Source organism: Dactylosporangium sp. NPDC006015 (assembly GCF_040614215.1).
Taxonomy (GTDB): Bacteria; Actinomycetota; Actinomycetes; order Mycobacteriales; family Micromonosporaceae; genus Dactylosporangium; species Dactylosporangium maewongense.
In genome coordinates this window covers 72,577-126,572 of sequence record NZ_JBEXUD010000016.1, presented here as the reverse complement: position 1 = coordinate 126,572, position 53,996 = coordinate 72,577, and the positions used below count along the sequence as shown (strand labels likewise).

Genomic DNA, 53,996 nt, shown 5'->3' with positions numbered 1-53,996 from the left:
GCGTCGAAGCCGGTGCTCACGTCCAGCCACTGGCCGTGGGAGGTGAGGATCAGCACGGGCATCAGCTCGGTGTCGGCGGTCTCGCGCAGGGCGCGGCAGACCTCGATGCCGTTGATGCCGGGCATGCTGACGTCCAGGATCGCCAGGTCGGGATGTTCGCGGCGGGCCGTGTCCAGGGCCGTGCCGCCGTCGGCGCAGGCGATGACCTGATGGCCGGACGTGTCGAGCAGGAACGTCAGCAGTTCCCGGATCGCGAGGTCGTCCTCGGCCACGAGCACCGTCGACACGAGCACCGACCTCCCGTTCCCATGTGAAGCATCCGATCCGAGTATATGGACAAATTGGCTCAACTATGGTGGTTCCGGATGGTTCGAGTCTGGAGGCCGCGAGGATGACCGCAGCGGTGGAGCCGCAGTACCTGCGGCAGCTGTCGCACGAGCTGCGCACGCCGCTTACCGGCATCCGCGGCTACAGCGAGGTGCTGGAGCAGGCCGGCCCGCTCACCGAGCGGCAGCGGCACATGCTCACCATGCTCAACTCCTGCGTGCACCGCCTCGACAGCCTGATCGACGACCTGCTGCTGATCGCGTCCGTCGACGCCGGCGCGTACGGGCTGGTGGTCGAGGACGTCGACCTGGCCCGCCTGTGCGAGCACGCGGTGCGGGCGCACACCGCGCACGCGCGACCCGGCGAGCCCGCGGTGCGGTGCGCGGACAGTGCCGGAAGCTGCGTCGTACAGGCGGATCCACGGCAACTGGAGCATCTGCTGGTGGCGCTGCTCAACCATGCCACCGGATGCTTCGCCGGGTGCGCCGAGCTGTGGGTCGGCACCGGCGGCGACGGCACCGGCGCGTGGGTCACCGTCACCGTCACCGGCGACGCCGACGAGCCGGCCGGCATCGTGGGGCTCGGACTCGCCGTGGTGCGGGCGATCGCCGAGCAGCACGGCGGCAGCGTGGCCGCCGGCGACAGCGAGCTGCGGGTGGCGTTGCCGCGGACGGTGCGGCCCAGCGAGCGGGTCGTGGTGCGGGCGATGCGGCGGCCGCGATGAGACGGTACGGCTCGATGGCGCTCGCCGCCGCGGTCCTGGTCCTCGGGGCGCTCGTCACGCTCGGCGTCACGAGCGTCATCACCGGCAAGGAGCGGCGCTCGGCGCAGCTGGCAATCCAACGCCAGTCGGATCTGGCGGCCGCGGCGGTCGCGGGGGAGGTCCGCCGGTACGTCGACACCATCGACAACGTGGCGGCCGCGCTCGGCTCGCACGACGGGCTGAGCCCGCAGGCGTTCGACCGGGCGACGTCCCGCATCCCGTCGCTCGCCGGCGCCACCGCCCTCGTGTTCGTCGTTCCCGCCGGTGTACCGGAGGTCGCCGCCGTCCAGGACGCGTGGCGGGCCGCCGGCGCCACCGGGCTCACCCTCAAGCCCGCGGAAGGCATTCAGGAGCACTACTTCGGCGTGTACGCGCGGCAGCTCGACGGCAACGCCCCGCTGGAGGGCGGCAGCGACCTCGGCGACAACCCCGACCTCGCCGACGTCATGCGGCAGGCGCGGATGTCCGGACACGCGACGGTGTCCAACGCGGCACTGATCGCCGGCGGGCAGCGGCGCACGCTCAGCCTCGCCACGCCCGTCACCGGCGCGGACGGCGCGCTGCGCGGCTGGGTCGTGCTCGGCCTGCGCGGCGAGGGCTTCTTCGGCGGGGCGCTCGGCGAGGTGCTGCACCGCCGGGTCACCGCGACGCTGTCCGCGACCCAGACCGGCGGCGGGCTCCTGCCGATCGCGACCGTGCACCGCCTCGCCATGCCCGGCGACGCCCTGCGCCGGGCCAAGGACATCGGCATCGCGCAACGCGTGTGGCACCTGGAGGTCAGCGCCGACCCGCGCGACCTGCCGGGCGCCTACACCGACCGGCCCCTCGTCGCGACCGCCGCCGGCGCCGCGCTGACCGTCCTCGTCACGCTGCTGGTGTACCTGCTGTCGACCCGCCGCTCGAAGGCGATGACCCTGGTGCACGAGTCGACCCGCGAGCTGCGCGCCGCCGAGCGCGAGGCCCGCGACCAGGCCGCCCTGCAGCAGGCGATCCTCACCAGCCTCGCCGAGGGCGTCACCGTCGTCGGCGCCGACGGCCGCGTGCTGCTGCACAACCCCGCGGCCCGCCAGCTGCTCGGCACCGCCGGCGACCCCGACACGCTGGAGGACTGGCCCGCGCACTACGGCGCCTACCTGCCGGACCGCGCGACCCCGTTCCCCGCCGCCGAGCTGCCGATGGTGAAGGCGCTGCGCGGCGTCTCCGTCGACCGGGTCGAGATGGTGATCCGCAACCCCACCCACCCCGACGGCATCCTCGTCAGCGTCAGCGCCCGCCCGCTGGACCGCTCCGGCGGTGGCCCGCGCGGCGCGGTCGCGGTCCTGCACGACATCACGGCGCTGCGCCGGTACGAGACGGAGCTGGCCCAGTTCGCCGCCGTCGTCGCCCACGACCTGAAGAGCCCGCTGACCGCGGTGCACGGCTTCGCCGCCGTCGCCGCCGACGCGCTCTCGGCCGGCGCCGCGCGCTCCGGCCCCGACGCCGCTCAGGCCGCCCCGCGCCGCCCCGACACGGCGAAGGTCGCGGTCGAGCGGGTCCGCCAGGGCGCGATCCGGATGCGGTCGATCATCGACGACCTGCTCGCGTACACCACCGCCCGCGACGCGCCGCTCAACCTCACCGACGTCGACCTGGGCGCCGTCGTCGCGTCCGTCGTCGCCGACCGCACCGCCCTCGCCCCGCCCATGCAACTGGCGAAGGCGTCCACGGTCGCCCTCCCACCCACGCCGCGCATCCACATCGGCGACCTGCCGCACATCAAGGCCGACCCGGGCCTGCTGCGCCTGGTCGTGGACAACCTGATCGGCAACGCCATCAAGTACACCCCCGCCGGCCAGACCCCGCACATCGAGGTCACCGCCGTGTCCGACCCCGACTGCATCGTCCTCGTCGTCGCCGACCGCGGCATCGGCATCCCCGACGGCGACAAGGCCCGCGTCTTCGAGTCCTTCTACCGCGCCCGCCCCGCCGACTACGGCGGCACCGGCCTCGGCCTGGCCATCTGCCGCCGCATCGTCGAGCGCCACGGCGGCTCGATCGCCGTCGAGGACAACCCCGGCGGCGGCACCAGGTTCTGCGTCTCCCTCCCCACGGCCGACCACCCCACCGAACCCGACCCCATCGCCGCCCTGCGCACCTACGGCATGTCCGCCGACGCCGGCTGGGAACGCCTCATGCGCCCCAGCGACGTCAACGCCTCCTGACGCCCTTCCCCGCAGGCGTCTCCGCGCCCTTCAAGCACCGCTACCGGCGCGGCTCGAGCATCAGGTCGCGCTGATACCAGGTGCCTGCCTTGCCACCGAGGTGTGCCGGGTCGGCCGGACCGGCAGGGGCGAAGCCGGCCTTGGTCAGCACCTTCCGGGACGCCACATTCTGGTGGGAGGCGGCCGCCCGCAGCGTGCGCAGCCCGTGCCGGGCCGCCGCCAGCCGGCACAGCTCCCGGACGGCTGCGGTCGCCACGCCACGGCCGGAAGCATGCTGCGCGGTCAGGCGGGGACGCGGGGGGTGGACAGGGACTGGATGAGTTCGGTGAGGACCTGGGCGGCGGTGGGGTTGTCGACCTGGCAGGTGCCGGCGGCGCGGTGGCCGCCGCCGCCGTGCTTGAGCATGATGGAGCCGATGTCGACCGGGGACGTGCGGTCCACGATGGACTTGCCGACGGCGAACACCGTGTTCTGCTTGGCGCGGCCCCACAGGGCGTGGATGGAGATGCGGGCGTCGGGGTGGAGGGCGTAGACCATGAAGCGGTTGCCGGCGTAGATGGTGTCCTCGTCGCGCAGGTCGACCACGACGACGTCGTCGTGGACGGTGGTGACGCGGCGCAGCTGGTCGATGAACGGCTCGGTGTGTGCGTGGAACAGGTCGGCGCGTTCGCGCACGTCCTTCATCGCCAGGATCTCGTCGACGCTGTCCAGCTGGTGGCAGGCGTGGATGAGCTTCATCATCAGCTCGAAGTTGGAGATGGTGAAGTCGCGGAAGCGGCCCAGGCCGGTGCGGCTGTCCATCAGGAAGTTCAGCAGGGTCCAGCCGGTCGGGTCGAGGATCTCCTCCACGGTGTACTGCGCGGAGTCGGCCTTGTCGACCGCGTCCATGAGGTCCGGCGGCACGTCGGTGAAGAAGTCGGCGCCGCCGAACTCGTTGTAGATGACCCGTGCCGCCGACGGTGCGGACGCGTCGATGATGTGGTTGGGCTGCGGCCCGACGCGCACCGTCTCCGAGTGGTGGTGGTCGAACACCATGTGCGCACCGGGCACGTACGGCAGGTTCGTGATGATGTCGTTCGCGGTGATCTCGACCTTGCCGTCCTGCATGTCCTTCGGATGCACGAAGACGATCTCGTCGATCATGTCCAGGTGCTTCAGCAGCGTGGCACACACCAAGCCGTCGAAGTCGCTGCGCGTCACGAGCCTGTGCTTCACGGCCATCTCCCTGCTCCAGCCCTGTCGCCCCCGATCGGCCACGGACGCGCCGACCTGAGCGGATCGGCGGCACGTCGGTGAAGAAGTCGGTGCCGTGGCCGCCGACTACAACAGCAGGTGAAGGTCAGGAGGACGCCGGAGACATCACTCGAGCAGGGCTTCGAAGTATGGCTTCATGGACGGGTAGTAGTCGTTGAAGTCGGGCATCGGGGTGTCGTCGCGGGAGGCCACGAGGGCGTCGAGGTAGAACTCCCAGCCGGGGCCGTAGTCGCCGGCGCCGACGCCGTCGGGGCCGGGCAGGTGATGGACCAGCTCCAGCAGCGTGCCGGTGTCCACGGTCGACAGGCGCAGCTCCAGGTGGGCCATCGAGTCGGTCAGGACGAGCCGTCGCGGGGGCTCGCAGGCCTCGATCCGCGCCTCGGACCAGGGGGCTCCTTCCTCCTGGATCATCTGGTACTGGATGCGGCCGCCGGGACGGGCGTCGCCCTTCCAGGGGCCGAACCAGCGGGCCGTGCGGTCGGACTCGGTGACGCTGGCCCAGACGTCCTCGATCGGGGCGCGGAAGGTGCGGCTGATCACCAGTTCGCCGCCGGTGGCGGTGGGGATCCAGCGGCCGGTGGGGGTCGGGCTCATGCGGTGCGTTCCTCTCCGATGGGTGGGTTGCGAAGGCGGTCGCGGCGGGTGCGGTACACCTCGGTCTCCAGCGCGTCCATCCGCTGCTGCCAGATCGGGGGCGCCGTGAACCGGGCGAGCCAGCCGGTCAGCTCGCCGAGCCGGGTGGGGTCCAGGGAATACACGCGGCGCCGGCCTTCGAGGGTGTCGCGGACCAGGCCGCACTCGCGCAGCACGCGCAGGTGGCGGCTCACGGCGGGGCGGCTGATCTCGAACCGGGCGCCGATCGCCGACGCGACCTGGCCCGCCGGCGCGGCGCCGCCGGTGTGCAGCAGCTCGAGGATCGCCCGGCGCACCGGGTCCGCGATCGCCTCCGCCACGTCGTCCACGCCGAGAAGTGTAACCCACGGGTTACACGTTCCCTGGCCTAACGGAGTCTGAAGTCTGGCTTAGGCACCTTGACATCGAAGGATTCGAATCAGATTATCTGTCAGGTAAGTTACCTATCTAACGAGAGGGAGGCCTCGTGAAGATTCCCGGCAGGCTGGTCGGCATCGGTGCCGCGGTCGCGCTGATCGGCGGGGTGACGGTCGCAGTGACCACCTACGGCGCCGAGGCGGCCACGGAGAGCCTGCTCTCACAAGGCAGGCCGGCCACGTCGTCGTCCGACGAGCTGTCCTCGCTCGGCCCGGGCAACGCCGTCGACGGCAACACCGGCACCCGCTGGGCCAGCGCGGAGGGCGTCGACCCGCAGTGGATCCGCGTCGACCTCGGTGCCGCCAAGACGATCACGCACGTCAACCTGAGCTGGGAGGCGGCGTACGCCAAGGCGTACCAGATCCAGACCTCGCCGGACGGCAGCGCCTGGACCACCATCTTCAGCACCACCACCGGCAACGGGGCGACGGACGACCTCACCGGCCTGAACGGCACGGGACGCTACGTCCGGGTCCTGGGCACCGCCCGCGGCACGACCTACGGCTACTCGCTGTGGGAGTTCAAGGTGTACGGCACGACGCCGGGCACGCAGCCCAGCGCCAGCCCGACGCCGTCGAAGACCCCGAGCAGCAGCCCGACGCCGTCAAAGACGCCGAGCAGCAGCCCCAGCGCCGGCAAGGACCTCACCGACCCGCGCAAGAAGGACATCGCCATGCAGCTGGTGTCCAGCGCGGAGAACTCCTCGCTGGACTGGAAGGCGCAGTACAAGTACATCGAGGACATCGGCGACGGCCGCGGGTACACCGCCGGGATCATCGGCTTCTGCTCCGGCACCGGCGACATGCTGGAGCTGGTCCAGCTCTACACGCAACGCGTCCCGGGCAACGTGCTCGCCAAATACCTGCCGGCGCTGCGCAACGTCGACGGCACCGACTCGCACGCCGGGCTCGACCCGAACTTCACCCGGGACTGGAAGACCGCCGCGGCCGACCCCGCCTTCCAGACCGCGCAGAACGACGAGCGCGACCGCGTCTACTTCAACCCCTCGGTGCAGCAGGCGAAGGCCGACGGCCTGCGGGCCCTGGGTCAGTTCGCCTACTACGACGCGATCGTCATGCACGGCCCCGGCGACAGTGCCGTCAGCTTCGGCGGCATCCGCCGGGCCGCGATGGCCAAGGCCCGCACCCCCGCACAGGGTGGCGACGAGTTCACCTACCTCAACGCCTTCCTCGACGCGCGGGTCGCGGCGATGAAGACCGAGGAGGCGCACAGCGACACCAGCCGGGTCGACACCGCGCAGCGGGTGTTCCTCAACAACCGCAACTTCGACCTCAACCCGCCGCTGAGCTGGAAGGTGTACGGGGACCCCTTCTCGATCCCCGCGTAGTCACTCAGACCTGGCGCCGCCGAGAATGGAAGAGATCGCCTCGGCGGCGCCCGGCTTCGCGAACAGGTAGCCCTGCCCGAACTCGCAGCCGAGGTCCTGCAGCGTCGACCACTGCTCCTGCGTCTCGATGCCCTCGGCGACCGTCTGCAGCTGCAGGGCCCGGCCGAGCTGCACGACGGCCTCCGCCAGTGTCGCGTCGCCGTTCTCGGTGTCGATGCCGTCGACGAACGACCGGTCGATCTTCAGGATGTCGACGGGGAAGCGCTTCAGGTACGACAGCGACGAGTAGCCCGTGCCGAAGTCGTCGATCGCGAGGCGTACACCCAGCGACTTGAGCCGGCCGAGGGTCTCGATCGTCGAGTCGGTGTCCTGCATCAGCAGCGACTCGGTGATCTCCAGGACCATCTGGTGCGGGTCGATGCCGGTCTCGGCGAGGATCTGCCCGACCTCCTCGACGAGCCCCTCGTGCTGGAACTGCCGCGCCGACAGGTTCACATTCATGCGGATCCGCCCGGCGGACTCGGGGAACTCCGCGCACCACTGCGCGAGCTGCTGGCACGCCTGCCGCAGCACCCACCGGCCCAGCGGCACGATCAGCCCGGTCGACTCGGCGAGCGGGATGAACGCGTTCGGCCCGACCAGCCCGCGCACCGGGTGCTCCCAGCGCACCAGGGCCTCGACGCCGATGAGGCGGCTCGTCGGCAGGTCCACGATCGGCTGGTAGTGGACGACGAACTCCTCGTCGGCGAGCGCGCGCTCCAGCTCCGCGCGGTCGTCGGCCTCGCGGAGGATCTCGGCGTACATGGCGGGGTCGAACAGCGCGTAGCGGTCCCGGCCGGCGGCCTTCGCCGCGTACATCGCGAGGTCCGCGTTGCGCAGCAGCTCACCCGGGTCCGGCCCGTCCTCGCCCTCGCTCGCCTTCGCGGTCGCGACGCCGATGCTGGCCGAGCAGACGACCTCGCGGTTGCCGAGGCGCAGCGGGCGGCGGATCGCGGCGAGAAGCCGGTCCCCGAGGTCCATCGCCTCGAACTCGTCGATGTCCTCGACGAGGATCGCGAACTCGTCGCCGCCGAGCCGGGCGAGGGTGTCCGCGGACCGCAGCTGCTGGTGCAGGCGTAGCGCCGTCGACGCGATCAGCTGGTCGCCGGCGTTGTGGCCGAGGCTGTCGTTGACGAGCTTGAAGTCGTCGAGGTCGACGAGCAGCAGCGTGATCCGCCCACCGCCGCGCCGGTTGCGGGCGATGGCGTGCTCGAGCCGGTCGCGGAACAGGGCCCGGTTCGGCATGCCGGTCAGCGAGTCCGCGAACGCCTGCCGGGTCAGCTCCTCCTCCAGCTCCTTGCGCTCGGTGATGTCCCTGATGCTGATGACCGCGGCCTCCAGCGACGGGTCGTCCAGCCGGTTGGTGCCGATCACGTCGGCGTAGATCCAGGCGCCGTCGGCGCGCCGGATCCGTGACTCGACCCGCGCGGAGGAGCCGGGGGTGCCGTTGGCGACGCTCAACCACCACTCCATCACCACCGGCAGGAAGTCGGGGTGCGTGATGTCCATGAGCAGGTCGCTGGTGACGAACCCCTGCTCGTAGCCGAGCACGGTGCGCACCGACGGGCTGCAGTAGGTGACGCCGCCGAGGGGCAGCACGGCGATGACCGCGTCGGAGGAGTTCTCCAGCAGCGCCTCGATCCGCCGTTCGGCGCTGAGCCGGGCCGCGTCGAGGCGCCGGCGGTTGCTGGCGGTCCGCGCGCAGAACCACATGACGCCGGCCATCAGCGCGAGGCTCAGCGCGGCGAGGGTACCGGTGACGGGGCGGTCCCGGGTGAGCACCAGCGACACGTACCCGACCAGCGACGCCGCGCCGATGCTGATGACGGCCCGCTCTGAGGCGAGCGCCGCGGTGGACGCCAGGATCAGGGTCACGCCGGCGGGGTAGATGGCGAGCGCGGCGACGTCGTACGCGGTGAACCCCAGCAGCACCGCCAGGTTCCCCAGCCACCAGGCGAACAGCGCGCGCGGCAGCCACGGCCGGTCGACCAGCCGGCGCCACGGCAGCAGCGCCATCGCGGCCTGCGCGACGCCCACGAACGCGATCGCGGCGACGAGCAGCGGCCCGCCCTGCCAGTCCAGGTGCACCCGGACCGCGCCGATGGCGATCACCGCGACGCCGACCCACGTGCCCAGCCTGATCTGGCGGGCGCGGTACTCGCCTTCGTGCTGCTCCAGCGCGTTCACCGACATGGTCCGTTGATCGGTGCCGGCCCGGTGTTCCTGAGCCGATCCCTTCCCGTCGCGGGTGCGGAACGGGAGCGAACGGGGAGACGTGCCGTCTGACATTTGTCACCGGCCGGGCGTGCACGGTGCACCGCAACCGATGTGTGACGGCACTACGGGAGCGGCACGGGGGCACGAAGACTGTCCATATGAGACGCAGAGTCGTACTGATGGCGGCGGCATCGGCGGCGGTGGCGGCCGTCCCCACACCGGCGTTCGCCGCCGGACCGGTGAGGCTGGTCCTGCCGGCGCCGACCGGGCGCCACCGCATCGGCACCGTCGCGCTGCACCTCGTCGACCGGTCCCGCCCCGACCCGTGGGTGCCGGCGGAGCGGGTCCGGGAGCTGATGGTGCAGCTGTGGTACCCCGCCCACGACGCGCGGCGGCTGCCGCTCGCGCCGTGGGTGTCGCCGGCGTTCGCCGCGCTGCTCAACCCGCCCGGCTCCGGCTACGAGCTGCCCCTCACGCACGCCCGGCTCGGCGCGCCCGCGCTGCCCGGGCCGCGCGCCGGGTGGCCCGTCGTGCTGTACTCGCCCGGCTTCGGCGTCGAGCGGACCGCCAGCACCGCCGTCGCGGAGGAGCTCGCGAGCCACGGGTACATCGTCGTCACCATCGACCACACGCACGACTCGCCGCTCGTCGAGTTCCCCGGCGGGCGCGTCGCCAGGAGCGCGGTGCCGCCGCCGACCGGCGAGCCCGGCGAGGAGGAGCGGCTCATCGCGAAGGCCCTCGCCGCCCGGGTCGCCGACACCCGGTTCGTCCTCGACTGGCTCGCCCGTCCCCAGCGGGCGTTGCCGAGCGGTCTCTGGTACGCCGTGGACCAGCGCACGATCGGGATGATCGGGCACTCGCTGGGCGGTACCACCGCCGCGGAGACCATGCTGGAGGACCGTCGCGTCAAGGCCGGCGTGAACCTCGACGGCGCCATGTCGGGCCGCGTGATGACCGAGGGGCTGGACCGGCCGTTCGTCCTCGTCGGGTCGGACGGGCACGGCCGCACCGGCGACGAGACCTGGGCCGCGTTCTGGGCGGTGCTGCGCGGGCCGCGCCTGGAGCTGCAGCTGCGCGACTCCGGGCACATGTCGTTCACCGACTACCAGGTGCTGCTCCCGCAGGCCGGGATCCCGGCGGAGGACCTCGTCGGGCAGCTGGGCACGATCGACGGCGAGCGCTCCGTGCGGGTGCAGCGGGCCTATCTGCTGGCGTGGGCCGACCGCCACCTGAGTGGGCGCGGGGGTACCCTGCTCGACGGCCCGTGCGCGGCGTTCCCCGAGATGCGGTTCCTCCCGTGACGGCGGCGGTCCAGGTGTACGAGCTGCGCCGCCGCTACGGATCGTTCGAAGCGGTGCGGGGCGTGTCCTTCGACGTCGAGCGCGGCGAGCTGTTCGCGCTGCTGGGCACGAACGGCGCCGGGAAGACCTCGACGCTCGAGCTGGTCGAGGGGCTCGACCGGCCGACCGCGGGTGCGGTACGGGTGCTCGGCCGTGACCCGGTCCGCGACCGTACCGCAGTACGGGCCCGTACCGGCGTGATGCTGCAGGAGGGCGGCTTCCCACCCGACCTGACGCCGGCGGAGGCGCTGCGCATGTGGGCCGGCACGTTCGGCACGCGGGCCCGGCCAGTCGCGGACACGCTGGACCTCGTCGGCCTGGCGCACCGCGCGGACGTGCGGGTCCGGCAGCTGTCCGGCGGCGAGCGGCGCCGTCTCGACCTCGCCGTCGCCGTCGTCGGCCGGCCCGACCTGCTCATCCTCGACGAACCCACCACGGGTCTGGACCCCGAGTCCCGGCACGACACGTGGCGGCTGCTGCGCGGGCTGCTCACCGACGGCGTCACGATCCTGCTCAGCACCCACTACCTGCAGGAGGCGCAGGAGCTCGCCGACCGGGTGGCGATCCTGCGCGCCGGGACCGTGGTCGCGACCGGCTCCGTCGCCGAGGTCGTCGCCGCGTTCCCGGCCCGGATCACCTTCGACCTGCCGCCCGGCGTCACCCTCGACGCGCTGCCGGACGTGGTCGGCGCCTACGACCTGACCGGCGGGCGGGTCTTCGTACACACGCAGCAGCTGCAAACGGCGCTCACGACGCTGCTCGGCTGGGCCGCTGCACGCGGCATCACGCTGACCGGGCTCGACGCGCGGTCCGCGACGCTGGACGAGGCGTTCCTGTCGATCGCGGGTGCGGCATGACGCATCTGGTCCGGTCCGAACTGCTCCTCCTCGCCCGCAACCGGATGGCCGTGTTCAACTCGGTCCTCGTGCCGGTGATGATCATAGGGCTGCTCGCGTCCGGCGGCGATGCCGGCGGTGACACGGCGGTCGTCACCGGGATGCTCGGGTTCGTCCTCGTCGGGGTGCTGTACTACACGCTGGTCAGCACCTACGTCGCCCGCCGCGAGGACCTGGTGCTCCAGCGCCTGCGGGTCGGCGTGCTCACCGACCTGGAGATCCTCGCCGGCACCGCCGGCCCCGCGGTCGCCGTGGCGCTCGGGCAGATGGCGCTCTTCGTCGCCGTCGGCGCGACCGCGTTCGGGCTGCCCGCACCGGTCAACGCCCCCGTGCTGCTCCTCGGGGTGCTGCTCGGGACGGTGGTGTTCGCGCTGCTCGCCGCGGTGAGCACGACCTTCACCCGCACCGTCGAGCTGGCGCAGGTGACGACGCTGCCGGTCCTGCTGGTCTGCGTCGCCGGCGCCGGCTTCGCGATCCCGCTGGACGCGCTGCCGGGGCCGGTCGCGGAGGCGCTACGGTGGCTGCCACTGTCGCCGACGCTGGAGCTGGTCCGGCTCGGCTGGCTCGGCAGGCCCGGGGCGGGCGTCCTCGGCGTCCTCGGGGCGGCGGCCGCGCCGGCGGGGCTGCTGGCGGCGTGGACCGTGCTCGGCTGGGTGGCCGTGCGACGCTGGTTCCGCTGGTCACCGCGGCGTTAGTCGCAGATGGGGGTTCGGGGTCTTGATCGGGTGGTGGCGGCGGCGCAGCCAGGCGGCGCGGCTGGAGTGGTACGTGCGGGGCTCCTTCTACGGCCAGCTCACGCTGTCGCCGGTGCTCATCGGCTTCCTGGTGCAGCTGGAGGTGAGCCGCACCGCGCTCGGGGTCGTCGTCGCGGGGTTCGTCGTGCACACCGTCGTGTGCCTGCTGCTCGTGCACGCGGGCATCGGCTCGTACCTGGGGCTGCGGCCCCGCCCGACGGGCCTGATCCTCGCCGGCGGCGCGCTGACCGTCGCCGGCATGGCGCTCGGCTTCCTCGCCTACCCGCACGCGACCCCGGGCCGGCCCGACGGTCCCGCCACCGCCATCCTCATCGTGCTCGTCGTCACGTACGTGACCGCGCTGTGCGCCGCCGTCCGGCCCCGGGTCGTGCTCGCCGTCGTGGTCGGCAGCTGCCTCTTCAGCACCGTCACCAGCAGCGCCGGGGCGGCGATCGCGCTCGGCGCCCTGCTCGTCCCGATCGTCGGCGCGTACCGGGTGTCGCTGTGGATGCTCGGCGTGGTCCGCGAGCTGGACCGCGCCCGGCACGTGCAGGCCGGGCTCGCCGTCGCCGAGGAGCGCCTGCGGTTCGCCCGCGACCTGCATGACGTGGTCGGCCGTACGCTGTCCGTCGTGGCGCTGAAGTCCGAACTGGCCGCGCAGCTCGCCCGCCGGGGCCGCGAGGAGGCGGTGGCGGAGATGCTGGAGGTGCGGCGCATCGCCCAGGACTCGCTCACCGAGCTGCGTGCCGTCGTCGGCGGGTACCGTGCCGCGGACCTCGACGTGGAGCTGGCCGGCGCCCGGGCGCTGCTCGCCTCCGCCGGCATCGAGTGCCGCGTCATCGGCGACGGCGGCGCCCTCCCGGCGGAGCTGCAGGGCACGCTCGGGTGGGTCGTCCGCGAGGGCACCACCAACCTCCTGCGCCACAGCGAGGCCCGCACCTGCGTCGTCACCCTGCGCACCGGCGCCGACGCCGTGACGCTCACGATGACGAACAACGGTGTCCCCGCCTCGGACAAGATCGTGTTCGGCGGCGGGCTGATCGGGCTGACGGAGCGGATCACGGCCCTCGGCGGCACGGTGACCGCGGTCCGCACCCCGCCGGACGGCTTCCAGCTGCTCGTCTCGCTGCCGCTGCTGTCGGCCGCCCCGGCGGTGGCAGCGTGATCCGGCTGCTGGTCGTGCTGCCGCTGCTGCCGGCCGCTCCGGCCGGTGGCCGCGTCGCGTTGCCGCTCCTGCTCGCCGCTCCGGCGGTGGCCGCGTGATCCGGGTGTTGCTGGCCGACGACGAGCACCTGATCCGGGGTGCGATCGCGGCGCTGCTCAGCCTCGAGGACGACATGGAGGTCGTCGCGCAGGCCGCGACCGGCGCCGAGGCGCTCAGCCTCGCCCGCGCCCTGCACCCGGACGTCGCCGTCCTGGACCTCCAGCTCCCCGACCTCGACGGCGTGACGGTCGCCACCACCCTGCACGCCGAGGTGCCCACCTGCCGCACGATGATCGTCACCAGTCACGGGCTGCCCGGCCACCTTAAGCGCGCCCTCACCGGTGGCGTGCGCGGTTTCCTCGCCAAGACCGTCGCCGCCGAGGTCCTCGCCACCGTGGTCCGCACCGTGCACGCCGGCGGCCGGTACGTCGACCCGCAGCTCGCCGCCGAGGCCATCAGCGCCGGCGACAGCCCCCTCACCGCCCGCGAGGCCGACGTGCTGCGGCTGGCCGGCGACGGCGCCCCCGTCGACGAGATAGCCCGCCGCGCCGCGCTCTCCCCGGGGACCGTCCGCAACTACCTCTCCTCGGCCGTCACCAAGACCGGCGCCGCCAACCGCCACGAGGCGGCCCGCATCGCCCGCGGGCGCGGCTGGATCTGAGGCGGCAGGCACGATCTGCCGTCTTCAACAACTGACCCACCCCGGCCGGCTGCCGGAGTTACTGGTACGACTCCGGCAGCCGGCTGGCCGGGTGCGCCCACGCGAGCACGTTGGGAAGGCCCTGCTTGTCGAAGAACGCGACGATCTCCTGGTCGGTGTGGCGCAGGCTGAAGTGGGTCAGCACGAACGTGGTCGCCGGGTTGGCCTCGACGACCGGGCGCAGCTCGCTCCACACGGTGTGGCCGATGCGGCGGGCCCGCTCCAGCTGGTCGTCGCCGAGGAACGTGCACTCGGTGACGACGACCGGGTGGTCCAGCAGCCACGGCGACCGGGTGAAGACGTCGGGCCGGGTGTCGCCGAGGAACGCGACCAGCGGCGTCACCACCTCGTGGTCGATCTCGACGCCCTCGCGGCGCTTCGCGGAGAGGAGCCGGCCGTCGGCCTTCAACGCCTCGAACTCGGGCTTGATCGCCCGCTTCACCGACGAGATCGCGAAGCCGACGCACGGCACCTTGTGCGCGCAGTCGACGACCCTGACCCGGTGGGCGCCGCGCTTGCCGATGCTGAACTCGTCGCCGCCGCGGACGCCGTGCAGCCGCGCCGCCGGGGCGAGCGACGGGTCGTAGGCGGCGTTGTGGTTCAGCTCGCTCGTCGCGCGGATGTAGCCCTCCGCGTACGGGACCGCGGCCGCCGGCAGGTAGATGTCGACGCCGGTCTCCTTGACCGCGACGTAGTCGAGGTCCTTGCTGTGGTCCATGTGCGTGTGGGTCAGGAAGACCGTGTCCGGCTGCCAGCCCTCGACGAGCCCGCAGTCGACGCCCGTCTTCAGCTCCGGCAGCAGGAAGAACGTCTTGTCGTTGGACCGGGAGTAGCCGCTCATGGTGATGCCCGCGCCGGGGATCGCCCACGACTTCCACTGCCGGAAGGGGTGCCCGCGGTCGAGCAGCTCGGCGTGCGGCATGACGCTCCCCTCCGGTCGGTGTCCAATGTCGACGGTACCGGCGGCGGCAACCCGATTAGCGCGGCAGCGTCTACGCTGGGCGGCATGAGCGAGCTTCCCGAGCGGGTGGACCACCGGCAGCTCCGCGCGTCCGACGCGGACCGGGAGCAGGTCGCCGAGGTCCTGCGCACCAGCGCCGCCGAGGGCCGGCTGGACCTGGACGAGCTCGACGAGCGGCTGCGCACCGTGTACGCCTCCCGCACGTACGCCGACCTGGAGCCGCTCCTCGCTGACCTGCCGGCCCACTCATCGGCCAAGGTCAACCTGGACGGCGTCCAGCCGCCGCGCCCCGGCGACGTGGCCGAGCGCAGTGGCGCGGTCGCGGTCATGAGCGGCTTCCACCGCCGCGGCGCCTGGATCCCGCCGCGCCTCTTCACCTGCCTGGCATTCTGGGGCGGCGGCACCATCGACCTGCGCGACGCCCGCTTCCTGTACGGCGACCTGAAGATCCGCGCGTTCGCCGTCATGGGCGGCGTGGACGTGATCGTCCCCGACGACGCCGCGGTCGAGGTCACCGGCATGGGCGTGATGGGCGGCTTCGACCACGGCGCCGCCACCGCCGGCCGCCACGGCGCCCCCCGCATCGTCGTCACGGGCTTCGCCTTTTGGGGCGGCGTCATAGTCCGCCGCAAGGACCGCAAACACAAGGACTGACCACCCGGCCGGTTGGTGCACGGCGGCCCAGCCCTGAAGGTCGGGGGAGAGACGGACCGCCGTCAAACGACCGGCAACTCCGTGCCCTGGTTGATCATGACTGCATAGGTCTACCTGACCTGTCCGGCGTCGGTCCCGTCGTCGCCCTGCTCGCCGTCTGGTTTCACGGCCGCATCCCAGCGAAGCTGCGTTCGGTGGGATTACCCCATTCCCCGCAGGCTCAGGCCGCACCGCCCGTCACCATCTCAACCGCGGCGGCGGCAGCACTTTCGACACCGCTCTCCACGACGTTGTCACCATCGCCGCGGCGTGCACCACCCGCCGCCGAGTGCCGAACTCGTTCGAAGATCGAAGGACGGATCCGGTCGTCGTGGGTCTGCTTGACCTGTCCGGCGTCGGTCCCGTCGTCGCTCTGCTCGCCGTCTGGTCCCACGGCCGCATCCTCAGCGAAGCCGCGTTCGGCGGGATCACTCCACTCTCTGCCGCGTCCGGCCGCACCACCTGCCACCATCTCAACCGCGGCGGCAGGACCTTCAACGTCGCTCTTCACGACATCGTCACCATCGCCGTCGCATAAACCGCCCCGCCGCCGAGTGCCGAACTCCTTCGAAGATCGAAGGACGGATCCGGTCGTCGTCGGTCTGCTTGACCTGTCCGGCGTCGGTCCCGTTGTCGCCCTGCTCGCCGTCTGGTTTCACGGCCGCATCCCCAGTGAAGCCGCGTTCGCCGGGATTGCCCCGCTCTCGGCCAGCCCCAGCCGCACCACCCGCCACCAGTCCAACCGGGGCGGCGACAGTACCTTCAACGCCGCCCTTCACAAGCGTCACTGTCGCCGAGGCGTGAACCTCCCCGACAACGAATGCCGAACTCCTTCGAAGATCGAAGGACGGATCTGGTCGTCCGGGCGGCCAGATCCGTCATTCGATCATGGTCCGGCTCCCCGGTGACGAGAGTCGGTTGGACATATGCGAAATGTCGGATAAATTCGGGCGCTTGCGCCTGGATTTATCCGGGGCAGGGGCCGTCTCCGGGGGCGGAGGGCGGCTTGCCGCGTCAGTGGGGGCGTTGGCCTTGGTTGGGAGGGTGGGTCAGGTGGTGCGGGTGTGGAGCATGCGGCGGACGACGTCGATGCGTTCGGTCATGTACTTGGCGACCACCGGTGCCGCGTCGGCGGTGACGGTCTCGGCGCGGCGCAGGTAAGGCTCGTCGACGCCGTGCAGCGGGAAGAGACGGTTTGCGAACACCATCGCCGGGGTCATCCCGCCGCGGTGCAGTTGCGGCGCGAGCTCCAGGTACCTGGCGGCGAACGGTGCGAGCGTCGCGTCCTGGCCCGGGCGCCAGAAGGCCGCCATGACGGTCTTGACCTCGTTGATCGGCACCGAGCGGTCGACGACCACGGCCTGCCAGACGGACTCCTTCACCGCCGGGTCGGGCGACGCCGCGCGGACCCCGGTGGCCCGGACCCAGGCGTCGGGGTCGGGGTCCACGCCGAGCAGCGCGTCGATGTCGGCGTCGACGGTGCCGCCCAGCTCGGCCGCCCGGGCGAGGGCGCGCCACCGCAGGTCCACGTCGTCGCCGGCCCGGGAGCGCAGCCACGCGACCTCGTCGAGGTCGGCGGCGGTGCGGGCGAGGGTACGCAGCGCCACCTGCGCCTGGTCGGGCTGCTCGGCGAGCTTGCGGCAGGTCGCGGCGACCGCTTCGACCAGCGATGGGCGGTCGGCGTCCGGCGACCACCGCTCGGCGACGTCGGCGGCGAGCGTCAGGTACGGCTCGATGACCGACCCCGACGTCTCGGCGAGCAGCACGCCGGTGAGGCAGCGCACCGCCTCCGCCGCGGACACCTCGCCGGTGAGCAGCATGTCCCAGACGGTGGCGACGGCGACCCCGCGGGAGATGGCGCTCGGCAGCGCCGTCGCGGCCGGGAAGGGGGAGGGGCGGGTCGTGGCGAAGGTCAGGTCCTCGTCGTTGACCAGGTACAGGTCGGCGCCGGAGGGCAGGTCGACGGGGGTCGTGGGGCCGGCGATCTCGACCTGGACGAGGGCGGTCCGCTCCAGCCGCTCGCCGCCGTCGCCGCGGTACGCGCCGACCGCCAGGACCTGCGGGCGCGGAGGGCCGTCGGGGCCGCGGGCGTCCAGGACGAAGCCGTCGCCGGTGTGGCGCAGCGTGATCCGGTCGGTGCCGGCGGTCTCCAGCCAGCCGGTCCGCCACGCGTTGAGGTCCCGGCCGCTCGCCGCGCCGAGCGTGTCGATGAGGTCCTGCAGGGTGGTGTTGCTCCAGGCGTACCGCGCGAAGTAGGTGGCCATGCCGGCCTCGAAGTCCGCCTCGCCGACGTAGCGCATCAGCTGGTGCAGCACCGACGCGCCCTTCGGGTAGGTGATCGCGTCGAAGATGGACATCGCCTGCGCGACGTCGTGGATCGGCTGGCGGATCGGGTGCGTCGCCGGGCCCTGGTCGGCGAGGTACGCCAGGAGCTTGCCCTCGGCGAGGTGGCCGGCCCACGCGTCGGTGAACTCGGTCGCCCGCTCCGCCGCCCAGTTGCAGGCGAACTCGGCGAACGCCTCGTTGAGCCACAGGTCGTCCCACCAGCGCATCGTGACGATATTGCCGAACCACATGTGCGCCATCTCGTGCAGCAGCACCTTCGCGCGCAGCTCCCGCTCCGCCGGGGTGGGCGCCGACCGGTACATGAACGAGTCGGACCACGTGACGCAGCCGTAGTTCTCCATCGCGCCGCCGAACTCGGGGACGAAGACCTGGTCGTACCGGCGCTGCGGGAACGGCATCCGGAACACCTCGCCGTAGAAGGCGAGCCCCTGCCGGGTCAGCGCGAAGAGCTCGTCGGCGTCGCGGTCCAGCACGGCCGCGAGGGACCGGCGGGTGAGCAGCCCGAGGTCGTGCCCGTCGACGTCGCGGCGCACCTCGTGGAACGGTCCGGCGTTGACGACCGTGTTGTACACCGACAGCGGCGGCGTCGCGGGGAACTGCCACCGGCGCGCGGCACCGGCGGTGGTGACGACCGGGTCGCCGCTGTTGCTCACGACCGTCCACTGTGGTGGCGCGAGCACCGTGAACTGGTGCGGCGCCTTCAGGTCCGGCTGGTCGAAGCACGCCCACACGAAGTGCGCCTCGTCGGGCTCGAACGACGTCCACACGTAGATCTCGCCGTCGGCGGGGTCGACCGCCTTGTGCACGCCCTCGCCGTCCTTGGTCTCCGCCTGTACGGTCTCGACCCGCAGGTGGTTGGTCGCCTCGAGGCCCGGCAACGGGATCCGGCCGTCCTCGGCGGGCGGCAGCGGGACGCCGTTGAGCTCGGCGCTGACGACCTCGGCGGCGCAGTCGACGAAGCTCTGCGAGCCCGGCTCGCGGCACGTGAACCGCACCTGCGACACGCACCGCACCCGCGGCCCTGACGGCAGCTCGGTGAGATCGATGTCGATCGCGTAGTGCTCGACGGCCAGCAGCGCGGCCCTTTGCTCGGCTTCGACCTGCGTCAGGCTCGGGTTGCTCATCCGCCGATCCTAAGGCGTGGACAGATTGCCAGCATGACCATTACTGGCCTGGTGGCTGCCGTGACGCCGTACAGCTGAACGAGCGGGCGGGGTGATCAGGCGCCGCGGTCAGCGCCGGCGCGCTCCGCCGCCACGTGGAAGAAGTCGCCGCCCTTGCGGCGCGCGTCGTCGGTGCCCCACGCGCGCTCCTCGGCGGTGACCTTGCGCAGCCGCGGGATGTGTTTCGCGCAGTGGATGTACGCCTCGTCGACGTGCAGGTTGACCCACCGCTCGGCCCGGCGCCCCGGCACGGTGTCGCTCGGCAGGCCGGGGAACGCCCGGCGCATCTCGGCGTCGGGCACGATCGTGGCGCGCCCGTTGATGTGCAGGCCGATCACGTCGCGCAGGAAGTCGACGAAGACGAGGCCGACGTGGGGGTTCTCCACGATGTTGCCGAGGCTCGCCATCACGCCGTTGCCGCGGTACTCCGGCCAAGCGACCCGTCCCGGCCCGAGCACCTGCACGAACCCCGGCGGCCCGGCGCGGAACGTGCAGTCGCAGTGCCCGAGCGCACTCGCCGTCGCGACGAACATCATCTCCTGCCGGCCGACGAAGTCCACCATGTCGGCGTTCAGCTCCGGCAGCACCTGCTGCTGGTAGAACCGCTCCGCCCGCTCGACGGTCCCGAACCGGGACTGCAGCAGGTGCTCGCCCGCGGTCCCCGGCAAGTGTGTGCTGGCCATCGTGTCCACCGCTGCCTCCAACGTCGACCCCCGAAGATCGCAGTGTTCCACGCGCACAACCGTCCCGTCGCACACCGTGTACGTCGGTGCCGCCCCCACCGGGCCGGTTGCCGGCGCCCCCGTCACAGGCGTCCCAGCGGCCACGGCACCGCACCGGCGTCGCGGTGGTGCGCTCGTGGCGCTACCTCTCCGCACCTGGCTGCAACTCACCTGTCGGGCGATCGGTCCGATGTCAGGAAGCGTCGGAGGTCGGCGGTCGTTCAGGCACGAGGGGGAGCTTCATGGCGAAGGACGAGAAGGACAAGGCGGCGACGGAGGAAGCCCCCAAGAAGGGCGGCAAGAAGAAGCTCATCATGATCCTCGCGATCGTCCTGGTCGCGCTCGCCGGTGGTGGCGCCGGCGGGTACTTCATGTTCGCGCCGAAGAAGGCGACGGCCGAGGTCCTCGTGGCCGGGGTCGTCGTGCCGCTGGACGCGATCACGATCAACCTCGCCGACGGGCACTACCTGAAGCTGAAGATGACGCTGCAGGCGACCGACAAGGCGGCCGAGGCCCCGGACGGCAGCAAGGCGCTGGACGCCGCGATCTCGCTGTTCAGCAACATGGACTCCAAGGAGCTGCTGACCACCGACGGCCGCGAGAAGTACAAGGCGCAGCTCAAGGAGAAGGTCGTCGCGGCCTACACGGTCAAGAAGGAGAAGGAGGTCATGGACGTGTACTACACCACGTTCGTGATCCAGTAGCCGGCGCCGGCCCGGCTCAGGCGGACGGGCGGCGCAGCGTGAGGTACGGCACGGCGCCCGGCTCGGGCTCGTAGCGGTCCACCTCGGCGAAGCCGCGCGCCTCGGCGAACCGGACACCGGCGGTGTTGGCAGCCCAGACCACGGTCTCGACTGCGTCGGGGGCCTGCTCGGCGGCCTGGCGCATCGCCCGCTCGTACAGTGCCGAACCCAGCCCACGACCGCGCCACTGCGGCAGCACCCGGACGATCACCGTGGACGCCCCGCCGCCGGCCTCGGGCGGGCGGACCGTGGTGCAGCCGACCAGCACGTCACCGTCGTAGGCGACCTCCAGCAGATACCTGCCAACCCGTTCGCGCGCCTCGTCGGTGGACATCGCGGCGTCCGGCACGACCGCGTTGTGCACCAGCCGCCAGTCCTCGATCGTGGCGTCGTCGGTGACCGGTCCGATCCGCAGGCTCGACATGGCCGCGACCATACGGCAACGGCGCCCGGCACGATGGCCGGGCGCCGTTGAAGCCAGCGCTGAACGTCTGCTCAGAGCGCGCGGCGGCCCCGGCCGGAGATGCCGGCCACCAGCGCCACACCGACGGCGGCGAGCAGCACCTGCACGACGAGCTCGCCCCAGTCGACACCGGGGGTGTCGGTCGCGATGCCGATCGCGTTCGCCAGGACGGTGCCCAGCAGCGCGGCGACGACACCGACGACCATGGTCAGCAGGATCGACATGTGCTGCCGGCCCGGGACCACGAGCCGCCCGAGCGCACCCACGATCAGTCCGACGATCAGCGCGGTGATGATCCCAGTGACGGTCATTGCTCCTCCTGAACTCGTTGCTTCCTGTGTGCCTCGGCCCTGCTCCCGCTCCGCCTCGGCTCTGCTTCAGTGATGCCCGTGCGTCCCTGATCCGAAACCGATCGCACCCGTCCTCGATCGGGACGGCGCAACTCCGGCAAATCGGCTATCGTTACGCGTCTATGAGAGTCCTTGCTGTCGTCGCGGCCGGAGTCACCGTCGCCGCGACGCTGGTCACCGCCACCACCAGCGCGTCCGCCGCGGCGGCGCCGGCCACGCTGCCCGCCGGCCAGTTCACGCTGTCGGCGAACTACCACCAGTTCGACGCGGTGAACTCGGCCCTGGTGTCCACGCTGGGCACCGCGGCCGTGCACACCGTCATGGACAACGCCAACCACGACCGGACCGGGATCACCGACTCGCTGGGGATCAGCTACGAGACCGGCTTCTCGTTCGACTCCGGCGACGACAACGACTGCACCAACTACCCGCAGGGCATCACCACCAGCCGGGACGCCATCGGCACCGCCAACAGCGGCAACTACGACGGCCACCAGCTGATCCTGGTCAGCTGGTACACCAAGGACGGCTGCGACGGGGCGTCCTCGCGCAGCCGGATCACGCTCGTGGACTGGGACGCCACGTATCCCAACAAGTACCGCAAGGTCCTGCTGGTCGAGCCGACCGGCACGACGGCCGCCCCCGACTTCAAGGACATCAAGATCCACGCCGGCGGCGTCTCGTGGTTCGGCGACTACCTGTACGTCGCCGACACCGGCCGCGGCATGCGGGTCTTCGACATGCGCAAGATCCTGAAGACGGACACCGGCGGGACCGCCGCGCAGATCGGCCGGCAGAACGCGACCACCTACTACGCGCACAACTACGCGTACGTGCTGCCCCAGATCGGCACGATCACCGCGGCGACCACGTCGGGCACGAACCTGGCCTGGTCGTCCATCTCGCTGGACCGGGTCAGCCGGTCGATCGTCATGACCGAGTACACGTGCGCCTCCGGCTGCGCCGACTACCCCAACCGGCCCCCGCGGGCGGTGCGCTTCCCGTTCGCCGCCGGCGCCACCACGTTCGCCGCGAGCACCACGGCCAGCCAGGCGCTGCAGCTTCCCTGGTACAAGCTGAACGGCGTCGCCTCGCACAACAACCGCTGGTGGTTCAACTCGTCCGGCGCCAAGCAGCTGTACTACTGGACGCCGTCGGCGGGCTCACACACGTATGCGTGGGTCAGCGGCGGCGAGAGCATCAGCTACTGGGAGGACGCGACCGAGGCGGACCTGCTGTGGTCGCTGCAGGAGCAGGTCGGGCACCGCAACGTGTTCGCCGTCAAGCAGGCCAACTTCGACGGGTAATTCGTTGTACGGCGGGCGGGGCGCCTTCCTACCCTGGGCGGACCATGTCGACCACCAAGCGGCCCGATCCGCGCCTCGCCCGCACCGACGACTCCTGGCTGACCCTGCCCAACCCGCACGGCGTGCCCGTGGAGATCTGCGCCGCGCCCGACGTGCCGATCGAGTCCGCGGCGGTCGACGAGCTGCTCACCGTCGTGGAGACGGCGGCCACGCTTGACGCCATGGGCGCCCGGCTGGACCGGGTCGTGTGCACCCCCGACTTCCACAAGGGCGCCGGGATCCCGATCGGCACGGTCCTGCAGACGACCGGAGCCCTCATCCCGCAGGCGGTCGGCAACGACATCAACTGCGGCATGCGGGTCGAAGCCACATCACTGACCGTCGACCGGGTCCGGCCGCACCTGGACCGCCTCGAGCAGCACCTGCGGCACCTGTTCTTCGAGGGCGGCCGGCGCATCGGCCTCACCCCCGCGCACCGCGAGGGCCTGCTCCGCGACGGCCTGCCGGGCCTGCTGTCCGCCGGTGTCCCGTCCGGCGCGGAGGGCGCCTGGGCGCAGGTCCGCCCCGATGACCTCGCCCCGGACAACCTGCACGCCGCCGGCCACCCGGTCGCCTCCGCCGCCGGTTTCGACGACTGGATCACCAGCGGCGGCGGCACCAGCTACGACAGCATCATCGGCAGTGTCGGCGGCGGCAACCACTTCGCCGAGCTGCAGTACGTCTCGGAGATCCACGACGGCGCGGCCGCCTACGCCTGGGGCCTCGCCCCGGGACGGGTGGTGCTCATGGTGCACACGGGGTCGCTCTCGCTCGGCCACCAGGCCAACTCCACCGGCCAGGACCAGGCCCGCGCCCTGTGGCCGCGGGGCGTGCCGATGCCCCGCAACCGCATCCTGCCCATGCTGCTGACCGACGAGGGCTCCGCCCGCATCGGGAAGTACCTGACGGCGTTCGCCAACGCGGCCAACTTCGCCATCGGCAACCGCTTCTTCCTGGCCCTGATGATGCGGGCCGGCCTCGCCGCCGTCGCCGGACAGGTCGATTCGCGGCTGGTGTACGAGTCGCCGCACAACCTCCTGTGGCCCTCGCCCGACGGCACCGTCGTGCACCGCAAGGGCGCCACCCCCGCCGCGGGCCCCGGCGACACGACCCCGTGGGGCGAGCCGGTCATCGTGCCGGGCTCGATGGGCGCCCCCAGCCACCTGCTGCGCGGCCTCGGCAACCCGCGCGCCCTGCAGAGCGCCTGCCACGGCGCCGGTCGCAGCGTCCCGCGCGGCTCCGCCTCCCGCGGCAGCGACGCCGAGCTCGACGCGTTCCTGGACGAGTTCCGCGTGGTGACCCCGCTGAACCACCGCGACCCGGCCCTCGCCGGCCGCCGCGACATCCTCGACGCCTGGCGCCGCGACCTCAAACAGGAGGCTCCCTGGGCGTACAAGGAGGTCGGCCCGGTCGTCCGCACCCTGGAGACCGCGGGCGTGGCCACCCCGGTCGCCGAGCTCCGCCCCCTCCTCACCGTCAAGGGCTGACCGGACCCTGCCGGCCGGTGGTCGGCGGAACTCAGGCCAGGGACTGCTCGACCCAGCGGCGCAGGACGGTGGCGTTGGCGGCGCCGGACTGGCGGGCGACGACCTTGCCGTCCTTGACGATCATCAGGGTGGGGACGGCGCGGACGTCGAAGCGGCGGGACAGGCCAGGGGCCTTGTCGATGTCGACCTTCACGAGCTTGACCGTGCCGGCGAGCTCGGTGGCGACCTGCTCCAGGGCGGGGCTCACCGCGCGGCACGGGCCGCACCAGGTCGCCCACAGGTCGACGAGGACGGGGGTCGACGAGCGCTCGGCGACCTCGGCGAACGTGTCGTCGCCCGCGTCGACGATCCACGGCAGCTTCGCGCCGCAGCTGCCGCAGGCGGGTCTGCCCGACGCCGCCGCCGGGACCCGGTTCCGTTTGCCGCACGCCGCGCATGCCACGATGCTGCCCGCCACTGGTCACTCCCGTTCGCTCAGGACCCATCAGGTGCAAGCGCCGCTCGTACCGGCGAAATTCCCGCGACGGCGAGGGCGTCAGGCCGCGCGGAGCTTGCGGACGGCGAGGGTCACCGCGCCGGCGGCGAGCAGGACGCCGACGGCGGTGCCGGCCGGGGCACTGAAGCGGTCGACCTGCTGCCAGCGCTCGGCGAGCATCCAGCCGGCCCCGATGAACAGCGCGTTCCACACGCCCGAGCCGGCGGTGGTCAGCAGCACGAACTTCGGCAGCCGCATCCGCTCGATCCCCGCCGGGATCGACACGAGGCTGCGCAGCACCGGCACGCACCGCGACAGGGCCACGAACCAGGAGCCGTGCCGCTGGAAGAGCCGCCGGCCGCGCTCCAGGTCGCGCTGCCCGGCGAGCAGGAACCAGCGGCGCCCCGCGAGCCGGTGCAGCCGCTCATACCCGAGGCGGGCGCCGAGCCAGTAGAGCAGCAGCGACCCGGCGACTGCCCCGGCGGTCGCGCACAGCCAGACGAGCACCGGGTGCATGGCGCCGGCCCGCGCCCGGAAGCCCGCGAGGGGCAGGATCAGCTCCGACGGGATCGGCGGGACGAGGGTCTCCAGGGCGATGAGCAGCCCGACCCCGACAGGCCCCAGCTGGTCGATGACGGCGAAGATCCAGTCTGTCATCGCAGTGAGCCTACCCGCGGACGGCCTCAGACGCGGGTCGCCATGGGGCCGCCGAGCCAGGCGACGGCGTCGGTGAGGGCGGCGACCGGATCGACGTCGGCGCCGCGGCTGTCCGCATACGCGCGGTGCAGGTTGGGCACGATCCGCTCCGCGTCGGCCCAGCCCGCGAACTCGCCGAGGTCACAGGCGCGGGCGGCCTCCAGCGGGGTCAGCCCGGCCCGCAGGCCCGCGTCGGCGGTGTCGAGGACGAGTCGCAGGTACCGGCGGATCCGGTCGAACACGGGGTCGATGTCGGCGGCGGTGAGCAGCGGCCCGTGGCCCGGGACGAGATGGTCGGGTCCGAACGCGGCGAGCCAGTCCAGGGCCGCGATCGCGCCGGTGACGGAGCCCATGAACACGAGCGGGGTGAGCCCGTTGAAGACGAGGTCGCCGGCGAAGAGGACCCGCTCCTCGGGCAGCCACGCGACGAGGTCGCCGGTCGTGTGCGCGGGCCCGCCGGGGTGCACGACGTCGACCCGACGCTGTCCGATGTGGACGGTGAGCCGGTCCTGCACGGTGATGTCGGGGAGCCGGCGGGTGACGGCGCCCCAGTCGGGGACGGGCTGCCACAGCGGCGGGCAGCCGTCGATGACCGGGTCGACGCGCAGCCCTTCGCGCATGTGCTCGTGGCCGACGATGACGGTGGCGGCGGGCAGGAGGCTGTTGCCATACGTGTGGTCGCCGTGCAGGTGCGTGTTGACGGCGAGGCGGATCGTGCCGCCGCCGGTCGCGTCGTGCACGGCGGCGAGGAAGCGCCTGGTGCGGGTCTCGGTCGCGCACGTGTCGACCAGCAGGACCTGGTCACCGCCGGCGACGACGCCCGCGTTGTTGAGCCACCACGTGCCGTCGGGCTGGACCCACGCGTGCACCCCGGGCACGACCTCGTGCAGCGTCATGCCCCGCAGCGTACCGCCACCGGAATGACACCGAAAAGTCCCGCAACGTCCCGGAAAGCCCAGAAGGGCCCGGAACGGGGGCTAGCGTCGCAGCGGGATCTGGCCGGGGGTGACGAGGCCGAGCCTGACCAGGTCGAAGTCCAGGTCGCGCTCCCACTCCACCCGCGGCGCCACGAGCGGGCTGCCGCTCTGCGCGAACGTCAGGTGCGCGGCCCCGCTCGCCGAGCCCAGGAACAGGCCCGGGCGGCGGCTGGCGCCGAACCCGCCGAGCGTCTCCAGGCGCCGCGGGCGCTGCCCGTCGACGACCGACCCCGCCCAGCGCCAGGGGGCCGCGTCGGCCATGAGGGCGGTCGCGTTGGTGGTCCACTTGTCGGTCCACTCCCGCAGCCGGAAGCTCTCCGGCAGCCCCCGCAGCACGCGCGCGGTGGCCCGGTCGGTGGTGACGCCGCACATGTCCAGGGCGTCCATGGCGTGCCCGGCCAGCAGCGCGTCGACGACCGCGCCGGCGTTGGGCGCATCGCCCCACAGCTCGTCGACGCCGGTGGCGGGGGACTGCCAGTATTGCGGCATCCGGTCCCAGCGGTGATGTGCCGCCGCGCCGGCCACCCGCGTGAGGCCCGCCCGCAGGCCACCGCCGGGGACGACGCCGACCGCGAGCCAGATGCCCTTGCCCGCCGGTTTCGCCGGCGGCACGATCTCCCGCAGCAGCACCTGGACGCGACCGGCGAGCCGGCCACCGGTCCGGTCGCGCGGGAACCACCACCGGATCCCGGGCAGGAACAGCCCCGCGACGGTCTCGTCGAGGTCCTCCAGCTGCCGCTCCGACAGCACCGACAGCAGCGCGGGGTCGAGCGCCACGTCGACGGGGACCCGGTCGCTGGTCAGCTTCGACGTCGCCAGCCGCTGCAGCCGGGCCCGGCGGCGGCCCTCGGGCTCGAGGGCGGGGACGACGGCCCAGGTCGCCTCCCACTGCGCCCACTCCTCGACGGCGGCGACGACGTCCTCGGGGAACACCGAGTGGAACTGGCCGGACGGCACCGCGAGCGGGTCGCCGTGCTCCAGCGGCTGCGCGTCGCTCTGGCGGCGCTCGTAGAACGCGGCGGTGAAGCCGAGCACGGCCGCCGGGTCCGGCAGGGCGTCCACCTGCTCCCAGTCGCCGACGCGCTCACCGGGCCGGATGTCGGCGACGGTCACGACCGCGTAGGCCTCCTCGCCCGGCATCCGCACCCAGGCGCCCGGCTCCACCGGACTCGCCGACCACTGGCGCGGCGCCTGGCGGACCACCGGCTCCAGGCCGGACCGGCGCAACGCGTCGACAGCTGCGGTCAGGGACGTCTCCACGGGGAACACCATAAGGTGAGGTCATGGACGAGCTGCACGGGAGCATGGCGGGACTGGTCGACCGTGGCGCGGTGCCCGGCCTGGTGGCCGCGGTCGCCGGCGCCGACGGGCCGGTCCGGGTCGAGGTGCTCGGCTCGACGTCGACCGGGCCCGACGCGGTGCCGATGCGCCGCGACACGCCGGTCCGGCTGACGTCGGTGACGAAGCCGATCGTCGCCGCGGCCGCGATGACGCTGGTCGAGGACGGTCTGCTCGCCCTCGACGAGCCCGTCGACCGGCTGCTGCCGGAGCTCGCCGGCCCGCGGGTGCTGCGCCGCCCCGACGGCGACGTCGACGACACGGTGCCGGCCCGGCGGGCGATCACCGTCGAGGACGTGCTCACCTACCGCATGGGGCACGGGCTGCTGCTCGACCCGGCCGCCGACCCGCCGATCAACCCGCCGGTGCCGGCCGTCCGGGCCGCCGACGCGCTGGACCTGGCGATCGTCCGGCCCGACCCGAGGACCCCGCTCGACGTCGACGAGTGGATGCGCCGGTTCGCCTCGCTGCCGCTGCTGTTCCAGCCGGGGGAGCGCTGGGCGTACAACTCCAGCGGCCACATCCTGGGAGTGCTGGTCGCGCGGGCGGCCGGGATGCCACTCGGCGACGCGCTGCGGGAGCGGCTGTTCGAACCGCTCGGCATGACCTCCACCGGCTTCTCGCTGCCGCCGGAGCGGGCCGCCGAGCTGCCGGCGGTGTACTTCCAGGGCGTCCGGCAGACGGACGTGGCGACCGCGGAGGCCTGGACCCGCGAGCCGGCGTTCCCCGACGGCGCCGCCGGGCTGGCATCCACTGTGGACGACGTGGTGGCGTTCGGCCGGCACCTGCTGCGCGGCGGCCCGGCGCTGCGGGCGATGACGGTGAACCGCCTGACGCCGGCCCAGATCGAGGGCGGCGGGATGCTGCTCGGCGGGCACGGCTGGGGCTTCGGCATGGCCGTCCACGCCGACGGCACGTACGGCTGGGACGGCGGCTACGGCACCTCGTGGAGCAACAGCCCGGCGACCGGCACCGTCCGGGTCCTGCTGACCCAGGTGTCCGACGTGCTCTTCGACGGCACCGTGCAGGAGTTCACCCGCCGCGCCGTGGTGTAGCTGGTGTAGCTCGTGTAGCTGGGGTGGCTCGTGCAGCTAGGGCAGCGAGACCCGTCGCGTGCGGCGGCGTGCCGTTGACCGGTGCCGGGTTCGACGGGCCGCGGGCCAGGCGCTTGCGGGCGCGGTTGCCGCACGGGTCGGCCGAGCACCAGCGGCGGGTGCCCGTGTGGGACGCGTCCAGGAACAGCGCCGCGCACGACGGGTCGGCGCACGCCCGCACCCGCGCGGCGGCGGGCGACGTGACCAGGTCCAGGGCGTCGCGGGCGACCAGGGCCAGGGTCGCGGTGACCGGGTCGGCGGCCTGCCAGCGCGGCGCGCCACCGGCGTCGAGAAACGGCACCGGCACCGACCGGGCCGCGGCGTCGTTGACCGCGTCGCGCACCTGCGCGGGCGCCCCGGACGCGCCGGCCACGACCAGCGCGTGGACGGCCTCGCGGAGGCGCCACGCGCCGGCGACGATCGCCGCGGGCACGCTGCTGCCGGCCGGCGGCGCGACCGGGCCGAACTGCCGGACCCACGCCGCGAGCGCCGGACCGTCGGGGAGGCCCTCGAACGGCGTGCCGCTGCCACGGTCGCGCAGCGTGTGGACGAAGTCCAGACACAGCCGTCCTGTGCCCTGGCGGAACGACATTGACGCAGCATATATGGGTAGAGTGCGGCCCGTGACGTACACATGGCGCGGCGCGTTCACCGACGCTGAGGTCGAGGCACTGCACGCGGAAGGTTTCGGGCATTCGCCGACCGGCAGCGCGTGGTGGGCCCGGGTCAACCGGCACAGCCTCGGCTGGGTCTGCGCCCGCGCCGAAGGCCGGCTGGTCGGGTTCGTCAACGTCGCCTGGGACGGCGCGTCCCACGCGTTCGTGCTCGACACCGTCGTCTCGTCCGCCGGCCGGCGTCGCGGCCTCGGCACGGGCCTCGTCGCCGCGGCCGTCGAGGGTGCGCGCGCCGGCGGCTGCGAGTGGCTCCACGTCGACTTCGAGGACCACCTGAGCGGCTTCTACCTGGAGTCGTGCGGCTTCACCCCGACCGGCGCCGGACTCATCAAACTCTGAACGGGGTTGCGGGCGCTGCCCGTGCACCTGCAGAATGGTCGACATGATCCGCACTCACCGGAAGGGCGCGTCCGCCCTCGCGCGTTGACCGCCACGGCGCGGCGTTCCGCCGCTGCCCCCACCCTCCGCCAGTCCGCCGCCCGTGAAACCCGGGTCCTCGAGCTGTGGCATCGCGCGGAGCCGATCCGCGACGAGTGGCTCGAAGCGGGCAGGTCCACCGGCCCGGCAGACCGGGCGACCACCGAACACCTCATCGCCGGCCTCTACCGCCGGCAGCACCGGCGCGTGCCGGTGTTCCGCTGGGTCGCCTCGCCACGGCAGGCGCTGCCCCTGCTCACCGGCCTGCCGACGCACGAGGTCCTGCAGTCCTGGGTCCGCGACCGGCGTCCACAAGGGACACCACCGGTGGCCGGCGACATCGCCGCCGGCCTGGCCCGCCTGCGCGGCGCGCTCGACGACGCCGTCGAGCACACCGACCTGCTCGCCGCCGCGGTGAAGAAGCCGTGGCCGGTCCTCCCGCCGCGACAGGCCCTGCAGGCCGGGGTCCCGCTGCTGGAGGTCCTGCAACGGTCGCTGCACGAGCCCCTCGCCGCCGGCCTCACCTGGCCGGTCCGGTCCGCCCTGAGTCCACACAGGACGGTGCCGGTCTGCTGGTACGGCCAGCAGGACGCGACCTGGATCGGCTTCTACGACACGATCCGCAAGCTGGGCCTCGCCAGGTTCCGCCCACACGACGACGCGCAGCTCGACGAGTGGGCCGCCCTGGCCCGCGCCGCCGGCTGGTGGTGGCCCGGCGACGACGTCTGCGTCCTCGTCGAGCGCCCGTCACAGGTGGCCCCACGCCGCGTCGGCTACCGCGACGGCACCACCATCACCTGGTGACGCCGCTCAGCCGAGGCTGAGCCCGTGCTCCTGCAGGGCCTCCTGCAGGAGCCGCAGGGCCTTCGGTCCGACGCCGTGCAACCCGGCCAGCCGCACACGGGGGACACCGGCCACGTCACGCAGCGACGTGTAGCCGGCGTCGTGCAGCGCCCGGGTTGCCGGCGCGCCGATCTTCGGCAGCGAGTCGAGGTCCGGTTTCGCGGTCATTCAGGGTCACTCTCCAGGGTCACCCAGGGTCATTCAGGGTCATTCAGGGAGCTCGACGCCCGACAGGGACGCGCAGGCGGCGAGGAGGGCGTCCTGGACGGAGCGGTCGTACGCGGCGGGGTTGGCCTTCAGGTCGGTGCGGCGCTTGAAGTAGCGGGCGGTGACCGTCGCCGCCGGGTCGTCGGAGGTCGCCAGCCAGACCTGGGTCTCGGCGCCCTCCGGCAGGCCGTCGGTGGCGCTGGGGCCGCCGAGCTTCGTGCGGATCCAGCCCGGGTCGACGGCGTTGCTGCGCACCCGCGGCCACAGCCGCGCGACGGCGAACGCGAGCGCCACGTCGTGCAGCTTCGAGTCGCTGTAGGCCTGCATGCCGTGCCAGGGTTTGCGCTCGTACTGCAGGTCGTCGAGGTCGGCGATCCCGACCGACTCCAGGCCCGAGGTGAGGTAGACCAGCCGCGTCGGTTTGGGCATGAGCGCGGTCAGCACGTACGGCGCGAGCACGTTCACCTGGAACGTCCGCTCCAGCCCGTCGCCGGTGGTGCGCCGCTCGTCCTGCCCGCCGATGCCCGCGTTGTGCACGACCACGTCGAACTGCCCGGCGTCCCGCCCGAGCGCCTTCGTCTCCGCCAGCGACGCGAGGTCCCCCACGACCACCGGCACACCCGGCAGCCCGGCCGCCGCGGCCCGCTCCGCGCTGCGCGCGTGCAGCACCACGTCATGCCCGAGCCGCAGCAGCTGCTCCGCGGTCTCCAGCCCGATCCCGTCCGTCGACCCTGTCACCAGTACCCGTGCCATACCAGGCATTCTAGGATCGGCCGGTGGCTGACTTCGTCCGGCGGTACTTCCGCGGACCTCACCTGGTGTGGGCGAAGGCGACCAGGCTCGTCGCCGACGACGACCGTGGCCTGCTGCTGTGGCTGCCCGAGGGCGCCGAGTTCGCATGCCGGGTCGACGCGGACGGACGGCCGCTGCGGGCCGCGCCGACCGTGGAGGCCTACGGCGCGGCGCCGCTCGCGACCCGGACGTGGCGCGGCTACGACGTCCTGTTGCTGCACCCGCCCGGCGCCGCGCACTCGGTGTGGTGGTTCTTCGCCGGCGGTGAGTTCGCCGGCTGGTACGTCAACCTGGAGTCCCCGGCGGTCCGCCGCGGCGGCGGGATCGACGTCGTCGACCACCACCTCGACATCGACGTCGCCCCGGACCGGCGCTGGCGGTGGAAGGACGAGGACGAGTTCACCGACTGCATCGGCCGGCCCGGCTTCTGGAGCGCCGAGCAGGCCGCGGCGATCCGCGCCGAGGGCGAGCGGGTCGCCGCGGCGGTCGAGGCGGGGCGCTTTCCGTTCGACGGCACCTGGTGTGACTTCACCCCGGGTAGCTGGCCGCTGCCGAAGCTACCCGCGGAAGGTGCGGCGTAGGTCGGCAGGTTCATGGCGCTTCCAGCGCGATGATGCGGGCGAGGGCGGGCTGGGTGAGCTGCTCCGTCGCCGTCAGCGCGGTCAGCCGCATCGGCCCGCGCCGCGACAGTGCGCTGAACCTGAGCCGCTGCGCCACCGGCGGCCGGATGAAAAGGCTGTTGAAGTGCTCGATGAGCGCCTTCATCATGCGCGGTGTGGATGCACACACACTCACGGGCCAGCTCCGCCGCGGCCGTGGCCTCGGCCTGCGCCGCGCGCTGTCCGACGGTGGCGCGGAGGCGGTCGAGGCGGTCTACGGGTGCTGTGTCGACGACCCGCGCGATGACCGTTCGACCGAGGAGCGCAGCTGGTACCTGCTGCGCCTGGCCCGCGCGCTGCGGCTGGACAGCGCCCCGATCGCCGCGCACCTCCTGGCGCCGGTCGCGGAGACCGACGAAGACGATTGCCGCATCGGGCTGGCCGCCGACGTCCTGGCCGGCCTCGCCCGCGACGGCGACCCCCGCGCGCTGCAGGCGCTTCGTGCGTATGTCGTCGAGGGCCGGTACTGGTCGAGGGCGCTCGACGCCATGTGGGAGGAGGGCGGCGACGCGATGTGCGAGGGTCTCGCGCCGGCCGTGCTCGCCCGCGCCGACGACGACGAGCTGCGGTTCCACGTCGAGATCGACGACGGGCCGTGGTCGGCGTGGGCCGCGGGCGAACCCCGGATCCGGGCACTGCTCGACGCCGAGAGTCCACGTTCGGGCGGCGGCGGCGCCTGGTGGCCACTGCGGGAACTGCCGGACGCGCGGCTGATGGCGCTGGTCGAGGCGGACGGCCCGGCCGCCCGCACGCAGGCGATGCGGGAGCTCGGCCGGCGCGGCGATCCTGTGCTGCTCGATCTGGCCGAGAACCCCGCGATGCGCAACGTGGCCGGCGGAGTGCCGGGGCTGTGGGCGGTGCTGGACCGGCTCGGTGCCGGGGCGCTCGACCGGGCGCGCGGCTGGGCGGCGAGCGACGATCCGGACCTCGCCGGGCAGGGCGTGAGGGTCCTCGCCGAGCACGGCACCGCGCAGGACGTCCCCGCGCTCCTCGCGGACCTGACCGCGATGGCCGAGCAGCGGGAGTGGTGCGGTGCCGAGACGCCCGCGCGCGGGCTCGGGCGGCTCGGGGCCGCGGAGGCCGTGCCGACGCTGCGGTTCCTGTGGGAGGAGACCACCCACTCGTACGCGCGCGGCGACTACCTGGCCGGGCTCCTCGGCGCCGCCGGCGCGGCGGAGTTCCTCGTCGAGGCCGCCGACGACTGCGAGGAGCGCGTCCGCGAGTACACCAGCGGAACAGCGCAGTCGTAGACGTAATGCCTATCGTGCCGGTAGGATTCGGCGGGATGGGTCGGTGGGGTGGTCGCGCAGGAAAGCTGGCGCCGGGGCTGCTGTTCGTGGCGGCGATGGTGGCGCTGTTCCAGCGGTGGGAGGTGGTGTTCTGGGTGTGTGCGGGAGCGACCGTGCTCAGCCAGTACACCACCATCCACCGGGACTGAGCCGGTCCGCTACGGCGCTGACGAACGGATGACCGGCGACGCGACCACGTCACCCTGGGACGGTGCGACGCGGTCGCCGGAGGGCGCGCCGGGGCTCGGCGAAAGCGAGTGCGAAAGCGATCGCGCAGGCGACGGCGATGGCGACGACGACGGGGACGACGGGGACGACGGCGACGGCGGGTTGGACGAACCGGACGGCGATGGCGGCACCACGGTCGGGTGCTGCGGTGCTGGGCCGGTCGGCCGGAGCGTGATGACCGCGACGGCCACCAGCAACAGCGTCGCGGCGGCCCAGGCGGCTCGTCGCAGGAGCATGGGCGCCGGGCTGCGCGACGGAAGCGCGGTCGGGGGGAGCGCCGGTCGCAGGCGGTCCGGGGTGACCCGGGTTGCCTGGGCGGCGAGTGCGGAGCGCAGGCGCTGTTCGAGGTCGGCGTTCATCGTCGGGCCTCCGACAGGGCGTCGCGCAGGATCGTCAAGGCACGGTTGGCGGTCGACTTCACGGTGCCGCGGGACACGTGCAGGGCCTCGGCGATCTCCCGCTCGGACAGCTCCGACCAGTACCGCAGGACCACCACCTGGCGCTGCCGGACGGTCAGTCGGGCCAGGGCCGCGAGCAGCTCCTGGTCCTCCCCCGGCAGCAGGGCCTCGTCCTCGGCGGCCGGCGCGGGTGACGCCGGCGGTGGCACGTAGGCGCGGGCGCTGCGGCGCCGGCGCAGGACCGACCGTGACGCGTTCATCACGCCCGCGGTGAGGTACGCGTGCGGGTCGGCGATCGCGCGCAGGTCCGCCCCGTGCCGCTGGTACAGCGCGGCGAACACGTCCTGGACGACGTCCTCGGCGGTGGGCAGGTCGTCGACCATGAGGACGGCCAGCCGCACCAGGCTGAGCCGCCGCGCGTGGTACAGCTCGTTGATCGCCGGCGGGCCCTCCCGGGGCGGGGTGCCCCGGGAGGTGGCCGCGCCGGACAGCACCGAGCGCAGCACGCGCAGCAGCGGCCAGGGCAGGCGGAACGTCAGCGTCATGGTGCTCGCAGGTCAGGGGACGGGCACGCGACGATACCGCGGAGGCGGGCCGGGGTCACCGGAGCGGCACCGGCGACGGCACGACCGACGACGACCGCGGCACGGGCGACGGCACGGGTGACGGCAGGGCCGGTGACGGCACGACCGACGATGACCGCGGCACCGGCGACGGCAGGGCCGAAGCCGACGCCGGCGACGGCACGACCGACGGCACCGGCAGGGCCGGCGACGGCACGACCGACGGCGCCACCGACGGCTCCACCGACGACGGCACCGGCGACGGCACCACGGCCGGTGGCGGCGGGGCGTCGTCGGCGAACGCGACGGCGGACACGGCGCCGATCGTGGCGACGGCGGCCGCGCACACGACGTAAACAGCGGAACGGACCTTCAGGGGCATCGCGGCACTCCAGTGGACGAGGTACAGCTTTCGCAGCGATAGACGCACGACGCCACTGGAGGTTGGCTCCGCAATGGTGACCTGGATCACACCTAGGACCAGCTGGTCGCCGACCAGTCGTCGCTGGACCAGGTGCGGCCCGACCAGGTGCCCGCGGACCAGGTGCGGCCCGACCACGTGCGGCCGGTCCACGCGGGATCGGTCCACGTCGCGCCGGTCGCCCACGGGGTCACGGCCCAGGTCGCCGGGGCCCACGTCTTCGACGCCCACGACGTGCCGGTCCAGCCGTCACCGGCGATCTTGAAGCCCATCCACGTGCCGCCGGACCAGGAGGACTGGGTGGCGGCCTTCGCGGCCCACTGCGGTGCGGCCAGGGCGCCCCAGACGGAGCGTTCGCCGGACAGCGGGGTGTTGTCGAGGACGACGTGGCTGGTGCCGCGGGACAGCTCGAACGTGCCGTTGCCGCTGGACGTGTTCCACGTCGGCTTCGCGACGGCGGTGCCGGTGCGGGCGAGCGCGCCGTTGACGTTGAGCTCCAGCAGGCCCATGGTGCCGGCCTTGCCGGTCGGCAGGAAGGTGCCGCCCTTGATCAGCCACTCCTTCACCTGGTCGGGGGTGGCGGACGGCTTGTACTGCAGCACGAGGGCCGCCGCCGCGGAGACGACCGCGGTCGCCTGCGAGGTGCCGCTGCCCTTGAACAGGGTGGTGCCGACGCGCGCGGACGGGTAGGTGTTGTCGATGTTGGAGCCGGGGTCGCGCAGCGACGCGATCGAGGTGCCCGGCGCCAGCAGGTCGACCTGGTTGCCGCCGGTGGACAGGTTCGTGAACGTGGCGAGCGTGTCGTCCTTGGTCGCGTCGGTACCGTTCGTCGTGGTCGCCCCGACGGCGAGGACCCACTCGTCCATGGCGGGGTTGGTGAGCTTGGTGGTGCCGTTGCCGTTGTTGCCGGCGGCGGCGACGACCACGATGCCCGCCTGCCACGCCTTCTCCACCGCGAACTGCAGCGGGTCGGTCCAGTTCGGCGGGTTGCCGCCGGAGCCGTAGGACAGGTTGATGACGCGGATCGGGTTGGCGGGGTCGTCGTTGCGGTGCTTCACGACCCAGTCGACGGCGGCGATCATCTGGGTCACGTCGACCGCGCCCCGGGCCGTGCCGATCTTGATCGAGGTGAGCTTCGCCTGCGGCGCGAGGCCCTTCGTCCCCGACGCGGTGTCGTCGCCGACGATGATGCCGGCCATGTGGGTGCCGTGCCCGTAGGTGTCGAGGTAGCGCAGGTTCGCCGCCTGCGACTCGAACGACAGGTCGGGGCCGTTGACGACCTGCGCCGCCGGCAGGCCCGGCACGGGCGCGACGCCGGTGTCGATGAGCGCGACGCCGACGCCCTTGCCGGTCAGCGCCGCGGCCGCGCCGGTGTCGGCGCCGATGATGGTGCGCACCTGGGCGAGGGTGGTCGCCGGGGAGCTGGTGTCGGCCGTCGAGGCCCAGGAGCTGGACCAGCCCCCGGTCGCGGCGGCCGGCGTCGCGGCGGCGCCGGCCGTCAACGCGACCGGCAGGGCCAGCGCGCCGGCCGTCAGGGCCAGCATGGTTCGTCTGCGAGTCACCAAGGTGCGCGCTCCAATCGCTTCGGCGGTCGCGTCCACGATCACCGCCCCGGAGTGGTCCTGTCACCGGCGGGAGTCGCGTTCCGCCCGCTCACCCGACACGGTCTGACCGACCCGCGTCCGACCGGCGGGTCGTGTTCGCGGGAAACCCTCAAGTCGTCCGCCGGGCCGCCGAAGCGCTACCGTCCTGCGGGTGGACGAGGTTGTTGCCCTGGCGAGTGAGCTGATCCGGTTCGACACCACCAACACCGGGTCGCCGGACGGCACCGGCGGTGAGCGGCTCGCCGCCGAGTACGTGGCGGAGCGGCTCGAGGACGTGGGCTACGAGACGACGTACGTCGAGTCGGGCGCGCCGGGCCGCGGCAACGTCTTCGCCCGCCTGCCCGGCAGCGACCCGTCCCGCGGCGCGCTCATGGTGCACAGCCACCTCGACGTCGTGCCGGCGGACGCCTCCGAGTGGTCGGTGCACCCGTTCTCCGGCGAGGTGTCCGGCGGGTACGTGTGGGGCCGCGGCGCCGTCGACATGAAGCACCTGGCGGCGATGAGCCTCGCCGTGGCCCGCCGGTTCCGCCGCGACGGGGTGGTCCCGCCGCGGGACATCGTCTTCGCGTACCTCGCCGACGAGGAGGCCGGCGGGGTGCACGGCGCCGGTTGGCTCGTCACCCACCGCCCCGACCTGTTCGACGGGGTGACGGAGGCGGTCAGCGAGGTCGGCGGCTTCTCCCTCACCGTGGCCGACGGGGTCCGTGCGTACCTCGTCGAAACCGCGGAGAAGGGCGTCGGCTGGCTCAGGCTGTCCACCCGCGGCACCCCCGGGCACGGCTCGCTGCTGCACACCGACAACGCGGTCTCCCGGCTCGCCGCCGCGGTCGCCCGGCTCGACGCGCACGAGTTCCCGCTGGTGCTGACCCCGCCGGTGCGCGACTTCCTCGCCGGGGTGAGCGAGCTGACCGGCGTCCCCTTCTCCGAGGATGACCCGGCGGCCGTGCTCGGCCGGCTCGGGTCCGTCGCCCGCATGATCGGCGCGTCACTGCGGGACACCGCGAACGTCACCATGTTCACCGCCGGTTACAAGGACAACGTGGTCCCGTCGACCGCGTCCGCCATCTTCGACTGCCGGATGCTGCCGGGCCGCGAGGAGGCGTTCCTGAGCGAGGTCGACGCCGTCGTCGGGCCCGGTGTCAGCCGCGAGTGGAAGAGCATGCCGCCCGTGCAGACCACGTTCGACGGCACGCTGGTCGACGCGATGACCGCCGCGCTGGTCGCCGAGGACCCTGACGCGCGCCTGCTGCCGTACATGCTGTCGGCCGGCACCGACGCGAAGTCCTTCCAGCGCCTCGGCATCCGCAACCTCGGCTTCGCCCCGCTCCGCCTGCCGCCGGACCTCGACTTCACCGCGCTCTTCCACGGCATCGACGAGCGTGTCCCGGTCGACGGCCTCCTCTTCGGCACCCGCGTCCTGGACCGCTTCCTGCGAATGTGTTGACCGGGGCTGGGTAGGGTGGCCGCATGTCGGTGCTCGTCGCGTTCAGTGTCACCCCGCTCGGCTCGGGTGAGGAGGTCGGTGCCCTCGTCGCGGAGGCCGTCCGGGTCGTGCGGGCATCGGGCCTGCCCAACCGGACCGACGCCATGTTCACCGCCGTCGAGGGCGAGACCTGGGACGAGGTGATGGCCGTCGTCAAGGCCGCGGTCGAGGCGGTCCACGCCAAGTCCCCCCGCACCTCCACCGTCATCAAGGTCGACTGGCGCGAGGGCGTGACCGGCGCCCTCGACAAGAAGGTCGCCAGCGTCGAGCACCACCTCGCCGGCCTCGAGTAGGGCGCCCGGCCCCGCTACACGGGGCAGTCCGCGAGGTCGCGGAGGGTCCTGATGACCGGGCCGGGCCAGGTGGGGTCGGTGTCCTTGTGCTCGACGGTGCGCACCACGCGCATGCCGACCGCGGCGGCGCCGGCCAGCTCACCGTCCGCGCCGTCGCCGACGTACACGCAGTCGGCCGGATCGGCGCCGAGCGCGGCGGCGGCGGCCAGGTAGATGCGCGGGTCGGGCTTGCCGACGCCGAGGACGCTGGAGAAGACGGCGACGTCGAAGCGGGGCGCGAGCACGCACGCCGGCCAGGCCTCGGCGGCCTCCGAGGTGGCGTTGCTCACCAGCGCCAGGCGCGCTCCTCCGGCCCGCAGCGCGTCCAGGGCCTCGAGGGTCGCCGGGCCGGCGGCGTCCAGGACCCGCCGCGCGAGGGCCCGGCGGTGCGCGGCGGCACGGGCGACGGCGTCCTCGGCGGGGGTGACGCCGAGCCGGCCCGCCAGGATGTGGATCGTCTCCTCGACGCTCCAGCGGGTGAGCCGCTCGTCCCAGGTGTCGCGGTACGCCTGCCGCAGCGCCGACGGGTCGACCCCCACCATCTCGGCCATCTCGCCGACGACCCGGTCGCGCTCGCCGTCGGCGCCGTCGACCAGCGTGTGGAAGAGGTCGAACACCAGGAACCGGGGCAGCATGCCAGGCACGCTAACAGCAACCGCGGCATCGCCGCAGTGCTGTGAATCGATGCACGTTCCCTTGAATCCCGGGCCGGTGGGCGGTTGGCTCGGCGGATGGGGCGGATCGCGTACGACGACAGGGAAGCGGCGGCGTTCGAGGCGAACCGGCACCTGAGCGAGGCGAGCCTGGACGCGTGGCGGGAGGCGGTCGGGCGGCACGTCTCGCCACGGCCGGGGCAGCGGCTGCTGGACCTCGGATCCGGCACGGGCAGCTGGGCGCGGGCGTTCACGCAGTGGTTCCCCGGCGTCGAGGTCCTGGCGGTGGACCCGTCGGCGGCGATGCGGGCCCGGTCGCTGCACCGGCCGGTGGTCGAAGGGCACGCCGCCCAGCTGCCGGTCGGGGACAGGACCGTCGACGCGGTCTGGGTGTCGACGGTGATCCATCACGTGCCCGACCTGGCGGCCGCGGCGCGGGAGCTGCGGCGGGTCCTGCGCCCGGGCGCGCCGCTGCTGATCCGGTCCGTCTTCGCCGGCCGGCACGACGGGCTCGCGCTGGTGCGGTGCTTCCCGGAGGCCGCCGAGGTGCTGGACACGTACCCGAGCGTGGCGGACGTCGAGGCGGCGTTCCGGGACGGCTTCCGCACCGTCGCCCTCGAACGGGTCCCGCAGACCACGGCGCCGTCGTGGCGGGAGGCGGCACAGGCCCTGCGCCGCGACGCGCACACCCCGCTGAAGCTGATCAGCGACGAGGCCTACGCGGCGGGCCTGGCCCGCCTGCGGCGGTTCGCGGAGACCGAGCCCGGCCCGGTCGTCGACGCGCTCGACCTGCTCGTGCTGGCCTAGTCCCGGAGGTCCAGCAGCCGCGCCACCGCACGCGCCGCGCGGGCCGGGGCGGACGGGTCGCGGCGCAGGCGGTGCGCGGCGTGCAGCGCCAGCATGATGCCGGTCAGCTCGAAGACCACCTGCTCGGGATCCCGAGCCACCTCGCCGTCCGCCTGGCGCGCCTGGTGCAGCAGCTCGCGGTGCCAGCGGTCGGCGGCGCCGGCGATCGCGTCGCGGACCGGGCCCGGCCGGTCGTCGAACTCCGGGCCGGCCGCCATGAAGAAGCAGCCGCCCGGCGGCCGGTCGCCGGTCAGGTAGCGCAGCCAGGACCCCGCGACGGCGCGCAGCCGTGGCAGCCCGGCCGGGGTCGCGGCCACGGGCTCCCACACGTCGCGCCAGAACTCGTCGGCGGCCAGCTCGACGACGGCGAGCTGCAGGGACTCCTTGTCGCCGAAGTGGCCGAGGACGCCGGACTTGCTCATGCCGAGGTCGGTGGCGAGCCGGCCGATCGTGAGCCCTTCGAGGCCCTCGACGGAGGCGACGTCGACGCCGTGCCGGATGATGCCGGCCCGCGTCAGGCGGGCCTCGGCGAGAGTTCGACGGGGACTCATCACACCACTATAGCGTCCGACCGTTCGGACGCTATTCTCTGCCGATGCGACTCCTCCGGCTGCTGTTCTCGCTCATGTACCGCCCACGCGTCGAAGGGCTCCACCTCGTGCCGGAGCGCGGCGCGGTCATCGTCGCGGCCAACCACCTGTCGTTCTACGACAGCGTCGTCATCCCGCTGGTCGTCCCGCGCCGCGTCGTGTTCCTCGCGAAGGCCGAGTACTTCGAGCGCGGCCGGCTGCGCCGCTGGTGGTTCCGCGCCACCGGGGCGGTCCCGGTCCGCCGTGGCGACGGCCGGGCCGCGCAGGGCGCGCTCGACGCGGCCGTGGAGGTCCTCGCGGGCGGCGGCGCCTTCGGCATCTACCCGGAGGGCAGCAGGTCGCGGGACGGCCGCCTGTACCGTGGCCGCACCGGCGTCGCGTGGCTGGCCCTCACCTCGGGTGCGCCCGTCGTCCCGGTCGCGCTGGCGGGCACCGGTGCGCTGCCCCGCCGGACGCGGATCACCGTGCGCTTCGGCGAGCCGCTGCACTGCACCGGGCTGCCCGGCGACCCCCGGGCCCGCCGCGCCGTCACCGACGAGATCATGGCCGCGATCGGTGCCCTGTCCGGTCAGGACCGCGCCGACCGGTACAACACCCACCCCGGCGGCACCGGAACGCCCTCGGCAGCGAAGGGGAGCGTCAGCAGCCCTTGAGGATCAGGCGGAGCGAGCGGCGCGCGTGCACGAACCACACCGCGACCAGCTCCCGCGCCACCTCGGCCCGGGACTGCGGGGGGTCCTGCACGCTCCAGCTGCTGATGACCACCATGCGTCCGAGTGTGGGCGGCGCGGATTGCCGGACGGTAGCCACCGCGAACGCCGGCGGGTGCATCCGGCGACGGACAATGGGGACATGGCACGCTTCAGCGTCACCCTCGACGTCGCCGCGCCCGCCGGGCGGGTGTGGGCGGCGCTCGTCGACTGGCCCAGGCACGGCGACTGGGCGCCGCTGACGTCGGTGCGGGTCGTGACGCCGCGCCCCGACGGGATCGGCGCCACGTTCGTCGCGCGCTCCGGCATCGGCCGGGTCGGGTTCGACGACCCGATGACCGTGGCCGTGTGGCGCCCGCCGGCCGGTGACGAGCCCGGCGACGAGCCCGGCCGGTGCGACGTCGACAAGTCCGGCCGGGTGATCCACGGCACGGCGGCCTTCGACGTGATCCCGCTGCCCGGCGGCCGCAGCCTGGTCGTCTGGCACGAGGACGTGACGGTGATGCCGCACGCGCTCACCAGGCGGTTCCCGTTCATCGTGACGGCGGCCGGCAGGGTCGGGTTCCGCCGGGCGCTGCGCGCCATGGCCCGGGAGGTCGAGCGCGCGCCAGTCCCGGGCCGGTGACCGGCGTCAATAGCGGAACGTGTGGACCAGGTCCGTCAGCTCGCCGGACATGCGGGCCAGGTCGACGGTCGCCTGCTCCGACTCGGTCACGCCGGTGCTGGTCAGCCGGGCCGCCTCGGCGACACCCGTGATGTTCTGGGCGATCTCGCCGGTGCCGGCGGCCGCCTCCGTCACGCTGCGGCTCATTTCCGACGTGGTCGCGGTCTGCTCCTCCACGGCCGACGCGATCGTGGTCTGGAAGTCGCTGATCCGCGCGATGACCGCCGACACCTGCTCGATCGCGGCGACCGCCCCGCTGGTGTCGTCCTGGATCGCCTGCACGCGCCGGGAGATGTCCTCCGTGGCCCGGGCCGTCTCCTGCGCCAGGTCCTTGACCTCCGAGGCGACGACCGCGAAGCCCTTGCCGGCCTCGCCCGCGCGGGCCGCCTCGATCGTCGCGTTCAGGGCCAGGAGGTTCGTCTGCTCGGCGATCGACGTGATGACCTTGATGACGTTGCCGATCTCCGCGGACGAGTCGCCGAGCCGGCTCATCGTCGCGGACGTCTGCTCGGTGATCTGCACGGCCTCGTTGGCGACGCGGGCGGCCTCGCTGGCGTTCTGCGCGATCTCGCGGATCGACGCGCCCATCTCCTCGCTGCCCGCCGACACGGTGTCGACGCTGCGCGACACCTCCTCCGCGGCCGCGGCGACCGTCTGCGCCTGCGCCGAGGTCTGCGCCGCCGACGAGGCGATCCTCGTCGCCACGCCCGACATCCGCTCCGACGCCCCGGCGAGCCGGCCCGCGGACCCGTCGATCGTCGACACCGTCTGCCGTAGCCGCGCCGTCGCCGTGTCCAGCGCCCGGCCCATCTGCCCCGGCTCGTCCCGCGACGTCAGCCCCGTCGTGCGGGTCAGGTCCCCTTCGGCGAGCCCCTCACAGACCGCCTTCACCCGCTGCAGCGACCGTACGATGCCGCGCGCCACGAACAACCCGAGCGCGAGCGCGCCGACCATCCCGATGCTGAGCAGCACGATCGCCATCGTCCGGTTCGACTCGTAGGAGTCGCGGGCCGCCTTCGCGGAGGCCGCCGCCGCGCCCGCCTCCGCGCTCTCCAGCGTGTCCAGGTCCTTGTTGATGATCGCGAACACCGGCGCCACCTGGGTGTTCCGCACGTCCAGCCACGCCGCCATGTCGCCCTTCACGCCGTTCGGCAGCTGGACCGTCTGGCCGATCTGGACGAACTTGTCCCAGCTCGTCTTCAGCTCGTCGATGGTCGCCGTGTCGCCCGCCGGCCCGCTGGCCCGGTACGCCGTCAGCGCCGCGGCGAACTTGTCGACGTCGTTGGTGAAGTCCTGCTCGTACTGTTTCTGGTTGGTCGGGTCCCCGTGCGAGATCGCATGGTTGGCCAGGTCGACCCGGGTCTGCGCCGCCGCCAGCCGGATCATGCCGACCGCGCTCGTACGCGCCACGTTCTCCCGGTAGATCTGCTGCGCGGCGTCGCTCGCGCCGCCGAGGGCCGACACCGCCAGCACCCCGTTGACCAGAGCCACCAGCACCGCGACCAGTACAGCCGCGACAATCCTGACGTTCACACTCAGATTACGCAGAGCCACGCTTCCACGTTAGGACGAGACACCCGCCGCGAATGAGACTTCCTCAGATTCGCGCGTACTGCCCTGCGTGCGGCGTGACCAGGTTCCCTGGCGGGTGCGGTCGGACCCGGGCCCGTGGGTCCTGGCTGACCGGACCCGCGCTCAGGCGCCCGGCACGCCGTTGACCAGGAGCACCACGCCCTCGGTGGCGGCGACCCGGTCCTTGGAGATCTCCTGGTACTCCGGCGAGCCCGCCCACCGCTCGAACGCGGCCCGGTCCTCGAACGCCATCAGGATCAGCTTGTCGTGCGGCCACGCGCCCTCGACGACGGTCGCCCGCTCGTCGGCGGCGAGGAGCCGGCCGCCGTACTGCTTGAGGACGGGCATGAACCGGGCGACGTACCGCTCGTACCGCGGCCGGTCGTGGACGGAGATCTGGGCGATGGCGAAGACTGTCACGTGATCATCTCACCGGCCCGGGTCCGCGTCCGCGCTCACTCTGTCGGCAACGTGACCGCCAGCAGCGCCCCGCCGTCGGGGGTCAGCGCGTAGTCGAGCCGCTCGACGCACTCGTCGTACACCGCCAGTCCCACGGCCCTTTCGTGGGGGATGTCGGGGGCCTCGCCGCCGAGCCGGTGCCATCGCAGCGCCGGGTCCTCCGCCGGTACCGCGTGGGCCGGGCCGACCGCGCACAGCGCCGCCAGCAGGACGATCGGCGACAGGTCGGCGACCGCCAGGGTCGCGTCGTCGTCCATGGCGGCGGCCACCTCGGCCGGGTCGGGCAGCAGCAGGTCCAGGTCGACGACCGGGCGCCAGCCTTCCGCGGCGACCTCCAGCGCGAACGCGCGCGCCGCCGCGACGACCCGTTCGGGCGCTCCGAGCTCCTCGAACGCCTCGACCCGTGCCACCGCCCGCGCGAGCGTCGCGGGCCCGACGGTCCGCCGCTCCAGCAGCGCGTCGAGGAGGCCCGGCAGCCGCTCGCGGACGTACCGCTCGAGCATCCCGGTCCGGGACGGGCCCGGCTCGACCGACCCGCCGGTGACGACCCACCGCTGCGCCAGCGCCTCCCGCACGGCGGCGTCGAGCGCCACGACCTCGGCCGCGCCGACGGGGAACACGTGCGCGCCCGGCGGGAACACCCCGTGCACCTGGCCCGACGCGTCGACGCAGAAGGTATCGCCGCTCCCTGTCACGCGTACGGCTCCCGCGCCGCGACGTCCCGCAGCCATGCGGGCCGGTGCCCCTTGATCCGGTCCTTGACGCCCCAGTCGCACGTCGGCCCGGTCCGCGCGTCGATGTCGAGGGTCGTCGGCTCGCCCGCGGCGTCGCGCTCCAGCTCGGCGGCGTAGTCGAGCAGCAGCTGCCGCCACGACGGGGCGAGGACGTCCCACATGGCGCACTCGACGTCGACCCGCACCACCTGCCCGACCGTGCCCCCGGGCGCGGGGTCCAGGTCGAGGTACCACAGCACGTCCCCGTTCAGGTCGCCGATGAGGACGGTGCGCTCCCCGCCGACGACCGGCCGCACCGCCCCGCGCAGGTGCAGCGAGCCCTCGTCGATGTGGTGCGCCCAGGCGCCGGGCTCGTCGAGCTCCGGGTCGGGATCCGCGCAGTCCCACCACTCGCGGGTCCGCCCGACGAGGTCGTCCGTGCCGTACAGCTGGTACAGCGGCATCGGGCTGGGCATCCCCCAGGTCGTTCCATTGTGGACGAGCAGGCTCGCCTTGAAGTCCTCCGGCAGCGCTTTCTGTAACGCCGCCTCGACGGCCTCGACCGCGGCGCCGTCCGCCGGTCCGGGCAGCAGCTCCAGCGCCGCCGGCAACACCCGCCCCAGCGCCGCCTCGATCCGCCCCCAGGCCGCCACGATCTCGTCGTCCACCATCGCCCCCGATCCGCGGCCGTCGCGCGACCGGGCGAATCTTACTCAGCAACCGGCCCGCAACGCCGATGTATCGGGTGGATCGGGTGGTGCGCCCGTGGCGTCGGTGTGATGGGGGACCAGATGGGCATGTTCGCCGACCTCGGCATCGTGCAGAAGATCGGGGTGCTGTGCGCCGCCGGCGTCGTCATCTCGGCGACCACCGGCGGCGTCGGGATCGTCGCGCAGGTGACGCTCGCCGAGCAGGCCGAGATCGTCCGGGACCTGCAGGAGGCCAGCGGGCTCATGCACCACCTGGACACGCGCGAGGCGGAGCTCAAGGTCGACGCGTACCGGGCGCTCGCGGAGAAGGACGTCGCACCGATCATCGAGGACCTGCCCGGCGACCAGGCCTCGGTCACCGACACCCTCGCCGAGCTGGACGCGTTGTCGTTGCCGGCCGATGTACGGGCGGCCGTCGAGGACATCAAGGCCGACGCCATCAAGTTCAACGACTTCATCGGCACGTTCGTCCGGGACGCCCAGAAGGACCAGGCCTCGGTGCAGGCGCGGGAACCGGAGATCGCCGAGCGCAACCACGCGGTCGACGACAAGCTCGGCGCGCTGCAGGACAGCATCGACGCGCACGTGAAGGAGGAACGCGCCACGATGGTCGCGGCGCAGACCACGGCCCGGTGGGCGACGGTCGGCGTGATCCTGATCGGGGTGGTGTTCCTGCTGCTGCTGTCGGTGCCGGTCATCCGGGCCATCGGCGGGCCGGTCCGCCGGGTCAGGGCGGTGCTCGAGGCGCTCGCCAAGGGCGACCTCACCCACCGGGCCCAGATCAAGGGCCGGGACGAGATCGGGCAGATGGCCGCGCACCTGGACGCCGCGCTGGACAGCATCAGCCGGTCGATCCGGGAGGTCAGCACCAGCTCCGACACGCTCGCCGCGGCGTCGCAGAGCCTGTCGCAGGTCAGCGACGGCATCTCGGGCGCGGCCGAGACGTCCAGCCGGGAGATGCACGGCGCGTCGGACGCCTCGGGCGAGGTGTCGCGGCACGTCAACGCGATCGCCGCCGGCGCGGAGGAGATGGGCGCCTCGATCCAGGAGATCGCCCGCAACGCCGCGAACGCCGCCGGGGTCGCCAGCGGCGCGGTCCGCGAGGCCGCCGCCGCGAACGACAAGGTCGACCAGCTCGCCGCCTCGTCCGACGAGATCGGCTCGGTGCTGAAGCTGATCACGTCGATCGCCGAGCAGACGAACCTGCTCGCGCTCAACGCGACCATCGAGGCCGCCCGGGCCGGCGAGTCGGGCAAGGGCTTCGCCGTCGTCGCCAACGAGGTCAAGGAGCTCGCGCAGGAGACCGCGAAGGCGACCGGGGACATCCACCAGCGCGTCACCGCGATCCAGGCCGACACCGCCGCCGCGGCCGACGCGATCCGCAGGATGGGCGACGTCGTCGAGGAGATCAACCAGTACCAGGCGACGATCGCCTCCGCCGTCGAGGAGCAGTCGGCGACGACCGCGGAGATGAGCCGCTCGGTCGCGGAGGCGGCCACCGGCGCGGACAGGATCGCCGGCAGCATCTCCGGCGTCGCCACCGCCGCGGCCACCACCACCCGCGGTGTCGCCGAGGCGCAGAGCGCCGCCGCCGGCCTGGCCCAGATGTCCCAGGACCTGCGCCAGCTGGTCGGCCAGTTCCGGCTGTAGCCCGGATGAGGGTCGCATGTATCTGAGCGGCCCCCCGCGGTCTCTTGTCGTCGGAAGGACGAGTCACGGAGGTCGCGATGCCGTTCAACCTTGAAGGCGCCGGGCACTGGTACCGGCTGGCGGGGCTGCCCGAGCCGCACCACAGCGACCCGCCGCTGCTCGTCGCGTCCGGCGCGGACGTCGCCGAGACGGTCGCCTGGTGCAACGCGCGCCTCGCCGACCTCGGCTCCGGGTGGCGGGTGGAGCCGGAGGACGGACCGGCCACGCGCCCCGTCGTGACGGCGCTGGTGGTCCGGCGGCCCGAGCTGTCGCTGCCGGACGAGCCCGTGCTGTCCGTCAGTGACGTACTGGCGCTGCTGAAGCTCCGGACCGGGCCATCGCCGTGGCCCGGTCCGGTCCTGGCCGTGGGGTCGTTCGGGTTCGACAACCCGGGGCCGAAGCCCGGCGCGGTCCGGCAGACGGGGCCGCTGCCCGAGCTGGCCGCGCTCGTCGGCGGGCCGCTGGGCCGGATCCCGGTCACCGCGTCCCTGCCGCCGCCGGCCCGCCGCCCGCTGTCGGCGCTGCCGGGCGGCCGGCGGCCCGTGGTCGCGCTGCTGGACACCGCGGTGGACCCGCACGCGCCCGGCCGGCCCGCACCGTGGCTCGGCGACCCGGACCCGGGCCCGGACGGTGTCTGGGCCGACGCCGGCCAGTACGGATGGCAGCGCGGCCCGGCCCGGCTCCGGCCGCCGGAGACCGCGTCCTTCCGCAGCATGCCGAAGTGCTTCGGGCACGGCACGTTCTCCGCCGGGCTGATCCGCCAGGTCGCCCCGGACGCGCGGATCCTGTCCGTCCCCGTGGTCGACGACGACGGCACGACCCACATCGACCAGCTCATCAACGCGTTCGGCTGGCTGCACGAGCAGCGGACCGCCGACCCCACGTTCGTCGACGTGGTGTGCTGCCCCATCACCGTCACCGCCAACCTGCCCGACGACGCCCTCGTGCTCGGCTGGCTGCGGGCGGTGCTCGGCGCGCTCGGCGGGGCGGGCGTGCCGGTCGTGGTGCCCGCGGGCAACGACGGCTCACCGGTGCCGACCTTCCCGGGCGCGTTCACGGCGCTCTCGGTCGCCGGCACGCCGGACGTCCCGGTGGTCACGGTCGGCGCGCTGAACCCGGACGGCAGCGACGCCTACTACAGCAACCACGGCGACTGGGTGCAGGTCCGCCGGCCGGGATCGGCGCTGATCAGCCTGATGCCGGTGTGGGACGGCGACGAGCAGCCGCCGGTCCGCGGCTCGGCGGGCGTCGGCGTCGACCCGGATGCCTTCCGCGGCTGGGCCCGGTGGAGCGGCACGTCCTTCGCCTGCGCGCTGCACGCCGGCGAGCTGGCCGCCTTATGAACACCCACGTGGAGGAGGCGCAGGCCGACCGGTACACGCGACTCGCCGGCTGCCTGGAGCGCGCCCGCGGCGGCGACCGGGAGGCCCTCAGGGAGGTCGTCGTCGAGCTGAACCCGACGCTGTGGCACGTGGCGAGGGCCGCCGGCCTGCCGCCCGACGAGGCCGAGGACGTGGTGCAGGCGACGTGGCTGGCGTTGCTGCGCCATCTGGACGGCATCCGCTCACCGCAGTCGCTGACCGGCTGGCTCGTGTCGACGACCCGGCACGGCGCGTGGCGGGCCCGCCAGCGCCTGCACGGCAGGCCCGCCGGCGACCCCGACGCGCTCGTCGAGCTGGAGGACCCGGCACCCGGGCCGGTCGACCAGGTTCTCACGGACCAGCGGGACCGGGTCCTGCTGCGGCACTTCGCGGAGCTGCCGGAGCGCTGCCGGCGGCTGCTGCGCATCGTCGCCACCGTCCACCGCCCCGACTACACCGAGGTCGGCGAGGCGCTGCTGATGCCGCGCGGCTCGATCGGCCCGACCCGCGGCCGCTGCCTGAACAAGCTGCGCGACCTCCTCCTCGCCGACGCCGCCTGGGACCCGACATGGACGAACTGACCCTCCTGCGCCTGCTCGCCGGCGCCCTCGACCGCACCGACCCGCCACCGGCCGGGCTCGACGACCGTGTCATGTTCGCCCTCGAGGTCGACGCCGTCGACACGGAGATGGCCTGGCTGGAGCGCGAGGTCCTGACCGGCTCCGGCGCCCGGGCCAGCGAGCACAGCCGCACCATCACGTTCGACTCCGCCAGCCTCACCGTGATGATCTCGGTCGTCGAGCGGGCCGACGGCCGGGTCCGCCTCGACGGCTGGCTGGCCCCGCCCGGCCCGCTGCGGGTCGAGCTGCGGGTCGCCGCCCACCCCGACAGCGCCGTCCACGCGGGGGCCGACGGCCGGTTCGTCTTCGACAACGTCCCGCGCGGCCTGGCGCAACTGGTCGTCCAACCGCCGTCCGGCCCGACCGTCGTGACCCCCGCGCTCGCCCTGTGAGCACGGCAGACGCGCCGCGGCCCGCCGCTGCTTCGCTGGCTGCTGTTCCGCCTGTTGTGCCGGCTGTTGTGCCGGCTGTTGTGCCGGCTGCTGTGCCGGCCGTGCGTCCGGCTGCTTTGCCGGCGGCGCGTGGCCGTGGGGGGCCGGCCGTCGTCGTGGAGCGGGCCGCGGCGCTGCACGACCGGGGGCAGCGGGTTACCGCCGACATGCGTCCCGTCCAGGGTTCCAAGCTGCTCCGGGAGGGCCTGCGCCTGCTCGACCGGCTCCCCGCGGCTGACCAGGCCGGCGCCGCGACCGTCCGGGCGCGGCTGCTCGCGACGCTCGGCTACGCGGAGGTCGACCAGGGTCGCGTCGACGCCGGCCTGCGCCTGCTCGACGAGGCGGAGGCGCTGCTGCCACCGGACGGCCGCGGCGCCGTGTACGGCCAGCGCGGCGTCGTCCTCAGCCGCCTCGGCCGCGACGAGGAGGCGCTGCGGCAGTTCGACGCGGCCGTCGCCGCCCTGCGGTCCGGCGGCGAACCGGAGGCGCTCGCCCGCGCCCTGTACAACCGCGGCAACGTCCACATGGGACTGGCCCGGATGCGGGCGGCCCGCAACGACTTCCAGCGCGCCGTCCGAGTCGCCGAGCGGGCCGGCTTCGACCGCATCATCCCGATGGCCAGGCACAGCCTCGGCTACCTCGACCACCTCAACGGCAACATCCCCGCCGCGCTCGCCGTCTACCGGGAGGTGGCTCCGCGGTACCAGCTGAGCAAACCCGGCATGCTGCCGATCCTCGCACTGGACAGGGCGCGGGCGCTCACGGCCGCCGGGCTCTTCCGCGACGCCGAGCAGGAGCTGGTCTGGGCCGTCGCGCAGTTCCGGCGGCGGCGGACCGGCCAGGACTACGCGGAGGCGCAGCTCGCCCGCGCCGAGGCCGCCCTCCTGCGCGGCGACCCGGCCGCCGCCCGCGACCTGGCGACCGTTGCGAGGGCCGCGTTTCTGCGTCGCGACAACCACCGCTGGGCCGCGCTGTCGCTGCTGCTGGTCCTGCGCGCCGAGCAGGCCGCGGGCCGCCCCGCCCTCACCGACCGCGCGACGGCCCTCGCGTCCACATTGGACGACCTGGGCCTGCGGGAGGACGCGACCGTCGCCCGCCTCGTCGCGGCCAGGTCATCAGGGACCCTCCCACCGCGGCCGCCACGATCCAGCCGCCTCGACACGCGGCTGCTGTGGCACCTCACCCGCAGCGAACTGCTCGACGCGACCGCCGCCGCCCGGCACCGGGAAGCCGGACTCCGGGAGCTGCAGCGGCACCGCGCCCGGTTCGGCTGCCTCGACCTGCAGACGGGCGCCTCCGCACACGGCCGCGACCTGGCCGCCGCGGGTCTGGCGGCGGCGGTCCGCGACGGCACGCCACGCGACATCTACCGCTGGTCCGAGCTCGCCCGCGCCCAGGCGATGCTCCTGCCGCCGGTCCGCCCGCCCACCGACCCGGCCGCGGCCGCCGCCCTGGAGGAGCTGCGCCAGGTCCGCGCCGTCCTCCGCCAGGCGGAGCTGGACGGCAGCGTCCGCCCCGCCACCCGGGACCGTCCCGGCCGCACACTGTCCGACCTGCGGCACCGGGAGACGGCCCTGCTGCGCACGATCCGCGAGCAGTCCTGGACCGTCTCCGGCCCCGGCACGGCGACCCGGCCCGCGTCGTTCACCGCCGTCCGTGCCGCCCTGGGCACCACCGCGATGGTCACGTACCTCCGCGACGGCCCGCGCCTGCTAGCACTGACCATTGTGGACGGCCACGCGACCGTCGTCCCGCTCGGCTCCTACGCCGCGGCCGCTGAATCACTGCTGCGCCTGCGCGCCGATCTCGACGCCGCCGCGGGCCGGTCCCTGCCCCCGAGGATGGCCGCCGCCCTGGCGACCGCCACCGCCGGCGACGCCGCCACCCTGGCCGGCATCCTGCTCACCCCCGTCCTCGACCGCATCGCCGACCGCGCCCTCGTGGTCGTGCCGACCGGCGCCCTGGTGACCGTCCCGTGGGGGATGCTGCCCGGCTGCACCGGCCGTCCCGTCACCGTCACTCTGTCCGCGACGACGTGGCTCGCCGCCCGCTCCCGCCTGCCCCTCCCGGCTACTTCGGGCCTTGGCACCGACCGCGCCGCAGCAGCGCGTCATGCGATCGCCGCTCTGCACCACGCCGCGACGATGCCGGCCGGCTCGCCGACTCCCCATGCCACTGCGGCGCTGTCCGACTCGTCCGCTGCCCATGTGGCGGCGGCGCTGTCCGACTCGTCCGCTGCCCACGCGGTGGGGGTGCCGACCGACTCGGCCGCTGCATCTGCCGCGGCGGTGCTGGCTGTCTCGGCCGTCACCTCGGCCGCGATGCCTGGCAACGACCGCATCTCGGCGGAGAGCCATGCGATCGCCGCTCTGGACCGGACCGCGACGGCGCTGACCGGCTCGGCGCTGTCTGCGGGGCCTGGCAACGACCCCGCTTCGGGAGCGCCGCATGCGACCGCCGCCCTGGACCCGGCCGCGGCGGTGCTGACCGGTTCGGCTGCTGCCTCACCCGCGGCGGTGCTGACCGGCTCCGCTGCTGCCTCACCCGCGGCGGTGCTGACCGGCTCGGCTGCTGCCTCACCCGCGGCGGCGCTGACCGGCTCCGCCGCTGCTTCAGCCGCGGCGGCAGCGACCGGTTCGGCCGCTGCCCATGCCACGGCGGCGCTGATCGGCGTGGCCGTCACCTCCGCCACGGTGCTGCTCGCGGGGCCCGGGAACGACCGCGCCGAGGCTGAGATCCACGCGATCGCCGCCCTGGACCGCGCCGCGACCGTCCTCACCGGCGCGGCCGCCACCCCCGCCGCCGCACTGTCCGCCATGGACGGCGCCGGCATCGCCCACATCGCCGCGCACGGCCACCACGAGCCCGACAACCCGCTCTTCTCCGCCCTCGACCTGGCCGGCGGCCCGCTCATGGGTTACGACCTCCAACGTCTGACCAAACCCCCGACGATGGTCGTCCTGTCCGCCTGCGACCTCGGCCAGTCCGAGGTCCGCCCAGGCGACGAGACCCTCGGCATGGCCGCCGCCCTCCTCGCCACCGGCACCGCCACGGTCATCGCCAGCACCAGCCGCGTCGGCGACGACACCGCCATGGCCACGATGACGGCGTTCCACCGCCACATCCACGCCGGCGCCGACGCCGCGACCGCCCTCGCCGCCGCCACCAGGGACCACCCCGGCCCGTTCGTCTGCCTCGGCGCCGCCTGACCCGCACCCCGACCCACCGTTCCCCCCAGCACCGGCGGATCGGATCCCCGCCGCGGGCGACCGGTCGGCGCATCAGGTCCGGCACCTCGGCGGCGGGGTCGCATCATGTGCCGAACGGCATAATCTCGGCATCATGAACGAGCAGCGCCACCTGCACGCGGTTGTTCAGCTCCAGCTTCGACAGCAGCCGCGACACGTGCCCCTTCGCGGTCGGCACGCTCATACCGAGCTCGGCGCCGATCTCCGCGTTGGTCAGCCCCCGCCCGAGCGCGGCCGCGACCTCCCGCTCCCGCTCGGTCAGCCCCGCGAGCCGCGCCCGTGCCCTGTCCCGCCGCGGCCCGGCATGCGGGTCCGCGACATGGTCGATGAGCCGCCGGATGACCGTGGGGGAGAGGATCGCGCCGCCGCCGGCAACGGTCCGCACCGCCTCGATGATCTCCCTCGGCGGCGTGTCCTTCAGCAGAAACCCACTCGCCCCGCCCCGCAGCGCCTCGAGCACATATTCATCCGCGTCGAACGTCGTCAACACCACCACCTGCGGCGCCCCCACCCGCCCCCGAATCCGCTGCGTCGCAACCAGCCCGTCAACGCGCGGCATGCGGATGTCCATGAGCATCACTTCAGGCCAGTGCGCCCCGGCAACGTTGACGGCCTCCGCCCCATCTCCCGCCTCCGCCACCACCTCGATGTCGGGCGACCCACCCATCAGGATGCGCAACCCCGCCCGCACAAGCGGATCATCATCCACGATCGCCAGCCGAATCGGCCGCTCGACCCGCCCCACCCCGTCCGGCTGCCCACCCCTCGGCTGCTCGGTCCCGCTTGGTTGCTCGCTCCCGCTTGGTTGCTCGCTCCCGCTTGGTTGCTCGCTCCCGCTTGGTTGCTCGCTCCCGCTTGGTTGCTCGCTCCCGCTTGGTTGCTCGCTCCCGCGT

Annotated in this window: 59 protein-coding genes and 2 pseudogenes (1 of these 61 running past the window's edge); 31 read left to right on the top strand and 30 right to left on the bottom strand. The window is 73.5% G+C overall.

The annotated features are described in order from the left end of the window. Positions 1-287, bottom strand: the 5' portion of a protein-coding gene (locus ABZ321_RS27775; protein WP_354896400.1) for a response regulator transcription factor. It extends 88 nt beyond the left edge of the window; only the first 287 of its 375 coding nucleotides appear in the window; the start codon lies at positions 285-287; the stop codon falls past the left edge of the window. A gap of 104 nt (positions 288-391) precedes the next feature. Between ABZ321_RS27775 and ABZ321_RS27770 the strand changes: the two genes are divergently transcribed. Then, the gene (locus tag ABZ321_RS27770; protein WP_354896397.1) at positions 392-1,051 is read left to right on the top strand and encodes a HAMP domain-containing sensor histidine kinase; all 660 of its coding nucleotides are present in this window, start codon (positions 392-394) and stop codon (positions 1,049-1,051) included. Continuing rightward, positions 1,048-3,291, top strand: coding sequence for an ATP-binding protein (locus tag ABZ321_RS27765; RefSeq protein WP_354896394.1), 2,244 nt, complete (start codon positions 1,048-1,050; stop codon positions 3,289-3,291). Before ABZ321_RS27770 ends, ABZ321_RS27765 begins: the two co-directional genes overlap by 4 nt. Positions 3,292-3,331: 40 nt before the next feature. On the opposite strand, the gene ABZ321_RS27760 is transcribed toward ABZ321_RS27765, so the two are convergent. From ABZ321_RS27760 to ABZ321_RS27745, 4 genes are all read right to left on the bottom strand, one after another. Continuing rightward, positions 3,332-3,577 (bottom strand): GNAT family N-acetyltransferase, encoded by a 246-nt coding sequence (locus ABZ321_RS27760; RefSeq protein WP_354896603.1) that lies wholly within the window; start codon positions 3,575-3,577, stop codon positions 3,332-3,334. Next, positions 3,574-4,506 (bottom strand): exopolyphosphatase, encoded by a 933-nt coding sequence (locus ABZ321_RS27755; protein WP_354896391.1) that lies wholly within the window; start codon positions 4,504-4,506, stop codon positions 3,574-3,576. The genes ABZ321_RS27760 and ABZ321_RS27755 overlap by 4 nt, the downstream gene beginning before the upstream one ends. A gap of 144 nt (positions 4,507-4,650) precedes the next feature. Continuing rightward, positions 4,651-5,139 carry an SRPBCC family protein gene (locus tag ABZ321_RS27750; protein WP_354896388.1) on the bottom strand — a complete coding sequence of 163 codons (489 nt, stop codon included), beginning with the start codon at positions 5,137-5,139 and terminating at the stop codon, positions 4,651-4,653. Further along, positions 5,136-5,507 (bottom strand): metalloregulator ArsR/SmtB family transcription factor, encoded by a 372-nt coding sequence (locus ABZ321_RS27745; RefSeq protein ID WP_344499352.1) that lies wholly within the window; start codon positions 5,505-5,507, stop codon positions 5,136-5,138. The genes ABZ321_RS27750 and ABZ321_RS27745 overlap by 4 nt, the downstream gene beginning before the upstream one ends. A gap of 137 nt (positions 5,508-5,644) precedes the next feature. Between ABZ321_RS27745 and ABZ321_RS27740 the strand changes: the two genes are divergently transcribed. Continuing rightward, positions 5,645-6,943, top strand: a complete 1,299-nt coding sequence (locus ABZ321_RS27740; RefSeq protein ID WP_354896384.1) for a chitosanase — start codon at positions 5,645-5,647, stop codon at positions 6,941-6,943. Here the strand turns inward: ABZ321_RS27740 and ABZ321_RS27735 are convergent, their stop codons facing one another. After that, on the bottom strand, positions 6,944-9,175 hold the full coding sequence (locus ABZ321_RS27735) for an EAL domain-containing protein (RefSeq protein ID WP_354896381.1): 2,232 nt from the start codon (positions 9,173-9,175) through the stop codon (positions 6,944-6,946). Positions 9,176-9,357: 182 nt separating this feature from the next. Between ABZ321_RS27735 and ABZ321_RS27730 the strand changes: the two genes are divergently transcribed. The 5 genes from ABZ321_RS27730 (at position 9,358) to ABZ321_RS27710 (ending at position 14,034) form a co-directional block, all read left to right on the top strand. Beyond that, complete coding sequence (locus tag ABZ321_RS27730) at positions 9,358-10,500, top strand: hydrolase (RefSeq protein ID WP_354896378.1); 1,143 nt, start codon at positions 9,358-9,360, stop codon at positions 10,498-10,500. Further along, on the top strand, positions 10,497-11,396 hold the full coding sequence (locus tag ABZ321_RS27725; protein ID WP_354896375.1) for an ABC transporter ATP-binding protein: 900 nt from the start codon (positions 10,497-10,499) through the stop codon (positions 11,394-11,396). The genes ABZ321_RS27730 and ABZ321_RS27725 overlap by 4 nt, the downstream gene beginning before the upstream one ends. Then, complete coding sequence (locus ABZ321_RS27720) at positions 11,393-12,130, top strand: ABC transporter permease (RefSeq protein WP_354896372.1); 738 nt, start codon at positions 11,393-11,395, stop codon at positions 12,128-12,130. The genes ABZ321_RS27725 and ABZ321_RS27720 overlap by 4 nt, the downstream gene beginning before the upstream one ends. A gap of 22 nt (positions 12,131-12,152) precedes the next feature. Beyond that, on the top strand, positions 12,153-13,334 hold the full coding sequence (locus ABZ321_RS27715) for a histidine kinase (RefSeq protein ID WP_344499364.1): 1,182 nt from the start codon (positions 12,153-12,155) through the stop codon (positions 13,332-13,334). Positions 13,335-13,428: 94 nt separating this feature from the next. Further along, positions 13,429-14,034 carry a response regulator transcription factor gene (locus ABZ321_RS27710; RefSeq protein ID WP_344499366.1) on the top strand — a complete coding sequence of 202 codons (606 nt, stop codon included), beginning with the start codon at positions 13,429-13,431 and terminating at the stop codon, positions 14,032-14,034. Positions 14,035-14,092: 58 nt separating this feature from the next. Here ABZ321_RS27710 and ABZ321_RS27705 read toward each other — a convergent pair whose 3' ends face one another. Beyond that, complete coding sequence (locus ABZ321_RS27705) at positions 14,093-14,995, bottom strand: MBL fold metallo-hydrolase (RefSeq protein ID WP_354896368.1); 903 nt, start codon at positions 14,993-14,995, stop codon at positions 14,093-14,095. An 84-nt stretch (positions 14,996-15,079) separates the two neighbouring features. Here ABZ321_RS27705 and ABZ321_RS27700 point away from each other — a divergent pair, with 84 nt between their 5' ends. The 4 genes and pseudogenes from ABZ321_RS27700 to ABZ321_RS27685 all read left to right on the top strand — a co-directional run bounded on the left by ABZ321_RS27700 (position 15,080) and on the right by ABZ321_RS27685 (position 16,635). Further along, on the top strand, positions 15,080-15,688 hold the full coding sequence (locus ABZ321_RS27700) for a DUF1707 domain-containing protein (RefSeq protein ID WP_344499370.1): 609 nt from the start codon (positions 15,080-15,082) through the stop codon (positions 15,686-15,688). A 110-nt stretch (positions 15,689-15,798) separates the two neighbouring features. After that, a pseudogene (locus ABZ321_RS27695) lies at positions 15,799-15,947 on the top strand (IS110 family transposase); the annotation flags it as partial. A gap of 117 nt (positions 15,948-16,064) precedes the next feature. Then, positions 16,065-16,238: pseudogene (locus tag ABZ321_RS27690) on the top strand (IS110 family transposase); the annotation flags it as partial. Positions 16,239-16,281: 43 nt separating this feature from the next. After that, positions 16,282-16,635, top strand: coding sequence for a hypothetical protein (locus ABZ321_RS27685; protein WP_354896617.1), 354 nt, complete (start codon positions 16,282-16,284; stop codon positions 16,633-16,635). 141 nt (positions 16,636-16,776) lie between these two features. On the opposite strand, the gene pepN is transcribed toward ABZ321_RS27685, so the two are convergent. Further along, on the bottom strand, positions 16,777-19,197 hold the full coding sequence (gene pepN, locus ABZ321_RS27680) for an aminopeptidase N (RefSeq protein ID WP_354896365.1): 2,421 nt from the start codon (positions 19,195-19,197) through the stop codon (positions 16,777-16,779). A gap of 95 nt (positions 19,198-19,292) precedes the next feature. Continuing rightward, entirely contained in the window at positions 19,293-19,919 is a 627-nt protein-coding gene (locus ABZ321_RS27675) for a pyridoxamine 5'-phosphate oxidase family protein (RefSeq protein WP_344499376.1), read from the bottom strand. 281 nt (positions 19,920-20,200) lie between these two features. On the opposite strand from ABZ321_RS27675, the gene ABZ321_RS27670 reads away from it, so the two are divergent. Next, entirely contained in the window at positions 20,201-20,662 is a 462-nt protein-coding gene (locus ABZ321_RS27670) for a flagellar basal body-associated FliL family protein (protein WP_344499378.1), read from the top strand. Positions 20,663-20,678: 16 nt separating this feature from the next. Here ABZ321_RS27670 and ABZ321_RS27665 read toward each other — a convergent pair whose 3' ends face one another. Together ABZ321_RS27665 and ABZ321_RS27660 are read right to left on the bottom strand one after the other, a co-directional pair. Beyond that, a complete protein-coding gene (locus ABZ321_RS27665; RefSeq protein ID WP_354896362.1) occupies positions 20,679-21,125 on the bottom strand; it encodes a GNAT family N-acetyltransferase in 447 nt (148 codons plus the stop codon). 71 nt (positions 21,126-21,196) lie between these two features. Beyond that, a complete protein-coding gene (locus ABZ321_RS27660) occupies positions 21,197-21,475 on the bottom strand; it encodes a GlsB/YeaQ/YmgE family stress response membrane protein (protein WP_344499382.1) in 279 nt (92 codons plus the stop codon). A 161-nt stretch (positions 21,476-21,636) separates the two neighbouring features. On the opposite strand from ABZ321_RS27660, the gene ABZ321_RS27655 reads away from it, so the two are divergent. After that, complete coding sequence (locus ABZ321_RS27655) at positions 21,637-22,821, top strand: hypothetical protein (RefSeq protein WP_354896359.1); 1,185 nt, start codon at positions 21,637-21,639, stop codon at positions 22,819-22,821. A 44-nt stretch (positions 22,822-22,865) separates the two neighbouring features. Then, on the top strand, positions 22,866-24,347 hold the full coding sequence (locus ABZ321_RS27650; RefSeq protein WP_354896356.1) for an RtcB family protein: 1,482 nt from the start codon (positions 22,866-22,868) through the stop codon (positions 24,345-24,347). 31 nt (positions 24,348-24,378) lie between these two features. Here ABZ321_RS27650 and trxA read toward each other — a convergent pair whose 3' ends face one another. From trxA to ABZ321_RS27630, 4 genes are all read right to left on the bottom strand, one after another. Further along, positions 24,379-24,804, bottom strand: coding sequence for a thioredoxin (trxA, locus tag ABZ321_RS27645; protein ID WP_344499388.1), 426 nt, complete (start codon positions 24,802-24,804; stop codon positions 24,379-24,381). 78 nt (positions 24,805-24,882) lie between these two features. Beyond that, positions 24,883-25,479 (bottom strand): DedA family protein, encoded by a 597-nt coding sequence (locus ABZ321_RS27640; RefSeq protein ID WP_354896353.1) that lies wholly within the window; start codon positions 25,477-25,479, stop codon positions 24,883-24,885. Between the two features lie 26 nt (positions 25,480-25,505). Further along, positions 25,506-26,414 carry an MBL fold metallo-hydrolase gene (locus ABZ321_RS27635; protein ID WP_344499392.1) on the bottom strand — a complete coding sequence of 303 codons (909 nt, stop codon included), beginning with the start codon at positions 26,412-26,414 and terminating at the stop codon, positions 25,506-25,508. Positions 26,415-26,495: 81 nt separating this feature from the next. Then, complete coding sequence (locus ABZ321_RS27630; protein ID WP_354896349.1) at positions 26,496-27,755, bottom strand: hypothetical protein; 1,260 nt, start codon at positions 27,753-27,755, stop codon at positions 26,496-26,498. A gap of 23 nt (positions 27,756-27,778) precedes the next feature. Here ABZ321_RS27630 and ABZ321_RS27625 point away from each other — a divergent pair, with 23 nt between their 5' ends. Further along, positions 27,779-28,888, top strand: coding sequence for a serine hydrolase domain-containing protein (locus ABZ321_RS27625; RefSeq protein ID WP_354896346.1), 1,110 nt, complete (start codon positions 27,779-27,781; stop codon positions 28,886-28,888). On the opposite strand, the gene ABZ321_RS27620 is transcribed toward ABZ321_RS27625, so the two are convergent. After that, positions 28,866-29,519 carry an ABATE domain-containing protein gene (locus tag ABZ321_RS27620; RefSeq protein ID WP_354896343.1) on the bottom strand — a complete coding sequence of 218 codons (654 nt, stop codon included), beginning with the start codon at positions 29,517-29,519 and terminating at the stop codon, positions 28,866-28,868. The two genes, ABZ321_RS27625 and ABZ321_RS27620, sit on opposite strands and share 23 nt — an antisense overlap. A 31-nt stretch (positions 29,520-29,550) precedes the next feature. On the opposite strand from ABZ321_RS27620, the gene ABZ321_RS27615 reads away from it, so the two are divergent. Both ABZ321_RS27615 and ABZ321_RS27610 read left to right on the top strand, forming a co-directional pair. After that, positions 29,551-29,940, top strand: coding sequence for a GNAT family N-acetyltransferase (locus ABZ321_RS27615; protein ID WP_354896340.1), 390 nt, complete (start codon positions 29,551-29,553; stop codon positions 29,938-29,940). An 84-nt stretch (positions 29,941-30,024) separates the two neighbouring features. Further along, positions 30,025-30,822 (top strand): DUF6745 domain-containing protein, encoded by a 798-nt coding sequence (locus ABZ321_RS27610; RefSeq protein ID WP_344499402.1) that lies wholly within the window; start codon positions 30,025-30,027, stop codon positions 30,820-30,822. Between the two features lie 6 nt (positions 30,823-30,828). Here ABZ321_RS27610 and ABZ321_RS27605 read toward each other — a convergent pair whose 3' ends face one another. Together ABZ321_RS27605 and ABZ321_RS27600 are read right to left on the bottom strand one after the other, a co-directional pair. Then, entirely contained in the window at positions 30,829-31,029 is a 201-nt protein-coding gene (locus ABZ321_RS27605) for a helix-hairpin-helix domain-containing protein (RefSeq protein WP_344499404.1), read from the bottom strand. A 39-nt stretch (positions 31,030-31,068) separates the two neighbouring features. Beyond that, entirely contained in the window at positions 31,069-31,821 is a 753-nt protein-coding gene (locus ABZ321_RS27600) for an SDR family NAD(P)-dependent oxidoreductase (protein WP_354896336.1), read from the bottom strand. 23 nt (positions 31,822-31,844) lie between these two features. On the opposite strand from ABZ321_RS27600, the gene ABZ321_RS27595 reads away from it, so the two are divergent. Next, the gene (locus ABZ321_RS27595) at positions 31,845-32,441 is read left to right on the top strand and encodes a DUF402 domain-containing protein (RefSeq protein WP_354896333.1); all 597 of its coding nucleotides are present in this window, start codon (positions 31,845-31,847) and stop codon (positions 32,439-32,441) included. Between the two features lie 10 nt (positions 32,442-32,451). Here ABZ321_RS27595 and ABZ321_RS27590 read toward each other — a convergent pair whose 3' ends face one another. Continuing rightward, the gene (locus ABZ321_RS27590; protein WP_344499410.1) at positions 32,452-32,625 is read right to left on the bottom strand and encodes a hypothetical protein; all 174 of its coding nucleotides are present in this window, start codon (positions 32,623-32,625) and stop codon (positions 32,452-32,454) included. Positions 32,626-32,635: 10 nt separating this feature from the next. On the opposite strand from ABZ321_RS27590, the gene ABZ321_RS27585 reads away from it, so the two are divergent. After that, entirely contained in the window at positions 32,636-33,769 is a 1,134-nt protein-coding gene (locus ABZ321_RS27585; RefSeq protein ID WP_354896330.1) for a hypothetical protein, read from the top strand. A 35-nt stretch (positions 33,770-33,804) separates the two neighbouring features. Beyond that, on the top strand, positions 33,805-33,957 hold the full coding sequence (locus tag ABZ321_RS27580) for a hypothetical protein (protein WP_354896327.1): 153 nt from the start codon (positions 33,805-33,807) through the stop codon (positions 33,955-33,957). Positions 33,958-34,391: 434 nt separating this feature from the next. On the opposite strand, the gene ABZ321_RS27575 is transcribed toward ABZ321_RS27580, so the two are convergent. The 3 genes from ABZ321_RS27575 to ABZ321_RS27565 form a co-directional block, all read right to left on the bottom strand. Continuing rightward, positions 34,392-34,979, bottom strand: coding sequence for a sigma-70 family RNA polymerase sigma factor (locus ABZ321_RS27575; RefSeq protein ID WP_344499418.1), 588 nt, complete (start codon positions 34,977-34,979; stop codon positions 34,392-34,394). Between the two features lie 55 nt (positions 34,980-35,034). Beyond that, positions 35,035-35,379 (bottom strand): hypothetical protein, encoded by a 345-nt coding sequence (locus tag ABZ321_RS27570; RefSeq protein WP_354896324.1) that lies wholly within the window; start codon positions 35,377-35,379, stop codon positions 35,035-35,037. A gap of 92 nt (positions 35,380-35,471) precedes the next feature. Then, positions 35,472-36,980: a S8 family serine peptidase gene (locus ABZ321_RS27565; protein WP_354896321.1), complete on the bottom strand. Its 1,509-nt coding sequence runs from the start codon at positions 36,978-36,980 to the stop codon at positions 35,472-35,474. A gap of 187 nt (positions 36,981-37,167) precedes the next feature. Here ABZ321_RS27565 and ABZ321_RS27560 point away from each other — a divergent pair, with 187 nt between their 5' ends. Together ABZ321_RS27560 and ABZ321_RS27555 are read left to right on the top strand one after the other, a co-directional pair. Next, positions 37,168-38,466, top strand: a complete 1,299-nt coding sequence (locus ABZ321_RS27560) for a M20/M25/M40 family metallo-hydrolase (RefSeq protein WP_344500704.1) — start codon at positions 37,168-37,170, stop codon at positions 38,464-38,466. Between the two features lie 23 nt (positions 38,467-38,489). Continuing rightward, positions 38,490-38,798, top strand: coding sequence for an MTH1187 family thiamine-binding protein (locus ABZ321_RS27555; protein WP_344499424.1), 309 nt, complete (start codon positions 38,490-38,492; stop codon positions 38,796-38,798). A gap of 14 nt (positions 38,799-38,812) precedes the next feature. Here ABZ321_RS27555 and ABZ321_RS27550 read toward each other — a convergent pair whose 3' ends face one another. Then, complete coding sequence (locus tag ABZ321_RS27550) at positions 38,813-39,472, bottom strand: HAD family hydrolase (RefSeq protein WP_354896318.1); 660 nt, start codon at positions 39,470-39,472, stop codon at positions 38,813-38,815. A 96-nt stretch (positions 39,473-39,568) separates the two neighbouring features. Here ABZ321_RS27550 and ABZ321_RS27545 point away from each other — a divergent pair, with 96 nt between their 5' ends. Next, positions 39,569-40,297 carry a methyltransferase domain-containing protein gene (locus ABZ321_RS27545; protein ID WP_354896315.1) on the top strand — a complete coding sequence of 243 codons (729 nt, stop codon included), beginning with the start codon at positions 39,569-39,571 and terminating at the stop codon, positions 40,295-40,297. Here the strand turns inward: ABZ321_RS27545 and ABZ321_RS27540 are convergent. Next, the gene (locus ABZ321_RS27540; protein WP_354896313.1) at positions 40,294-40,887 is read right to left on the bottom strand and encodes a TetR/AcrR family transcriptional regulator; all 594 of its coding nucleotides are present in this window, start codon (positions 40,885-40,887) and stop codon (positions 40,294-40,296) included. The two genes, ABZ321_RS27545 and ABZ321_RS27540, sit on opposite strands and share 4 nt — an antisense overlap. Positions 40,888-40,931: 44 nt before the next feature. On the opposite strand from ABZ321_RS27540, the gene ABZ321_RS27535 reads away from it, so the two are divergent. Continuing rightward, positions 40,932-41,579 (top strand): lysophospholipid acyltransferase family protein, encoded by a 648-nt coding sequence (locus ABZ321_RS27535; RefSeq protein WP_354896311.1) that lies wholly within the window; start codon positions 40,932-40,934, stop codon positions 41,577-41,579. Here ABZ321_RS27535 and ABZ321_RS27530 read toward each other — a convergent pair. Next, positions 41,566-41,694: a hypothetical protein gene (locus tag ABZ321_RS27530; protein ID WP_344499434.1), complete on the bottom strand. Its 129-nt coding sequence runs from the start codon at positions 41,692-41,694 to the stop codon at positions 41,566-41,568. The two genes, ABZ321_RS27535 and ABZ321_RS27530, sit on opposite strands and share 14 nt — an antisense overlap. A gap of 84 nt (positions 41,695-41,778) precedes the next feature. Here ABZ321_RS27530 and ABZ321_RS27525 point away from each other — a divergent pair, with 84 nt between their 5' ends. After that, the gene (locus ABZ321_RS27525) at positions 41,779-42,261 is read left to right on the top strand and encodes an SRPBCC family protein (protein WP_354896308.1); all 483 of its coding nucleotides are present in this window, start codon (positions 41,779-41,781) and stop codon (positions 42,259-42,261) included. Between the two features lie 6 nt (positions 42,262-42,267). Here ABZ321_RS27525 and ABZ321_RS27520 read toward each other — a convergent pair whose 3' ends face one another. The 4 genes from ABZ321_RS27520 to ABZ321_RS27505 form a co-directional block, all read right to left on the bottom strand. Then, complete coding sequence (locus ABZ321_RS27520; protein WP_344499437.1) at positions 42,268-43,854, bottom strand: methyl-accepting chemotaxis protein; 1,587 nt, start codon at positions 43,852-43,854, stop codon at positions 42,268-42,270. A gap of 141 nt (positions 43,855-43,995) precedes the next feature. Then, positions 43,996-44,292: a DUF1330 domain-containing protein gene (locus tag ABZ321_RS27515; protein ID WP_354896305.1), complete on the bottom strand. Its 297-nt coding sequence runs from the start codon at positions 44,290-44,292 to the stop codon at positions 43,996-43,998. Positions 44,293-44,327: 35 nt separating this feature from the next. Continuing rightward, positions 44,328-45,026: a hypothetical protein gene (locus ABZ321_RS27510; RefSeq protein ID WP_354896302.1), complete on the bottom strand. Its 699-nt coding sequence runs from the start codon at positions 45,024-45,026 to the stop codon at positions 44,328-44,330. Then, positions 45,023-45,715 (bottom strand): SMI1/KNR4 family protein, encoded by a 693-nt coding sequence (locus ABZ321_RS27505; protein WP_344499443.1) that lies wholly within the window; start codon positions 45,713-45,715, stop codon positions 45,023-45,025. The genes ABZ321_RS27510 and ABZ321_RS27505 overlap by 4 nt, the downstream gene beginning before the upstream one ends. A gap of 108 nt (positions 45,716-45,823) precedes the next feature. On the opposite strand from ABZ321_RS27505, the gene ABZ321_RS27500 reads away from it, so the two are divergent. The 5 genes from ABZ321_RS27500 to ABZ321_RS27480 all read left to right on the top strand — a co-directional run bounded on the left by ABZ321_RS27500 (position 45,824) and on the right by ABZ321_RS27480 (position 53,064). Beyond that, the gene (locus ABZ321_RS27500; protein ID WP_354896300.1) at positions 45,824-47,404 is read left to right on the top strand and encodes a methyl-accepting chemotaxis protein; all 1,581 of its coding nucleotides are present in this window, start codon (positions 45,824-45,826) and stop codon (positions 47,402-47,404) included. 77 nt (positions 47,405-47,481) lie between these two features. After that, complete coding sequence (locus ABZ321_RS27495; RefSeq protein ID WP_354896298.1) at positions 47,482-48,786, top strand: S8 family serine peptidase; 1,305 nt, start codon at positions 47,482-47,484, stop codon at positions 48,784-48,786. Then, entirely contained in the window at positions 48,783-49,385 is a 603-nt protein-coding gene (locus tag ABZ321_RS27490) for a sigma-70 family RNA polymerase sigma factor (RefSeq protein ID WP_344499449.1), read from the top strand. The genes ABZ321_RS27495 and ABZ321_RS27490 overlap by 4 nt, the downstream gene beginning before the upstream one ends. After that, complete coding sequence (locus ABZ321_RS27485; protein ID WP_344499450.1) at positions 49,373-49,816, top strand: hypothetical protein; 444 nt, start codon at positions 49,373-49,375, stop codon at positions 49,814-49,816. The genes ABZ321_RS27490 and ABZ321_RS27485 overlap by 13 nt, the downstream gene beginning before the upstream one ends. 101 nt (positions 49,817-49,917) lie before the next feature. Then, the gene (locus tag ABZ321_RS27480; protein ID WP_354896293.1) at positions 49,918-53,064 is read left to right on the top strand and encodes a CHAT domain-containing protein; all 3,147 of its coding nucleotides are present in this window, start codon (positions 49,918-49,920) and stop codon (positions 53,062-53,064) included. 103 nt (positions 53,065-53,167) lie between these two features. On the opposite strand, the gene ABZ321_RS27475 is transcribed toward ABZ321_RS27480, so the two are convergent. Further along, the gene (locus tag ABZ321_RS27475) at positions 53,168-53,848 is read right to left on the bottom strand and encodes a response regulator transcription factor (protein ID WP_354896290.1); all 681 of its coding nucleotides are present in this window, start codon (positions 53,846-53,848) and stop codon (positions 53,168-53,170) included. Positions 53,849-53,996 lie beyond the last annotated feature (148 nt).

Bases quoted from the DNA above. Each gene is read 5' to 3' on its own strand.
- ABZ321_RS27770 (WP_354896397.1), top strand. From the start codon at position 392: ATGACCGCAGCGGTGGAGCCGCAGTACCTGCGGCAGCTGTCGCACGAG.
- ABZ321_RS27765 (WP_354896394.1), top strand. From the start codon at position 1,048: ATGAGACGGTACGGCTCGATGGCGCTCGCCGCCGCGGTCCTGGTCCTC.
- ABZ321_RS27750 (WP_354896388.1), bottom strand. From the start codon at position 5,139: ATGAGCCCGACCCCCACCGGCCGCTGGATCCCCACCGCCACCGGCGGC.
- ABZ321_RS27735 (WP_354896381.1), bottom strand. From the start codon at position 9,175: ATGTCGGTGAACGCGCTGGAGCAGCACGAAGGCGAGTACCGCGCCCGC.
- ABZ321_RS27730 (WP_354896378.1), top strand. From the start codon at position 9,358: ATGAGACGCAGAGTCGTACTGATGGCGGCGGCATCGGCGGCGGTGGCG.
- ABZ321_RS27720 (WP_354896372.1), top strand. From the start codon at position 11,393: ATGACGCATCTGGTCCGGTCCGAACTGCTCCTCCTCGCCCGCAACCGG.
- ABZ321_RS27705 (WP_354896368.1), bottom strand. From the start codon at position 14,995: ATGCCGCACGCCGAGCTGCTCGACCGCGGGCACCCCTTCCGGCAGTGG.
- ABZ321_RS27700 (WP_344499370.1), top strand. From the start codon at position 15,080: ATGAGCGAGCTTCCCGAGCGGGTGGACCACCGGCAGCTCCGCGCGTCC.
- pepN (WP_354896365.1), bottom strand. From the start codon at position 19,197: ATGAGCAACCCGAGCCTGACGCAGGTCGAAGCCGAGCAAAGGGCCGCG.
- ABZ321_RS27675 (WP_344499376.1), bottom strand. From the start codon at position 19,919: ATGGCCAGCACACACTTGCCGGGGACCGCGGGCGAGCACCTGCTGCAG.
- ABZ321_RS27670 (WP_344499378.1), top strand. From the start codon at position 20,201: ATGGCGAAGGACGAGAAGGACAAGGCGGCGACGGAGGAAGCCCCCAAG.
- ABZ321_RS27665 (WP_354896362.1), bottom strand. From the start codon at position 21,125: ATGTCGAGCCTGCGGATCGGACCGGTCACCGACGACGCCACGATCGAG.
- ABZ321_RS27660 (WP_344499382.1), bottom strand. From the start codon at position 21,475: ATGACCGTCACTGGGATCATCACCGCGCTGATCGTCGGACTGATCGTG.
- ABZ321_RS27655 (WP_354896359.1), top strand. From the start codon at position 21,637: ATGAGAGTCCTTGCTGTCGTCGCGGCCGGAGTCACCGTCGCCGCGACG.
- ABZ321_RS27650 (WP_354896356.1), top strand. From the start codon at position 22,866: ATGTCGACCACCAAGCGGCCCGATCCGCGCCTCGCCCGCACCGACGAC.
- ABZ321_RS27640 (WP_354896353.1), bottom strand. From the start codon at position 25,479: ATGACAGACTGGATCTTCGCCGTCATCGACCAGCTGGGGCCTGTCGGG.
- ABZ321_RS27635 (WP_344499392.1), bottom strand. From the start codon at position 26,414: ATGACGCTGCACGAGGTCGTGCCCGGGGTGCACGCGTGGGTCCAGCCC.
- ABZ321_RS27625 (WP_354896346.1), top strand. From the start codon at position 27,779: ATGGACGAGCTGCACGGGAGCATGGCGGGACTGGTCGACCGTGGCGCG.
- ABZ321_RS27620 (WP_354896343.1), bottom strand. From the start codon at position 29,519: ATGTCGTTCCGCCAGGGCACAGGACGGCTGTGTCTGGACTTCGTCCAC.
- ABZ321_RS27605 (WP_344499404.1), bottom strand. From the start codon at position 31,029: ATGACCGCGAAACCGGACCTCGACTCGCTGCCGAAGATCGGCGCGCCG.
- ABZ321_RS27600 (WP_354896336.1), bottom strand. From the start codon at position 31,821: ATGGCACGGGTACTGGTGACAGGGTCGACGGACGGGATCGGGCTGGAG.
- ABZ321_RS27590 (WP_344499410.1), bottom strand. From the start codon at position 32,625: ATGAAGGCGCTCATCGAGCACTTCAACAGCCTTTTCATCCGGCCGCCG.
- ABZ321_RS27580 (WP_354896327.1), top strand. From the start codon at position 33,805: ATGGGTCGGTGGGGTGGTCGCGCAGGAAAGCTGGCGCCGGGGCTGCTG.
- ABZ321_RS27575 (WP_344499418.1), bottom strand. From the start codon at position 34,979: ATGACGCTGACGTTCCGCCTGCCCTGGCCGCTGCTGCGCGTGCTGCGC.
- ABZ321_RS27570 (WP_354896324.1), bottom strand. From the start codon at position 35,379: ATGCCCCTGAAGGTCCGTTCCGCTGTTTACGTCGTGTGCGCGGCCGCC.
- ABZ321_RS27555 (WP_344499424.1), top strand. From the start codon at position 38,490: ATGTCGGTGCTCGTCGCGTTCAGTGTCACCCCGCTCGGCTCGGGTGAG.
- ABZ321_RS27550 (WP_354896318.1), bottom strand. From the start codon at position 39,472: ATGCTGCCCCGGTTCCTGGTGTTCGACCTCTTCCACACGCTGGTCGAC.
- ABZ321_RS27545 (WP_354896315.1), top strand. From the start codon at position 39,569: ATGGGGCGGATCGCGTACGACGACAGGGAAGCGGCGGCGTTCGAGGCG.
- ABZ321_RS27540 (WP_354896313.1), bottom strand. From the start codon at position 40,887: ATGAGTCCCCGTCGAACTCTCGCCGAGGCCCGCCTGACGCGGGCCGGC.
- ABZ321_RS27535 (WP_354896311.1), top strand. From the start codon at position 40,932: ATGCGACTCCTCCGGCTGCTGTTCTCGCTCATGTACCGCCCACGCGTC.
- ABZ321_RS27530 (WP_344499434.1), bottom strand. From the start codon at position 41,694: ATGGTGGTCATCAGCAGCTGGAGCGTGCAGGACCCCCCGCAGTCCCGG.
- ABZ321_RS27525 (WP_354896308.1), top strand. From the start codon at position 41,779: ATGGCACGCTTCAGCGTCACCCTCGACGTCGCCGCGCCCGCCGGGCGG.
- ABZ321_RS27505 (WP_344499443.1), bottom strand. From the start codon at position 45,715: ATGGTGGACGACGAGATCGTGGCGGCCTGGGGGCGGATCGAGGCGGCG.
- ABZ321_RS27500 (WP_354896300.1), top strand. From the start codon at position 45,824: ATGGGGGACCAGATGGGCATGTTCGCCGACCTCGGCATCGTGCAGAAG.
- ABZ321_RS27495 (WP_354896298.1), top strand. From the start codon at position 47,482: ATGCCGTTCAACCTTGAAGGCGCCGGGCACTGGTACCGGCTGGCGGGG.
- ABZ321_RS27490 (WP_344499449.1), top strand. From the start codon at position 48,783: ATGAACACCCACGTGGAGGAGGCGCAGGCCGACCGGTACACGCGACTC.
- ABZ321_RS27485 (WP_344499450.1), top strand. From the start codon at position 49,373: ATGGACGAACTGACCCTCCTGCGCCTGCTCGCCGGCGCCCTCGACCGC.